This is a genomic window from Luteimonas endophytica (assembly GCF_029887875.1).
GTDB classification, from domain to species: domain Bacteria; phylum Pseudomonadota; class Gammaproteobacteria; order Xanthomonadales; family Xanthomonadaceae; genus Luteimonas; species Luteimonas endophytica.
In genome coordinates this window covers 1-57,671 of the sequence record NZ_JARXRM010000025.1, presented here as the reverse complement: position 1 = coordinate 57,671, position 57,671 = coordinate 1, and the positions used below count along the sequence as shown (strand labels likewise).

The 57,671-nt window shown below is 68.6% G+C and carries 43 protein-coding genes and 3 pseudogenes (1 of these 46 running past the window's edge); 31 read left to right on the top strand and 15 right to left on the bottom strand.

Annotated elements, in window-relative coordinates:
• Window positions 1-306: the final stretch of a xylose isomerase gene (gene xylA / locus QFW77_RS05975; protein WP_280573466.1), read on the top strand. 1,032 nt of this gene lie to the left of the window's left edge; 306 of the gene's 1,338 nt are visible here — the last part of the coding sequence; its start codon lies off the left edge, out of view; it ends in the stop codon at window positions 304-306.
• 141 nt (window positions 307-447) lie between these two features.
• Here the strand turns inward: xylA and QFW77_RS05970 are convergent, their stop codons facing one another.
• Window positions 448-1,584, bottom strand: coding sequence for a LacI family DNA-binding transcriptional regulator (locus tag QFW77_RS05970; protein ID WP_331487871.1), 1,137 nt, complete (start codon window positions 1,582-1,584; stop codon window positions 448-450).
• 116 nt (window positions 1,585-1,700) lie between these two features.
• Here QFW77_RS05970 and QFW77_RS05965 point away from each other — a divergent pair, with 116 nt between their 5' ends.
• The 15 genes and pseudogenes from QFW77_RS05965 to QFW77_RS05895 all read left to right on the top strand — a co-directional run bounded on the left by QFW77_RS05965 (window position 1,701) and on the right by QFW77_RS05895 (window position 27,007).
• Window positions 1,701-3,911: an alpha-glucuronidase family glycosyl hydrolase gene (locus tag QFW77_RS05965; RefSeq protein WP_280573464.1), complete on the top strand. Its 2,211-nt coding sequence runs from the start codon at window positions 1,701-1,703 to the stop codon at window positions 3,909-3,911.
• A complete protein-coding gene (locus QFW77_RS05960) occupies window positions 3,908-5,917 on the top strand; it encodes a sialate O-acetylesterase (RefSeq protein ID WP_280573463.1) in 2,010 nt (669 codons plus the stop codon). Before QFW77_RS05965 ends, QFW77_RS05960 begins: the two co-directional genes overlap by 4 nt.
• Window positions 5,918-5,970: 53 nt before the next feature.
• Window positions 5,971-7,245 carry a D-mannonate dehydratase ManD gene (manD, locus tag QFW77_RS05955; protein WP_280573461.1) on the top strand — a complete coding sequence of 425 codons (1,275 nt, stop codon included), beginning with the start codon at window positions 5,971-5,973 and terminating at the stop codon, window positions 7,243-7,245.
• A gap of 5 nt (window positions 7,246-7,250) precedes the next feature.
• The gene (locus QFW77_RS05950; RefSeq protein ID WP_425603286.1) at window positions 7,251-8,996 is read left to right on the top strand and encodes a glycoside hydrolase family 43 protein; all 1,746 of its coding nucleotides are present in this window, start codon (window positions 7,251-7,253) and stop codon (window positions 8,994-8,996) included.
• An 11-nt stretch (window positions 8,997-9,007) separates the two neighbouring features.
• The gene (locus tag QFW77_RS05945; protein WP_280573460.1) at window positions 9,008-11,869 is read left to right on the top strand and encodes a glycoside hydrolase family 3 protein; all 2,862 of its coding nucleotides are present in this window, start codon (window positions 9,008-9,010) and stop codon (window positions 11,867-11,869) included.
• Between the two features lie 156 nt (window positions 11,870-12,025).
• Entirely contained in the window at window positions 12,026-13,513 is a 1,488-nt protein-coding gene (locus QFW77_RS05940) for a mannitol dehydrogenase family protein (RefSeq protein ID WP_280573459.1), read from the top strand.
• A gap of 259 nt (window positions 13,514-13,772) precedes the next feature.
• Window positions 13,773-15,113 carry a GntP family permease gene (locus QFW77_RS05935; RefSeq protein ID WP_280573458.1) on the top strand — a complete coding sequence of 447 codons (1,341 nt, stop codon included), beginning with the start codon at window positions 13,773-13,775 and terminating at the stop codon, window positions 15,111-15,113.
• Window positions 15,114-15,135: 22 nt separating this feature from the next.
• Window positions 15,136-15,999 carry a fumarylacetoacetate hydrolase family protein gene (locus QFW77_RS05930; RefSeq protein ID WP_280573457.1) on the top strand — a complete coding sequence of 288 codons (864 nt, stop codon included), beginning with the start codon at window positions 15,136-15,138 and terminating at the stop codon, window positions 15,997-15,999.
• Window positions 15,996-17,597 carry an aldehyde dehydrogenase family protein gene (locus QFW77_RS05925; RefSeq protein ID WP_280573456.1) on the top strand — a complete coding sequence of 534 codons (1,602 nt, stop codon included), beginning with the start codon at window positions 15,996-15,998 and terminating at the stop codon, window positions 17,595-17,597. The genes QFW77_RS05930 and QFW77_RS05925 overlap by 4 nt, the downstream gene beginning before the upstream one ends.
• Before the next feature lie 36 nt (window positions 17,598-17,633).
• Complete coding sequence (locus QFW77_RS05920) at window positions 17,634-19,634, top strand: YjhG/YagF family D-xylonate dehydratase (RefSeq protein WP_280573455.1); 2,001 nt, start codon at window positions 17,634-17,636, stop codon at window positions 19,632-19,634.
• Between the two features lie 139 nt (window positions 19,635-19,773).
• On the top strand, window positions 19,774-20,844 hold the full coding sequence (locus QFW77_RS05915) for an alpha/beta hydrolase family protein (protein WP_280573454.1): 1,071 nt from the start codon (window positions 19,774-19,776) through the stop codon (window positions 20,842-20,844).
• A gap of 103 nt (window positions 20,845-20,947) precedes the next feature.
• Complete coding sequence (locus QFW77_RS05910) at window positions 20,948-22,525, top strand: alpha-N-arabinofuranosidase (protein WP_280573453.1); 1,578 nt, start codon at window positions 20,948-20,950, stop codon at window positions 22,523-22,525.
• 232 nt (window positions 22,526-22,757) lie between these two features.
• Complete coding sequence (locus tag QFW77_RS05905; protein ID WP_280573452.1) at window positions 22,758-24,437, top strand: ATP-dependent nuclease; 1,680 nt, start codon at window positions 22,758-22,760, stop codon at window positions 24,435-24,437.
• A complete protein-coding gene (locus QFW77_RS05900) occupies window positions 24,434-25,960 on the top strand; it encodes a UvrD-helicase domain-containing protein (RefSeq protein WP_280573451.1) in 1,527 nt (508 codons plus the stop codon). The genes QFW77_RS05905 and QFW77_RS05900 overlap by 4 nt, the downstream gene beginning before the upstream one ends.
• Window positions 25,961-26,032: 72 nt before the next feature.
• Window positions 26,033-27,007: pseudogene (locus QFW77_RS05895) on the top strand (DUF4238 domain-containing protein).
• Window positions 27,008-27,151: 144 nt separating this feature from the next.
• On the opposite strand, the gene QFW77_RS05890 reads toward QFW77_RS05895, so the two are convergent.
• Both QFW77_RS05890 and QFW77_RS05885 read right to left on the bottom strand, forming a co-directional pair.
• Window positions 27,152-28,123 carry a DUF2971 domain-containing protein gene (locus tag QFW77_RS05890; RefSeq protein WP_280573450.1) on the bottom strand — a complete coding sequence of 324 codons (972 nt, stop codon included), beginning with the start codon at window positions 28,121-28,123 and terminating at the stop codon, window positions 27,152-27,154.
• Between the two features lie 153 nt (window positions 28,124-28,276).
• Window positions 28,277-28,870 (bottom strand): hypothetical protein, encoded by a 594-nt coding sequence (locus tag QFW77_RS05885; protein ID WP_280573449.1) that lies wholly within the window; start codon window positions 28,868-28,870, stop codon window positions 28,277-28,279.
• A gap of 674 nt (window positions 28,871-29,544) precedes the next feature.
• On the opposite strand from QFW77_RS05885, the gene QFW77_RS05880 reads away from it, so the two are divergent.
• A complete protein-coding gene (locus tag QFW77_RS05880) occupies window positions 29,545-30,294 on the top strand; it encodes an XAC0095 family protein (protein ID WP_280573447.1) in 750 nt (249 codons plus the stop codon).
• Between the two features lie 407 nt (window positions 30,295-30,701).
• Window positions 30,702-31,616, top strand: a complete 915-nt coding sequence (locus tag QFW77_RS05875; RefSeq protein WP_280573446.1) for an RHS repeat-associated core domain-containing protein — start codon at window positions 30,702-30,704, stop codon at window positions 31,614-31,616.
• A gap of 277 nt (window positions 31,617-31,893) precedes the next feature.
• Here QFW77_RS05875 and QFW77_RS05870 read toward each other — a convergent pair whose 3' ends face one another.
• On the bottom strand, window positions 31,894-33,264 hold the full coding sequence (locus tag QFW77_RS05870; RefSeq protein WP_280573445.1) for a DUF763 domain-containing protein: 1,371 nt from the start codon (window positions 33,262-33,264) through the stop codon (window positions 31,894-31,896).
• A 147-nt stretch (window positions 33,265-33,411) separates the two neighbouring features.
• On the opposite strand from QFW77_RS05870, the gene QFW77_RS05865 reads away from it, so the two are divergent.
• The 4 genes from QFW77_RS05865 (at window position 33,412) to QFW77_RS05850 (ending at window position 36,066) form a co-directional block, all read left to right on the top strand.
• On the top strand, window positions 33,412-33,633 hold the full coding sequence (locus QFW77_RS05865; protein ID WP_180677292.1) for an AbrB/MazE/SpoVT family DNA-binding domain-containing protein: 222 nt from the start codon (window positions 33,412-33,414) through the stop codon (window positions 33,631-33,633).
• A 5-nt stretch (window positions 33,634-33,638) separates the two neighbouring features.
• Window positions 33,639-34,064: a type II toxin-antitoxin system death-on-curing family toxin gene (locus tag QFW77_RS05860; RefSeq protein WP_280573444.1), complete on the top strand. Its 426-nt coding sequence runs from the start codon at window positions 33,639-33,641 to the stop codon at window positions 34,062-34,064.
• Window positions 34,065-34,183: 119 nt separating this feature from the next.
• A complete protein-coding gene (locus QFW77_RS05855) occupies window positions 34,184-35,182 on the top strand; it encodes a hypothetical protein (protein ID WP_280573442.1) in 999 nt (332 codons plus the stop codon).
• Entirely contained in the window at window positions 35,179-36,066 is an 888-nt protein-coding gene (locus QFW77_RS05850; protein WP_280573441.1) for a hypothetical protein, read from the top strand. The genes QFW77_RS05855 and QFW77_RS05850 overlap by 4 nt, the downstream gene beginning before the upstream one ends.
• A 42-nt stretch (window positions 36,067-36,108) precedes the next feature.
• Here the strand turns inward: QFW77_RS05850 and QFW77_RS05845 are convergent, their stop codons facing one another.
• From QFW77_RS05845 to lpxE, 5 genes are all read right to left on the bottom strand, one after another.
• Window positions 36,109-37,548: an ArnT family glycosyltransferase gene (locus tag QFW77_RS05845; protein ID WP_280573440.1), complete on the bottom strand. Its 1,440-nt coding sequence runs from the start codon at window positions 37,546-37,548 to the stop codon at window positions 36,109-36,111.
• Window positions 37,549-37,577: 29 nt separating this feature from the next.
• Window positions 37,578-38,666, bottom strand: a complete 1,089-nt coding sequence (locus QFW77_RS05840) for a glycosyltransferase (RefSeq protein ID WP_280573439.1) — start codon at window positions 38,664-38,666, stop codon at window positions 37,578-37,580.
• Window positions 38,667-38,764: 98 nt separating this feature from the next.
• The gene (locus tag QFW77_RS05835; RefSeq protein WP_280573437.1) at window positions 38,765-39,628 is read right to left on the bottom strand and encodes a phosphatase PAP2 family protein; all 864 of its coding nucleotides are present in this window, start codon (window positions 39,626-39,628) and stop codon (window positions 38,765-38,767) included.
• A gap of 342 nt (window positions 39,629-39,970) precedes the next feature.
• Window positions 39,971-41,656 (bottom strand): phosphoethanolamine--lipid A transferase EptA, encoded by a 1,686-nt coding sequence (gene eptA, locus QFW77_RS05830; protein WP_280573436.1) that lies wholly within the window; start codon window positions 41,654-41,656, stop codon window positions 39,971-39,973.
• 83 nt (window positions 41,657-41,739) lie between these two features.
• A complete protein-coding gene (gene lpxE / locus QFW77_RS05825; protein ID WP_280573435.1) occupies window positions 41,740-42,621 on the bottom strand; it encodes a lipid A 1-phosphatase LpxE in 882 nt (293 codons plus the stop codon).
• A gap of 368 nt (window positions 42,622-42,989) precedes the next feature.
• Here lpxE and QFW77_RS05820 point away from each other — a divergent pair, with 368 nt between their 5' ends.
• The 4 genes and pseudogenes from QFW77_RS05820 to QFW77_RS05805 all read left to right on the top strand — a co-directional run bounded on the left by QFW77_RS05820 (window position 42,990) and on the right by QFW77_RS05805 (window position 46,636).
• Window positions 42,990-43,682 (top strand): response regulator transcription factor, encoded by a 693-nt coding sequence (locus tag QFW77_RS05820; RefSeq protein WP_280573433.1) that lies wholly within the window; start codon window positions 42,990-42,992, stop codon window positions 43,680-43,682.
• Window positions 43,666-45,030, top strand: coding sequence for an ATP-binding protein (locus tag QFW77_RS05815; RefSeq protein WP_280573432.1), 1,365 nt, complete (start codon window positions 43,666-43,668; stop codon window positions 45,028-45,030). Before QFW77_RS05820 ends, QFW77_RS05815 begins: the two co-directional genes overlap by 17 nt.
• A 107-nt stretch (window positions 45,031-45,137) precedes the next feature.
• Window positions 45,138-45,338, top strand: a pseudogene (locus tag QFW77_RS05810) (hypothetical protein); the annotation flags it as partial.
• An 89-nt stretch (window positions 45,339-45,427) separates the two neighbouring features.
• Window positions 45,428-46,636: an alpha/beta hydrolase-fold protein gene (locus QFW77_RS05805; protein ID WP_280573431.1), complete on the top strand. Its 1,209-nt coding sequence runs from the start codon at window positions 45,428-45,430 to the stop codon at window positions 46,634-46,636.
• A 182-nt stretch (window positions 46,637-46,818) separates the two neighbouring features.
• Here QFW77_RS05805 and QFW77_RS05800 read toward each other — a convergent pair whose 3' ends face one another.
• Complete coding sequence (locus QFW77_RS05800; RefSeq protein WP_280573429.1) at window positions 46,819-47,445, bottom strand: thioredoxin family protein; 627 nt, start codon at window positions 47,443-47,445, stop codon at window positions 46,819-46,821.
• Window positions 47,446-47,470: 25 nt separating this feature from the next.
• On the bottom strand, window positions 47,471-49,573 hold the full coding sequence (locus tag QFW77_RS05795) for a protein-disulfide reductase DsbD family protein (RefSeq protein WP_280573427.1): 2,103 nt from the start codon (window positions 49,571-49,573) through the stop codon (window positions 47,471-47,473).
• 215 nt (window positions 49,574-49,788) lie between these two features.
• On the opposite strand from QFW77_RS05795, the gene QFW77_RS05790 reads away from it, so the two are divergent.
• The 4 genes from QFW77_RS05790 to QFW77_RS05775 all read left to right on the top strand — a co-directional run bounded on the left by QFW77_RS05790 (window position 49,789) and on the right by QFW77_RS05775 (window position 53,119).
• Entirely contained in the window at window positions 49,789-50,853 is a 1,065-nt protein-coding gene (locus QFW77_RS05790) for a sensor histidine kinase (protein WP_280573426.1), read from the top strand.
• The gene (locus QFW77_RS05785) at window positions 50,850-51,587 is read left to right on the top strand and encodes a LytR/AlgR family response regulator transcription factor (RefSeq protein WP_280573425.1); all 738 of its coding nucleotides are present in this window, start codon (window positions 50,850-50,852) and stop codon (window positions 51,585-51,587) included. The genes QFW77_RS05790 and QFW77_RS05785 overlap by 4 nt, the downstream gene beginning before the upstream one ends.
• 429 nt (window positions 51,588-52,016) lie before the next feature.
• A complete protein-coding gene (locus tag QFW77_RS05780) occupies window positions 52,017-52,724 on the top strand; it encodes a DUF433 domain-containing protein (RefSeq protein ID WP_280573424.1) in 708 nt (235 codons plus the stop codon).
• Window positions 52,721-53,119, top strand: coding sequence for a DUF5615 family PIN-like protein (locus QFW77_RS05775; protein WP_280573423.1), 399 nt, complete (start codon window positions 52,721-52,723; stop codon window positions 53,117-53,119). Before QFW77_RS05780 ends, QFW77_RS05775 begins: the two co-directional genes overlap by 4 nt.
• A 196-nt stretch (window positions 53,120-53,315) precedes the next feature.
• Here the strand turns inward: QFW77_RS05775 and QFW77_RS05770 are convergent, their stop codons facing one another.
• From QFW77_RS05770 to QFW77_RS05755, 4 genes and pseudogenes are all read right to left on the bottom strand, one after another.
• Window positions 53,316-54,914, bottom strand: a complete 1,599-nt coding sequence (locus QFW77_RS05770) for an MFS transporter (protein ID WP_280573422.1) — start codon at window positions 54,912-54,914, stop codon at window positions 53,316-53,318.
• Between the two features lie 153 nt (window positions 54,915-55,067).
• Window positions 55,068-55,859, bottom strand: coding sequence for an alpha/beta fold hydrolase (locus QFW77_RS05765; RefSeq protein ID WP_280573421.1), 792 nt, complete (start codon window positions 55,857-55,859; stop codon window positions 55,068-55,070).
• Between the two features lie 171 nt (window positions 55,860-56,030).
• Window positions 56,031-56,138, bottom strand: a pseudogene (locus QFW77_RS05760) (short-chain dehydrogenase); the annotation flags it as partial.
• Window positions 56,139-56,176: 38 nt separating this feature from the next.
• Window positions 56,177-56,506 (bottom strand): nuclear transport factor 2 family protein, encoded by a 330-nt coding sequence (locus QFW77_RS05755; protein WP_280573418.1) that lies wholly within the window; start codon window positions 56,504-56,506, stop codon window positions 56,177-56,179.
• 100 nt (window positions 56,507-56,606) lie between these two features.
• On the opposite strand from QFW77_RS05755, the gene QFW77_RS05750 reads away from it, so the two are divergent.
• Window positions 56,607-57,542, top strand: a complete 936-nt coding sequence (locus QFW77_RS05750) for a LysR family transcriptional regulator (protein ID WP_280573417.1) — start codon at window positions 56,607-56,609, stop codon at window positions 57,540-57,542.
• Window positions 57,543-57,671 lie beyond the last annotated feature (129 nt).

The following is a 57,671-nucleotide window of genomic DNA, read 5'->3' as shown; positions in this document are numbered from 1 at the left end:
TTCGACGCCAAGGCGCGGCGCGAGTCGACCGCGCCGGAGGACCTGTTCGAGGCCCATATCGGCGGCATGGACGCGTTCGCGCGCGGGCTGGAGGTGGCGCATGCGCTGCTCGCCGATTCGCCGCTCGAGCGCTGGCGCGCGGAGCGCTATTCCAGTTTCGACAGCGGGTCGGGCAAGGCCTTCGCCGAGGGCGGCCTCGACCTGGCGGCGCTCGCGGCCAAGGCCGGCGAGCTCGGCGAGCCGCAGCAGCGCAGCGGCCGCCAGGAGCGCTACGAGAACCTGCTCAACCAGTACCTGGTGCGCTGAGGCGCAACGGAGCGATGTTGTCTCGCGTCCATGGGACGCTCCTGCAGACGCCGGACCCGTCCGGCACTCCCCCTGCAGGGGCCCCCATGGCCGCGATCGCCGGCCCGAACCGGCTGCCAGCGGCCACCGGCTGCGCGGCCGTCAGCCCGCGGTGCCGTCCGGCGGCGAGACCGAGTCGCGCTCCACCAGCAGGTGCGCGACCACGTGGTCGACCACCACGCGGGTGTCGCGCTCCTTGTGGCGGATGCTGCGCATCAGGATGCCGATCGCCGAGTCGGCCATCGAGGCGATCGGCTGCCGCACCGTGGTGAGCTCGGGCCACACCGTGGTCGCCGCCGAGGTGTCGTCGAAGCCCACCACCGACAGGTCGCCCGGCACCTCCAGGTGGCGGCGGTGCGCCACCGAGACCGCCGCCGCGGCCATGTCGTCGTTGCTGGCGAAGATCGCGGTGGGCACGCGGCGCCGGCCGAGCAGCTTCTCGGCCGCCTCCAGCCCGGAGCGGTAGGTGAACAGCCCGTGCTGCACCAGCCCCGGATCCACCGCGATCCCGGCGTCCTGCAGCGCGGCCTGGTAGCCCTCGTAGCGGCGCGCGCTGGCGCTCTGGTTGGGGTTGCCCTCGATGTAGCCGATCCGGGTATGGCCGCGCGCGATCAGGTAGGCGGTGATCTCGCGGCTGGCGCGGAAGTCGTCGATGCGCACCCGCGAGATGTCGTCGCTGGCGCGGCCCGAGGCGATCGCCACCACCGGCACCTTGGCCGCGGTCAGCTCCGAGATCACCGCGTTGGATTCGCACAGCGGCGGCGGCAGGATCACCCCGGCCACGCTCTTGGCCAGGGCGCGCGCCGCCTTGCGCTCGGCGCGGGCGTCGAACCCGTCCCAGGAATCGACCACCAGCTGCGCGGCGCAGCGGGCGGTGCCGCGCAGCGCGCCGACCAGCAGCTCGCTCAGGTAGGCGGCGCTGGGGTTGGTGTAGATCAGCGCGATCCGGGTGCCCTGCGCGCCCGCGAGCGAGCGCGCCGCCAGGTTCGGGGTGTAGCCGAGCTCGCGGACCGCGCGCATCACCCGCTCGCGGGTGACGTCGCGGACGTTGCCCGAGCCGTTGACCACCCGCGAGACGGTCATCGGCGAGACCTTGGCGAGCGACGCCACCTCGTGGATCGTCGACGCCCGGCCCTTGCGGCGGACCGTCTTCGTAACGTTGCCCAAACGCGTTCCCTCCGGATCGGCGGCGGCGGCGATCACCCGCCGGTCCGCCTCCTGCAGCAGGGAAGATAGCACCGCGGGCGGTCGCGGACTGGACAGCGCCGGCCCTCCATGTTACCGATAACATTCAACTCGGGCCCCGCGACAACGCGCCGCAGAGCGCCGTCTCCGGGACCAGCACGGGAGGGAGAATGCGCAGAGCGTGTGGGTCGCGGATCGCGACATGGGCCGGTCGCCGGCCGGGGTGGCGCCGTGCCGGCGTGCTCGCGGCGGTGCTGGCGCTGGCGGCGGCCTGGGCCATCCCGGCGGTCGCCGAGGATGGGCATGCGCTGTGGCTGCGCTACCAGCCGCTGGCCGAGCCGGCCCGTGGTTCCGCGGCGCCGGTGACCGCCCTGGTCGCGGCCGCCGCCACCCCGATCCAGGCGGTCGCCCGCCAGGAACTGCTGCGCGGCCTGGGCGGACTGCTGGGCACCGCCCCGCCGCTGGCCGACGCGGTCGCCCGGCCCGGCGCGCTGGTGGTCGGCACCCCCGAGTCCGTGCCGGCGCTGGCGCGGCTGCGGCCGGCGCTGGAAGGCCTGGGCCGCGAGGGCTACCTGATCCGCAGCCTCGAGATCGACGGCCACCCCGCCACCGCGATCGTCGCCAACCAGGACATCGGCGCGCTCTACGGCGCGTTCCACTACCTGCGCCTGCTGCAGACCGGCGCGCCGGTCGACGCGCTGGACCTGCGCTCGGCGCCGAAGCTGCAGCTGCGCGTGCTCAACCACTGGGACAACCTCGACCGCCACGTCGAGCGCGGCTACGCCGGCCAGTCGATCTGGGACTGGCACCGCCTGCCCGGCTGGATCGAGCCCCGCTACACCGACTACGCCCGCGCCAACGCCTCGATCGGCATCAACGGCACCGTGCTCAACAACGTCAACGCCAACGCCCTGGTGCTGACCCCGATGTACCTGGAAAAGGTCGCCGCGCTGGCCGAGGTGTTCCGGCCCTGGGGCATCCGCGTGTACCTCAGCGCGCGCTTCAGCGCGCCGGTCGAGATCGGCGGGCTCGCCACCGCCGACCCGCTGGACCCGGCGGTGCGGCGCTGGTGGCGCGCCAAGGCCGACCAGATCTACGCCCGCATCCCCGATTTCGGCGGCTTCCTGGTCAAGGCCAATTCGGAAGGCCAGCCCGGCCCGCAGGACTACGGCCGCAGCCACGCCGACGGCGCCAACATGCTCGCCGAGGCGCTCGCGCCGCACGAGGGCGTGGTGATGTGGCGCGCCTTCGTCTATTCCGACGAGGAGCCGGACGACCGCGCCAAGCAGGCCTACACCGAGTTCGTGCCGCACGACGGCGAGTTCGCCGACAACGTGCTGGTGCAGGTGAAGAACGGCGCGATCGACTTCCAGCCGCGCGAGCCGTTCCACCCGCTGTTCGGGGCGATGCCCCAGACCCCGCTGATGATGGAGTTCCAGATCACCAAGGAGTACCTGGGCTTCGCCACCCACCTGGTGTACCTGGGGCCGATGTGGGAGGAGGTGCTGCGCGCCGACACCCACGCCGAGGGCGAGGGTTCGACCGTGGCGAAGGTGATCGACGGCTCGCTGCACGGCCAGCGGCCGACCGGCATCGCCGGGGTCGCCAACATCGGCAGCGACCGCAACTGGAGCGGCTCGCACTTCGACCAGGCCAACTGGTACGCCTACGGGCGCCTGGCCTGGGATCCGCACGCCTCCGCGCGCGAGATCGCCGCCGACTGGGTGCGGATGACCTTCTCGCGCGATCCCGCCGTGGTCGAACCGGTGGTCGACATGATGATGGCCTCGCACCAGGCGGTGGTGGACTACATGACCCCGCTGGGCCTGCACCACCTGATGGGCCGCGGCCACCACTACGGCCCCGGCCCCTGGGTCGAGGGTGGGCCGCGCGCCGACTGGACCTCGGTGTACTTCCACCGCGCCAGCCGCGACGGCATCGGCTTCGACCGCACCGCCACCGGCAGCGACGCGGTCTCGCAGTACGCGCCCCCGGTGGCGCGCCAGTTCGGCGACCTGGAGCGGGTGCCGGAGGATTTCCTGCTCTGGTTCCACCACGTGCCCTGGGACTACCGGACCCGCTCGGGCCGGCCGCTGTGGGACGAGCTGGTGCACCGCTACGACCGCGGCGTGGCCGCGGTGCGCGAGATGCGCGCGACCTGGGACGGCCTGGAAGGCAGGATCGACCCCGAGCGGCACGCGCAGGTGGCGGCGTTTCTCGCCATCCAGGAACAGGAGGCGCAGTGGTGGCGCGACGCCAGCATCGCCTACTTCCAGACCTTCGCGCAGCGCCCGCTGCCGGATGGCCACGCGCCGCCGCCGCAGCCGCTGGAGCACTACCAGGCGCTGGAGTTCCCGCACGCGCCGGGGGACGGGCGATGAGCGTCTTCGCGCCGCCCCGGCGGACCCGTCGCGCCGCCCCGCCGCTGCTGGCCGCGCTGGCGCTGGCGCTGTCCGCGGCCGCGGCCGCCAGCGCACAGCAGGCGTCCGCCGGATCCGACGCGCCGGCGCCGCTGCTGCACCCGATGTTCCAGGACCATGCGGTGCTGCAGCGCGGCCAGCCGCTGCGCGTGTACGGCACCGCGCAGCCCGGCGAGCCGGTGCAGCTGGAGTTCGCCGGGCGCCGCGCCAGTGCCCGCGCCGACGCCGACGGCCGCTGGGAAGCGCGGCTTCCGGCGCTGCCGGCCGGCGGCCCGCACGCGCTCACCGCGCGCGCCGGCGAGCGCGAGCAGCGCATCGAGGACGTGCTGGTCGGCGACGTGTGGCTGTGCGCCGGCCAGTCCAACATGGAGCTGCAGGTGTGGCGCGCGCTCGACGCCCGCGCCGAGCTCGCCGGCGCCGGCAACGACCGCATCCGCCTGCTCACCGTGCCCAAGGCCGGCGCGCCGCTGCCGCAGGACGGCTTCGCCGAACCGGTGCGCTGGCGGCCGGTCGGCGCCGACTCGGTGCGCGACTTCTCCGCCGCCTGCTATTTCTTCGCCCGCGAGCTGCAGCGGACCGTCGACGTGCCGATGGGCCTGGTGAGCGCCGCCTGGGGCGGCTCGCGGATCCAGGCCTGGACCAGCGCGCCGGCGCTGCGCGCCGCCGGCGGCCAGGACGGCGTGCTGGCGGCGCTGGCGCAGTACGCCGTCGATCCGGTCGCCGCCGCCGGGCGCTGGGGCGAACTGTGGGCCGAGTGGTGGGCGGCGCGCGAAGGCACCGCAGCCGGCGACGAACCCTGGCGAACCGACCCTGCGCCCGGCGGCGACTGGCGCCCGGCCCCGCCCGCGCTCGGCCCGTGGGAGCAGTGGGGCGTGCCGGAACTGGCCGACTACGACGGCATGGTCTGGTATCGCGCCAGTGCGCGCCTGAGCGCCGCGCAGGCGGCGCAGGACGCGGTGCTGGTGCTCGGCCCGGTCGACGAGACCGACATGACCTGGGTGAACGGCCGCGGCGTCGGCAGCGCCTACGACCCGGGCCGGGCGCGCGAATACCCGCTGCCGGCGGGCCTGCTGCAGGCGGGCGACAACTCGGTCGTGGTCAACGCCCTCGATACCTACCGGGCCGGCGGCCTCGGCGGCCCGGGGTCGGCGCAGTACCTGCGCCTGGCGGACGGCTCGCGCGTGCCGCTGCGGGACTGGCGCTACCGCGCCGCGCCCGGCAACGACTGGCCGCCGCCCGCGCCGTGGCAATCGGCGGCGGGCATGTCGACGCTCTACAACGGCATGATCGCGCCGCTCGGCCGCTACGGCCTGCGCGGCGCGCTCTGGTACCAGGGCGAGTCCAACACCTTCGAGGCGGATCGCTACGGCGACCAGCTGCGCACCCTGCGCGCCGACTGGCGCGACCGCTTCGGCGAGGGCCTGCCGCTGCTGGTGGTGCAGCTGGCCGGCTACGGCATGCCGAAGGCGCAGCCGGCCGAGAGCGACTGGGCCGAGCTGCGCGAGGCGCAGCGCCGGGTCGCCGCCGAGGACGCGGGCACCGGCCTGGCGGTGACCATCGACATCGGCGACCGCTACGACCTGCATCCGCCGAACAAGCAGGAGCTCGGCCGGCGCCTGGCGCGCGCCGCGCGCCACGTGGTCTACGGCGAGCGGCTGGCGCCGAGTGGGCCGGTCCCCTCGGCGGTGCGGCGCCAGGGCGACACGGTGGTGGTGTCCTTCGCCGGCGTCGACGGCGAGCTGCTCGCCTACGGCGCTCCGGGCCCGGTCGGCTTCGAGCTGTGCGGACCGCAACCGGAGCGCTGCCGCTGGGCCCAGGCCGACATCCGCGGCGGCGACGTGGTGCTGCGCGACGCGCCCGCCGCCGCGACGCGGGTGCGCTACGGCTGGGCCGACAGCCCCCTGGTCAACCTGTTCGACGGCGCCGGCCTGCCGGCGGGGCCGTTCGAGGCGCGGATCGAAGAATAGAACCACAGCGGAGCCGACATGCAGATCCTCGACATCGCGCAAGGGCGCCGGCCATGACCGGCACGCGTTCGTCCGCGCCGTCATCTCCATCGGCAGGCGAGCCGCAGGGCTCCGCGCGCGAGCGCGAGATCGTCGAGGCCCGGGTGGTCGTGACCAGCCCCGGGCGCAACTTCGTGACCCTGAAGCTCGTCACCCGTTCGGGCGTGTACGGCCTCGGCGACGCCACCCTCAACGGCCGCGAGCTGGCGGTGGCCAGCTACCTGCAGGACCACGTGGTGCCGAACCTGATCGGCCGCGACGCCGGCCGCATCGAGGACACCTGGCAGTTCCTGCATCGCGGCGCGTACTGGCGGCGCGGCCCGGTGACGATGACCGCGATCGCCGCGGTCGACGTGGCGCTGTGGGACATCCTCGGCAAGATGGCCGGGCTGCCGCTCTACCGATTGCTCGGCGGCCGCTCGCGCGAGGGCGCGCTGGTCTACGGCCACGCCAACGGCCGCGACATCGGCGAGGCCAGCGACGCGGTCGGCGGTTTCCTCGAGCAGGGCTTCCTGGCGGTGCGCGCGCAGTGCGGCGTGCCCGGGGTCAAGAAGGCCTACGGCATCTCCAGCGGCAAGGCCTACGAGCCGGCCGAGAGCGAGCTGCCGGCCGAGACCGTGTGGAACACGCCGCGGTACCTGGAGACCGCGCCGAAGCTGTTCGAGCGCCTGCGCGCCGACCACGGCAGCCAGGTCGAGCTGCTGCACGACGTGCACCACCGGCTCAGCCCGATCGAGGCCGCGCGGCTGGCGCGCGACCTCGAGCCGTACCGGCTGTTCTGGCTGGAGGACGCCACCCCGGCCGAGAACCAGCAGGCGTTCGAGCTGATCCGCCAACACTCGGTCACCGCGCTGGCGGTGGGCGAGGTGTTCAACTCGATCTGGGACTGCAAGCACCTGATCGAGCGCCAGCTGATCGACTACATCCGCACCACCATCGTGCATGGCGGCGGCATCAGCCACGTCCGCCGGCTGGCCGACTTCGCAGCGCTGTACCAGGTCCGTACCGGCTTCCATGGCGCCACCGATCTCTCTCCGGTGACCATGGGTGCGGCGCTGCATTTCGACACCTGGGTGCCGAACTTCGGGATCCAGGAATACATGTTCCACAGCGAAGAGACCGACGCGGTGTTCCCGCACGACTACGCGCTGCGCGAGGGCCGCCTGCACGTCGGCGACACCCCCGGCCACGGCGTCGACCTCGACGAGGCGCTGGCGGCGAAGTACCCGTACGCGCCGAAGCAGCTGCCGGTGGCGCGGCTGGAAGACGGCTCGATGTGGGACTGGTGATCGCCGTGCGTGGCCCCTGCCCCCGCGGGTCGCTCCTCGCCGCGCTGCTCGCGCTGCCAGCGTGGCTGCACGCTGCCGAGGCGCAGCCCGTGCTGTTCGACTGGTTCGAGTACACCGGCCGCGACGCGGTATTCGAAAAGCCGCTTCCCGAGGGTCACTACCGCAACCCGGTGCTCGCCGGCTTCCACCCGGACCCCAGCGTCGCCCGCGCTGGCGACCGCTACTACCTGGTCAACTCCAGCTTCGCCTACTACCCCGGCATCCCGGTGTTCGAGAGCGCCGACCTGGTGCACTGGGAACGGATCGGCCACGTCGTCGACCGGCCGGACATGCTCGACTTCGACGGCCTCGGCGTCTCGCGCGGCGTGTTCGCACCGGCGATCGAATTCCACGACGGCACCTTCTACCTGGTGACCACCGCGGTCGACAGCGGCGGCAACTTCGTCGTCACCGCCACCGACCCGGCCGGCCCCTGGTCGGATCCGGTCTGGCTGCCCGGCGTCGACGGCATCGACCCGTCGCTGTTCTTCGACCACGACGGCCGCGCCTACCTGCTCAACAACGGCCCGCCCGAAGGCGAGCCGCGCTACGACGGACACCGCGCGGTCTGGCTGCAGGCATTCGACCTGGAGGCGATGCAGCCGACCGGCCCGCGCCGGGTGCTGGTCGACGGCGGCGTCGACCCGGCCAGCAACCCGATCTGGATCGAGGGCCCGCACCTCTACCGCCGCGACGGCTGGTACTACCTCAGCTGCGCCGAGGGCGGCACTGGGCCGCAGCATTCGCAGGTGATCCTGCGCAGCCGGGACGTGTGGGGGCCGTACGAACCCTACGACCGCAATCCCATCCTCACCCAGCGCGACCTGCCCGACGACCGGCCGGATCCGGTCACCAACGCCGGCCACGCCGACCTGGTGCAAGGGCCGGACGGCAGCTGGTGGGCCACCTTCCTCGCCAGCCGCAACTACGACCGCGCGCACTACAACACCGGCCGCGAGACCTTCCTGCTGCCGGTGGAATGGCGCGACGGCTGGCCGGTGATCCTCGAGCCCGGCCGCACCATCCCCTACGTGCTCCCCGCCCCGTCGTGGATGCAAGGCCCCGCCGACCAGGCGCCGATGACCGGCAACTTCACGTGGCGCGACGAGTTCGACGGCCCGGCGCTCGACGGCGCCTGGCGCTTCGTGCGCGTACCGAAGCAGGACTGGGCCGACCTGCGGGCGCAGCCCGGTTGGCTGGCGATCCAGCCGCTGGCCGAAGGCCTGGACACCTTGCGCAACCCGGCGTTCCTGGCGCGCCGCCAGCAGCACCTCGCGTTCGAGGCCAGCACCGCGCTGCGGCTGCCGGCGGAGCCGGGCACCGAGGCCGGGCTGGCCGCGTTCCAGAACGAGCGCCACTGGTACTTCGTCGGCGTGCGCCGCGGCGCGGACGCGGCCGAGGTGTTCCTGGAGCGCAGCGCCGGCGGCGCGCGCGAGGTCGTCGCCACCGCCGCGCTGGCGCCCGGCGCGAATGCCCCATCGACGGGAAGCGGCAGGAACCCGGCTTCCAACGACGCAGGAGCAGCGGCTATGGCGACGGTAACGCTGCGCATCACCGGCGACGCCGGCGCCTACGGCTTCGCCTTCGACGCCGGCGAAGGCTGGCAATGGCTGGCGCGCGGCCAGGACGGCACCGTGCTCAGCACCGAGACCGCCGGCGGCTTCGTCGGCGCCACCGTCGGGCCGCACGCCCGGCTCGCGCCGGACAGATGAGGCACTCCCCCATGCGCACTCCATCGACTCGTTCCAGTCTCTTCCGTCAGGCGCGTGCTGCGCCCGGATCGCCATGCGCCGCACCCCCGAAGCGCCTGGCCGATTCCGGACAGCCCGCATTTCGGCGGCGCGGTGCAAAGCGCAACGGCCTCGCGCTGCTTGCCCTGGTCTTCACCCTCGGCTGCGCCACCGCCCGGGCCGCCGGACCGGAACCGCAGGCCGCCGATGCGGAGGCGAACGCCCCCTGGCTGGATCCGGAGCGCAGCTTCGAGGAACGCGCCGCCGAACTGGTCGCGCGCATGACCCTGGAGGAGAAGGCCGCGCAGATGCAGCACGACACGCCGGCCATCGAGCGCCTGGGCGTGCCGGCCTACGACTGGTGGAACGAGGCCCTGCACGGCGTCGCCCGTGCCGGCGGCGCCACCGTCTTCCCGCAGGCGATCGGCCTGGCGGCGACCTTCGACACCGAACTGATGGCCGAGATCGCCCACGCCATCGGCGACGAGGCCCGCGCCAAGCACCACGAGTTCGCCGCGCGCGGCCAGCGCGGCCGCTACCAGGGGCTGACGTTCTGGTCGCCCAACATCAACATCTTCCGCGACCCGCGCTGGGGCCGCGGCCAGGAGACCTACGGCGAGGACCCGTTCCTCACCGCGCGCATGGGCGTGACCTTCGTGCGCGGGCTGCAGGGCGACGGCCCCGGCGATGCCGGCATCGACACCCCGTACCGCAAGCTCGACGCCACCGCCAAGCATTTCGCCGTGCACAGCGGCCCCGAGGCCTACCGCCACCACTTCGACGTGCATCCGTCGAAGCGCGACCTCTACGAGACCTACCTGCCGGCGTTCCAGGCGCTGGTGCAGGAGGGCGACGTGGCCGCGGTGATGGGCGCCTACAACCGCGTGTACGGCGAGTCGGCCAGCGCCAGCCGGTTCCTGCTGCGCGACATCCTGCGCCGCGACTGGGGCTTCGACGGCTACGTGATGTCCGACTGCTGGGCGGTCGAGGACATCTGGAAGAACCACAAGATCGTCGCCACCGTGGAAGAGGCCTCGGCGCTGGCGGTGAAGCACGGCACCGAACTCAACTGCGGCCACAGCTACGCCAAGGCGCTGCCGGTGGCGGTGCGCGAGGGGTTGATCGACGAGGCCGAGCTCGATGCCGCGCTGACCACGCTGATGGCCGCGCGCTTCCGCCTGGGCATGTTCGATCCGCCGGAGCTGGTGCCGTGGGCGTCCATTCCGTACGCCACCAACCAGTCGCCCGAACACGACGCGCTCGCGCGCCGCGCCGCGCAGGCGTCCATCGTGCTGCTGAAGAACGAGGGCCTGCTGCCGCTGTCCAAGGAGCTGCGCCGGGTGGCGGTGATCGGCCCCACCGCCGACGACACCATGTCGCTGCTCGGCAACTACTACGGCACCCCGGCCGCGCCGGTCACGGTGCTGGAGGGCATCCGCGCGGCGCTGCCGGACGCCGAGGTGGTCCACGCCCGCGGCGCCGACCTGGTCGAGGGCCGCGACGACCCCGCCGCCGCGCCGCTGATCGAGCCGCGTTACCTGCGCCCGGCGGCGGACTCGAGCGAACGCGGCCTGCGCGGCGAGTACTTCCGCGGCCGCGGTCTGGACGGCGAGCCCGTGCTGGAGCGCATCGACGCCCGGGTCGGCTTCCGCTGGGACCGTGGCGCGCCCACCGACGACCTGGCCGCGCGCGGCGAGATCGCCCCGGCGCAGGCGCTGGCCGGCGAGGACTTCAGCGTGCGCTGGAGCGGCCAGCTGCTGCCGCCGGAGAGCGGGCGCTACGAGCTGCACGTCGCCGCCAACGACGGCTTCCGCCTGTTCCTGGACGGCGCGCCGGTGCTCGAGCGCTGGGACGATGCCGAACGCCTGACTGGCGACAGCGTCGAAGTGGAACTGGAAGCGGGCCGCGCCTACGACCTGCGCCTGGAGTACTACGAGGCCGAGCGCGACGCCGGCGTGCGCCTGGCCTGGCGCATGCCGGGCGCCAAGCCGCCGTTCGAGGAAGCGATGGCGGCCGCGCGCGACGCCGAGGTGGTGGTGTTCGTCGGCGGCCTGACCGGCGACGTCGAGGGCGAGGAGATGGAGGTCAGCTACCCCGGCTTCGCCGGCGGCGACCGCACCGACCTGCGCCTGCCCGCACCCCAGCGCAAGCTGCTCGAGGCGCTGCACGCCACCGGCAAGCCGGTGGTGCTGGTGCTCACCACCGGCTCGGCGCTGGCCATCGACTGGGCCCAGGCCAACCTGCCGGCGGTGCTGGTGGCCTGGTACCCCGGCCAGCGCGGCGGCAGCGCGGTGGCCGACGTGCTGTTCGGTGACGCCAATCCCGCCGGCCGCCTGCCGGTGACCTTCTACCGCGCCGACGAGCGGCTGCCGGCGTTCGACGACTACAGCATGGCCGGCCGCACCTACCGCTATTTCGATGGCGCGCCGCTGTACCCGTTCGGGCACGGGCTCTCGTACACGCGGTTCGAGTACGGCGAGCTGCGTTTCGCCGCTGGCGGCAGCGGCGAGGCGTCTGCGGGCCCGGCCGTGCTCGGCCCGGACGACGCGCTGACCGTGCAGGTCGACGTCACCAATGCCGGCGCGCGCGCCGGCGAGGAAGTGGTGCAGCTGTACCTGCGCGCCGTGGATCCGCAGCGCGAACGCGCCCGCCGCGAACTCCGCGGCTTCCAGCGCATCGCCCTGCAGCCGGGCGAGACCCGCGCCGTGTCGTTCACCGTCGCACCGGCCACCGACCTGCGCCACTACGACGAGGCGGCCGGCGCCTACGCCGTCGACCCCGGCCAGTACGAGGCCGAGATCGGCGCCTCCAGCGCCGACATCCGCACCCGTGCCCGTTTCGATGTCACCCCGTAGGAGCGGCCCATGGCCGCGAAGGCCGCGGGGGGCTCCGGCGGGGTCGGCGGCGATTCCGAGCGACCTGGCGGCGTTCTCGGGTACGGCCGACCGCGCCGGTCTTCGCGTGCATGGCACGCTCCTACGGCAATGTCCTCGCTGTGGCCGGGGCGGATCATGACCGCGCGGCCCGCCCGTCTTCGCAATGCGACGCTCGATGCGCTGCCGGCGGCGGTCGCGCGGCCGGCCTACGACCGCGACCGGACCAGCATCGGCATCGTCCACCTCGGCGCGGGCGCGTTCCATCGCGCGCACCAGGCGGCCTACCTCGACGAACTGCTTGCCGTGGACCCGGACTGGGCGATCTGCGCCGTCTCGCTGCACAGCACCGCCGTGCGCGACGCGCTGCGGCCGCAGGACGGCCTGTACACGCTGGTCCGGATCGGCGAACGCGAAACCCTGCGCGTGATCGGCGCGATCCGCGAGCTGCTGTGCGCGCGCGACGAAGGCGCCGCGGTGCTGGCGCGGCTGGCCAACCCGGACACGCGGCTGGTCACCCTGACCGTGACCGAGAAGGGCTACTGCCTCGGCGCCGACGGCCTCGACTTCGACCACCCCGACATCGCCCACGACCTGGCCACGCCCGACGCGCCGCGCAGCGCCATCGGCTACGTGGTCGCCGGCCTGGCGCGGCGCCGCGCCGCCGGCATCGCGCCCTACACCGTGCTCAGCTGCGACAACCTCGCCGACAACGGCGGCCGGCTGCGGCGCGCAGCGCTGCAGTACGCCGAGCGCGTCGAGCCCGGCCTGGCGCAATGGATCGAAGCCGAGGTCGCGTTCCCGCGCTCGATGGTCGACAGCATCACCCCCGCCACCGACGACGCCCTGCGCGCGCGCGTCACCGCGCAGCTGGGCTGCACCGACGCCTGGCCGGTGCAGCGCGAGCCGTACATGCAATGGGTGGTCGAGGACCGCTTCTGCAACGGCCGGCCGCCGCTGGAGCGCGCCGGCGTCACCCTGAGCGGCGACATCGCCGGCCACGACCGCGCCAAGCTGCGCCTGCTCAACGCGCCGCACTCGGCGCTGGCCTATCTCGGCTCGCTCATGGGAATCGAGACCGTCGCCGACGCCATGCGCGCGCCGGCGCTGGCGGCCTTCGTCGAAACCCTGATGCGCGCCGACATCGCCCCGAACCTCGCCGCGCCCGCCGGCTTCGATGCGCGCACCTATATCGACGCCATCCTCGCCCGCTTCCGCAACCCCGCCATCCGCCACCTGCTGTCGCAGATCGCCTGGGACGGCTCGCAGAAGCTCCCGGTGCGTCTGCTCGGCACCATCGCCGACGCGCTCGCCGCGGGCCGGCCGATCGACCGGCTGTGCCTGCCCGTCGCCGGCTGGCTGCGCTTCGTGGTGCGCCAGGCGAGGGCGGGCACGGCGCTGGTCGATCCGCTGGACGAACCGCTGACCGCGATCGGCCGCGCCGCGACCGGCGAGGCGCGCCGCGACGTCGACGCCTTCCTCGCGCTCGACGCGGTGTTCGCGCCGCTCTCGGCCGATCCGCGTTTCGTCGACGCGCTGCGCGCCGCGTACGCCGCGCTGGGCGACGCCGGCCCCGCTGCGATCGCAGCCGCGCTCGAACGCGCCACACAGGGGGCCCGCCGATGAATCCAGGAATGGCCGCCTTCGGCGGTCACCGCGTCTGGAGGGTGAGCGCGGCGCACAGTGCTGCCATCGGCACCTGGGATGCGTGCCCTGGACCTTGTGCCGGTAAAGGCATCGACGGATGCCGCCGACTTCACCGCGAGTCCCCCGGAGCCTTCGACGGGGCGTATTCGATGCGCGGCGATTCCGGTCCGGCATGGCCGGACGTTCCACGAGTGCGCGGCGCGTCCTTTACCGGGATGTCGCCCACGGAGCGCCGCCCATGATGCTCTCCCTGCTCCTGCTGGCGCTCGCGGTGGTGTTCATCGTGGTCGCCACCACGCGCTTCCAGCTGCATCCGTTCCTGGCGCTGCTGGCGGCCGGGCTGCTGTTCGGCGTGGGCAGCGGCATGCCGCTGCCGGAGGTGTCGGCGTCGCTGCGCGACGGCTTCGGCGCCACCATCGGCAACGTCGGCATCGTCATCATCGCCGGCACCGTGATCGGCGTGTTCCTGGAGCGCTCCGGCGGCGCCTACGCCATCGCCGAGGCGATCCTCGCCCGCATCGGCCGCCGCCGCGTGCCGGCCTCGATGTCGGTGATCGGCTACGTCACCTCGATCCCGGTGTTCGCCGATTCCGGCTTCGTGATCCTGCAGTCGCTCAACCGCGCGCTGACCCAGCGCGCCGGCCTGTCGCTGGCGACCACCTCGATCGCGCTCGCGCTCGGGCTGATGGTCACCCACACCCTGCTGCCGCCGACGCCCGGGCCGATCGCCGCCGCCGCGGCGCTGGCCGCCGACCTCGGCCTGGTGATCGCGATCGCCGCGCCGGTCAGCCTGGTGGTGCTGGCGTTATCGTGGCTGTGGGCCACGCGCGTGGCCAGCCGGCTGCGGATCGATCCCGCGCCGGAGACCAGCGAAACCGAGATCGCCCAGCGCCTCGCCACCGCGCCATCGGCGACCCGCGCGCTGCTGCCGATCTTCCTGCCGCTGGCGCTGATCATGCTCGGCTCGGTGGCGCGGCTGCCGGCGCAGCCATTCGGCGACGGCACACTGGCCTCGGCGCTGCTGTTCGCCGGCGACCCGGTGATCGCGCTGCTGGCCGGCATGCTGCTGGCGTTCGCGCTGCCGGCCAAGCTGGAGCGGCGCATGTTCGCGCAGACCGGCTGGGTGGGCGAGGCGATCCTCTCCGCCGCGGTGATCATCCTGGTGACCGGCGCCGGCGGTGCGTTCGGCCGGGTGCTGCTGAATTCCGGCTTCGCGCAGGCGTTCGGCGAGGCGATGTCGTCCTGGGGCCTGGGGCTGTGGCTGCCGTTCGCGATCTGCGCGGTGGTGCGCGCGGCGCAGGGCTCGGCCACCGTCGCCATCATCACCACCGCCGGCATCATCGCGCCGCTGCTGCCCGCGCTCGGCCTGGATTCCGAACTCGGCCGCGCGCTGGCGGTGGTGGCGATCGGCTCGGGCGGGTTCTTCGCCTCGCACGCCAACGACAGCTTCTTCTGGGTCGTCACCCAGATGAGCGGCATGACCCCGGGCCAGGGCTACCGCCTGCTCACCGCCGGCTCCTGCCTGATGGCGCTGCTGTCCGGCGCGCTGGTGTGGCTGGCCGGGATGCTGCTGCTGTGAGCTCATCGACATGGAGACCGACATGCACCCGACCCTGACGCGTCACGCCACCGGCGACGGCCCGCGCTGGGCACTCGACGGCGCCTGGCTGCCGCGCGATTTCAGCCTGGCCGAATGGCTCGCATCGCCGCAGCCCGACCTGCAGGCGCGCCTGGCGACGCTGCGCGGCAACGCTTCGGCCGAACGTGGCAGCGACGGCACTCACGACGTCGGTGAACCGCCCGCCACCGCGCCGCTGCTCCCCCCGGTCGAGGACACCCAGGAAGTCTGGGCCAGCGGCGTCACCTACCTCAGCAGCCGCATGGCGCGCGAGGCCGAATCGCAGAGCAGCGACGTCTACCAGAAGGTCTACTCGGCCGAGCGCCCGGAACTGTTCTTCAAGGCCAACGGCTGGCGCGCGAAGGGCCACGGCCAGCCGATCCGGGTGCGCCCGGACAGCGCCTGGAACGTGCCCGAGCCGGAGCTGGTGCTGGTGCTGGACGCGCGCGGCGCCATCGTCGGCTGCACCACCGGCAACGACGTCTCCTCGCGCAGCATCGAGGGCGAGAACCCGCTGTACCTGCCACAGGCCAAGGTCTACGACGGCGCCTGCGCGCTCGGCCCCGGCATCCGCCTGTGCGCGGCGGACGCGCTGCGCGACCTGCCGGTCGCGCTGGAGATCCTGCGCGGCGGCGCCCGGGCGTTCGCGGGGGAGACGCGCACCTCGCAGATCAAGCGCCGGCTCGAGGCGCTGGCCGAATACCTGTTCCGCGACCTGCAGTTCCCGCAGGGCGCCTTCCTGTTCACCGGCACCGGGATCGTGCCGGGCGAAGACTTCACCCTCAGCTCCGGCGATGTCGTGCGCATCGACATCGGCGGCCTTCTGCTGGAGAACCCCGTGCAATGAGCGAACAAGCCCCCCTGCATCCCATCCTCGTCGACGGCCGTTGGGCCCAGGCCAGCGCGCCGACCGGCAGCTTCCACGCCTTCGATCCCTCGACCAAGGAGCCGCTTGCCGAGCGGAAGTTTCCGGTCTCCGGCTGGTCCGACCTGGAAGCGATGCTGGCCGCCGGCAAGCGCGCCGCCGCCGCCATGGCGCGGCTGCCCGGTGCGAAACTCGCCGAGTTCCTCGATGGATACGCCGCCGCCATCGAAGCGCGCGCCGACGCGCTGGTCGCGGCCGCGCACCAGGAGACCGGCCTGCCGGTCGAGCCCCGCCTGCGCAATGTCGAACTGCCGCGCGCCACCGGCCAGCTGCGCCAGGCCGCGCAGGCCGCGCGCGACGGCGGCTGGCGCCGCCCCACCATCGACACCAAGGCCAACATCCGCTCCCAGCTCGGCCCGCTCGGCGGGCCGGTGCTGGTGATCGGCCCGAACAACTTCCCGTTCGCGTTCAACGGCATCGCCGGCGGCGACTTCGCCGCCGCCATCGCCGCCGGCAACCCGGTGATCGCCAAGGCGCACCCGGCGCATCCCCGCACCTCGGCGCTGCTGGCCGAGGCCGCGCACGAAGCGGCCGAAGCCGCCGGCCTGCCCGCGGGCGCGGTGCAGCTGTTCTTCCACGTCGAACCGGAGACCGGCCTGCGGCTGGTCGCCGACCCGGCGCTGGCCGCGGTCGCGTTCACCGGCAGCCGGCCGGGCGGCATGGCGCTCAAGGCCGCGGCCGACCGCGCCGGCAAGCCGATCTACCTGGAGATGTCCAGCGTCAACCCGGTGTTCGTGCTGCCCGGCGCGCTGCGCGAGCGCGGCGCCGCCATCGCCGCCGAGCTGCAGGCCTCCTGCGCGATGGGCGCCGGCCAGTTCTGCACCAAGCCGGGCATCGTGGCGATCGCGCGCGACGAACACGCCGATGCCTTCCTCGCCGAACTGCAGCGGCTGACCGCCGCCGCCGCGCCCGGCGTGCTGCTAACCCCGCAGGCCCCGCAGGCGGTCGCCGAGGCGGTGTCGGGCCTGCGCGACGCCGGCGCCGAGTTGCTGGCCGGCGGCGCGATCCCCGCGGACGCCACCGGCCACGCCTTCCAGCCGACCCTGCTGCAGGTGGCGGGCGAGCGCTTTCTTGCCGATCCGCACGCGTTGCAGTCGGAGGCCTTCGGCCCGGTCTGCCTGGTGGTGGTGGCGGATGCGCCGGAGCAGCTGCAGCGCATCGCCCAGGCGATGGAAGGCAACCTCACCGGCTCGATCTACAGCGACACCGGCGGCGCCGACGACGCCGCGCACGATGCGCTCGAACCGATCCTGCGCACCCGCGTCGGCCGCCTGATCAACGACAAGATGCCGACCGGCGTCGCCGTCAGCGCGGCGATGAACCACGGCGGCCCGTACCCGGCCACCGGCCATCCCGGCTTCACCGCCGTCGGCCTGCCCGCTTCGCTGCTGCGCTTCGCCGCCCTGCACAGCTACGACAACGTCCGCCAACAGCGCCTGCCGCCGGCGCTGCAGGACAAGAACCTCACCGGCACCCTGCTGCGCCTGGTCGACGGCGAATGGACCACGCGCGATGTCTGACCCCGCGCCCGCGTCGCGCCCGATGGCGTGAGCCCCATGACCGCCCCCGCCCCCAGCCTCACCGCGATCCTCGGCGACGCCACCCCCATCGCCGACACCCGCACCTCCGGCGAAGGCCCCGCCGGCCAGCTGCCGATCGACGCGCGCATGCTACGCGAGGAACCCAGCGGCCACCTGTTCGGCCTGACCCAGAACGCCGGCATGGGCTGGCGCGCCAGCGACGTCATGCGCGACCCGTACCTGATCGTCAGCACCCAGGGCGGCCTGCGCGGCGAGGACGGCACGCCACTCGCGCTCGGCCTGCACACCGGCCACTGGGAGATCGACCGCATGGTCCGCGCCGCCGCGGAGACCTTCGCCGCCAACGGCGCGCTGCCGTTCTCGGTGATGTGCAGCGACCCCTGCGACGGCCGCACCCAGGGCACCACCGGCATGTTCGACAGCCTGCCCTACCGCAACGATGCCGCCATCGCCATGCGCCGGCTGATCCGCTCGCTGCCCACCCGCCGCGGCGTGCTCGGCATCGCCACCTGCGACAAGGGCCTGCCCGCGGCGATGCTGGCGCTGGCCGGCTGCGCCGACCTGCCCGGCGTGATCGTGCCCGGCGGCGTCACCCTGCCGGCGCGCGGCGCCGAGGACGCCGGCACCGTGCAGACCCTCGGCGCGCGCTTCGCCCACGGCCTGGTCGACCTGGAACACGCCGCGGCGATGGGCTGCCGCGCCTGCGGCTCGCCCGGCGGCGGCTGCCAGTTTCTCGGCACCGCGGCGACCTCGCAGGTGGTGGCCGAAGCGCTGGGCATGGCGCTGCCGCACAGCGCGCTGGCGCCCTCGGGCGAGCCGGTGTGGACCGACATGGCGCGGCGCTCCGCGCTCGCGCTGATGGCGCTGGCCGAACGCGGCACGCCGCTGTCGGCCATCCTCACCCCCGAAGCGGTGCAGAACGCGCTGCTCGTGCACGCCGCATTCGGCGGCTCCACCAACCTGCTGCTGCACGTGCCGGCGATCGCCCACGCCGCCGGGCTGGCGCCGCCCACGGTGGAGGACTGGATCCGCGCCGGCCGCGCCACCGTGCGCCTGGTCGACGCGCTGCCCAACGGCCCGCGCCAGCACCCCACCGTGCAGGTGTTCATGGCCGGCGGCGTGCCCGAGACCATGCTGCACCTGCGCGACGCCGGCCTGCTGCACCTCGACGCCCTCACCGTCACCGGGCAGACGCTTGGCGACAACCTCGACTGGTGGGAGCGCAGCGAGCGCCGCGTTGCCGCGCGCGAACGCCTGCGTGAACTCGACGGCGTCGATCCCGACCACGTGATCCTCGCGCCGGCCGCCGCGCGCGCCGCCGGCTTCACCAGCGCGCTGGTGTTCCCGCGCGGCAATCTCGCCCCGCAGGGCTCGGTGATCAAGGCCACCGCCATCGACCCGGCGGTGGTCGGCGCCGACAACGTCTACCGCCACACCGGCCCCGCGCGCGTGTTCGCCACCGAGCGCGACGCGATCCGCGCGATCAAGGCCAAAGGCGAGCACGCGGTGCGCCCGGGCGACGTGGTGGTGCTGGCCGGCTGCGGCCCCGCCGGCACCGGCATGGAGGAGACCTACCAGCTCACCTCGGCGCTGCGCCACCTGCCCTGGGGCAAGCAGGTGGCGGTGCTGACCGACGCGCGCTTCTCCGGCGTGTCCACCGGCGCCTGCATCGGCCACGTCGGCCCGGAAGCGCTGGCCGGCGGCCCGCTGGGCAAGCTGCGCGACGGCGACCTGGTGCGCATCGTGATCGACCGCGGGCGGCTGGAGGGGCGGGTGGACTTCATCGGCGGCGACGCCGCCGCGCCGCTCGACCCCGAAGCCGCCGCGGCGCTGCTCGCCGAGCGCGACCTGCACCCCGCCATCGCCGCGCACCCGCGCCTGCCTGCCGACACCCGGCTGTGGGCCGCGCTGCAGGACGCCAGCGGCGGCACCTGGGCCGGCTGCGTGTACGACGCCGACGCCATCATCGAGGCCCTGCGGCTCGGGCGCGAAGCGCTTGCGCGGCGGGGGACATGACAGTCGCCGTCGCCACCACCCGGCCAGCCAGCCGCGCGTGCGGGTCGTGGGCGCGCGCCCCGGCCTGCGCCGCGGACGTCGCCATGCGCAACCACGGCCACCTCCCCGCATCCTCATCCAAGGCATGAGCACCGGAACAATGCCCCGCATCCGATCCGTCACTCTCGCGCCCGCGCTGGCCGTCGCGGCCCTGCTGCTGTCCGCCGCCTGCGCGACCACGCCGGTGCCGGAGACTCAGGGCGCGGCGCCGCTCGCGACCGCCGCACCCGCCACCGCCGCCATCGGCGTGGCGAAGCGCGAATTCGCCGACCCCGAGCGCAGCAACTGGCCGCAGACCGGGCCGCGGCCGCTGCGGACGATCCTGTGGTATCCCGCCGGTACGGGCGGCACGCCGGAGACCCAGGAGGTTTACGGTCGCGACAAGGCGCTCCTCCGAGATGCGCCACTCGTCGACGGCGCCCGCCGCCCGCTGATCCTGCTGTCGCACGGCGCCGGCAGCCGCGCGGACCACATGGCCTGGCTCGGCCACGTGCTGGCCGGCCACGGCTTCATCGTCGCCGCGGTAGAGCACAACGGCAGCCCCGAAGAGGAGCTGCACAGCCGGCCCACGCCGTCCGACCATTTCGCCTGGGAGCGCGCCCGCGACCTCAGTGCCGTGCTCGACGCGCTGCTGCGGGACCCGGCCGTCGGCCCGGCCATCGACCGCGAGCGCATCGGTGCCGCCGGCTTCTCGCTCGGCGGCACCACTGTGCTGTGGCTGGCAGGCGCGCGCTTCGACCTCGCGCACCTGCGCCGCAACGCCCCGCCGATGCCGGCCGACCGCAAGGACGCGATCGAAAACCTGATCCGGCTGCCGCAGAGCAACGGCGCCGCGCGCGACGCGCAACGGCGCGCCGAGACCTCGCACCGCGACCCGCGGGTGCGCAGCGTGTTCGCGCTGGCGCCGGCGATGGGGTTCGGCTTCACCGCCGAAGGCCTGCGCGAAGTCGAGGTGCCGGTGCGGATCGTGGTGGGCGATGCCGACCCGGTCACGCCCGCGGCGCCCAACGCCCGCCACTTCGCCGAAGGCATCGCCGGCGCCCGCTACCTCGAGGTGCCGGGCGAGCGCGGCCACTACACCGGCGCCACCCCGGCCGAGGTGCGCGCCGCCGAGCTGGAAGAGATCGCGGCCATGGCGGCCGTCTTCTTCGACGAAACCCTACAGCCGTGACCGGCGGGCGCCGGGCCGCACGGCTGCGGCGACAGGCAACGGGCCCGGCCGCCGCCTTCGAATCGCCGAACGACATCACCCCCGATCCCTGCCGGAGCGCGCCATGACCCACGCACCCACATCGCTCCGCCCCTGGCTCGCCACCATGCTGCTGTCGCTGGCCGTGCTGGCCCTGCCGGCGCAGGCCGCCGAGATCGAACTGGTGATCGAGGCCGACACCCCCGGCGCCACCATCCACAAGAACGTCTACGGCCAGTTCGTCGAGCACCTGGGGCGCGGCATCTACGAAGGTATCTGGGTGGGCGAAGGTTCCGACATCCCCAACACCCACGGCTACCGCAACGACGTGCTGGCCGCGCTGAAGGAGCTGCAGGTGCCGCTGCTGCGCTGGCCCGGCGGCTGCTTCGCCGACCAGTACCACTGGCGCGACGGCATCGGCCCGCGCGCCGAGCGCCCCAGGCGCGTCAACACCAACTGGGGCGGGGTGATCGAGGACAACGCCTTCGGCACGCATGAATTTCTCAACCTCGCCGAACTGCTGGGCGCCGATGCCTACGTCAACGGCAACCTCGGCACCGGCAGCCCGCGCGAGATGGCCGAGTGGGTGGAATACATCACCGCCGACGGCGGCTCCACCCTGGCCGAACTGCGCCGCCGCAACGGCCGCGCCGAACCGTGGCGGCTGCACTACTTCGCCATCGGCAACGAGGCCTGGGGCTGCGGCGGCAACATGCGCCCGGCGTACTACGTCGACCTGTACAACCGCTACGCCAGCTTCGTGAAGGCGCCGGAGGACAACCAGCCGCGGATGATCGCCAGCGGCGGCCACGGCGAGATGACCGAATGGACCGAGGCCATCACCAGCGGCGTGAAGCCCAACTGGAGCCTGCGCCTGGACGGCATTAGCCACCACTACTACACCCGCCCCACCGGCGAATGGGAGACCAAGGGCCCGGCGCTCGGCTTCGACGAGGCCGCATGGTTCGCCACCCTGCGCCAGACCCTGCAGATCGAGGACTACATCGCCGCCAACAAGGCCGTGCTGGCGCGCAACGACCCGGACGGCAAGTACGGCTTCTACCTCGACGAATGGGGCACCTGGTACGACCCGGAGGAGGGCGAGAACCCCGGCTTCCTGTTTCAGCAGAACAGCCTGCGCGACGCCATCGTCGCCGCGCTCAACTTCAACATCTTCCACGAGCACGCCGACCGCGTGCACATGGCGGTGATCGCGCAGATGGTCAACGTGCTGCAGGCGATGATCCTCACCGACAAGGAAAAGATGCTGCTCACCCCCACCTACCACGCTTTCCACCTGTACCGCCCATTCCAGGGCGCCACCGCGCTACCGGTGCGCCTGAGCAACGCACCCGACTACCGCCACGGCGGCGACGCCATCCCCGGCCTCAGCGCCAGCGCCGCGCGCGACACCAGCGGCAACCTCCAGCTCGCCCTGGTCAACCCCGACCCGAACACCGCCCGCCAGGTGCGGGTGAGCGTGCAGGGCGGCGAAGCCACCCGCGCCCGCGGCCGCGTGCTGACCGCCAGGGCGATGGATGCGCACAACACGTTCGGGCAGCCGGAGGCGGTGAGGCCCGGCGACTATGCCGTGGACGCGCAGGATGGCGAGATGAAGCTCGAACTGCCGCCGAAGTCGGTGATGGTGGTAATGATGGAATGAGCGGCTTGGTGTAACGCAAGAAGATCCGCTTTCGACCCAAAGTAGACATTGGCCTGCTGAGAGGAGGGCGGGACAATGCGAAGCAGAATAGGATTGTGTTCGGCTGGCCTAGCTGCCGTATCCTCGGAGAAGGGAAAGAGGATTCGTTATGGGGAGTGTGGCGGTAATCCGGAAGCTGACCGTGACGCGCTTCCGAGGGATCGGGCACCTTGAGTGGACGCCGGCCTCGGGGATGAACATTGTCCTCGGGGGCGGAGACGTCGGGAAGACGACGGTACTCGAGGCGTTGGCGCTCTTGCTCAGTCCGACCAACGCGACTACGGTTTCGGAATCGGACTACTGGCAACGGGATAACACCCAAGAGTTCCAGATCGAGGCGGTTATCGCGCTGTCAGAAGCATCCGGGATCAACACGCAGCACAACTTCTCCTGGCCGTGGCACTGGGACGGGACTGACGCCGTGCAGCCTCCCGCCAAGGAAGAAGGCGAGGACCTGCCAGGCGCCGATGACCCTGTGTACCGGGTGCGAGTCAGGGGAACTTCTGAGCTCGAACTTGTATGGGAGATCGTCCAACCTAGCGGCGAGGCGGACCACTTCTCGGTCAGCGTACGCAGGAAGATCGGGCTGGTGCGATTGAGCGCGGACGAGCGCAACGACCGTGATCTGAGGCTCGTCTACGGCTCTGGCCTGGATCGCTTGCTGGCCGACGTGGCGCTTCGGGCTAGGATCGGCAAGCAGATCTCTGGGCTCGATCTGGAAAAGTCGCTCAGTGAGTCGGGGGAAAAGGCGATCTCCGACCTCGACAAGCGCTTGGCCGACTCCGCTCTGCCGCACGTTCTAAAGCTCGGGCTGACGACCAGCCAGGGCCTATCCATCGGCGCATTGATCGGTCTGCTGGCGAAAAAGAACGATGTCAGCCTGCCGCTCGCCACCTGGGGCGCTGGCACAAGGCGAATGGTGGCGCTAGAAATCGCCTCGGCGGCTGAAAAGGAGGCGAGCATAGTGCTCGTCGACGAAATCGAGCGGGGTCTGGAGCCCTACAGGCTGCGTAAGCTCATTGGCACGCTTGCGGACGTGGGGAGCCAGGCGTTCATCACTACTCATAGTCCGGTAGCGATTGCCTGCAGTGAGAAGGCCTATCTTTGGTACATGGATAATCGGGGGAGAATGGGGCCGTTGCCGCGCGAAAAGATCGCCGCGCAGCAGCGCAGGGACCCGGAGACATTCCTGGCCAAGGTGGCGGTGATCGCAGAGGGTCCGACGGAGGTCGGCTTCTTGCAGTACCTACTGGAAATGGTTCTTGGATGCGCTCCGCTGGACCATGGCGTGCGCGTATGCGACGGCCAAGGGAATTCCGCGACGCTCGATTTGCTAGAGACGCTATCCGCTTCGGGCCTGCAGTTTGCTGGGCTGGCTGACAACGAAGGCACTGATCCGGGGCGCTGGCAGGCTCTGAAGCAGAAGCTGGGCGACAAACTACATCAATGGCAGGAAGGATGCACGGAGCAGCAGGTGATCGCCGCAATAGCGGACAACAAGCTGCCTGAATTACTTAGGGGAGAGGATGGCGCGGCCGATGGCGACCGCTTGCGGACGATCGCCGACCGGCTAGGCATTCAGGACAAGCATATTGAAGCGATCGAGCAAGCCGTGGCTACACAGGGAAAGACGTTGCGTCAGCTCATCATTGCTGCGGCGACCGGCGATAAGAACGGCGCACCAGCGGGCGAGGAGAAGGCCTGGAAGAAGCACTCTCGACATTGGTTCAAGTCGGAAGAGGGCGGGCGAGAGCTCGCACAGCGTATGGTCTCTCTTGGCGCCTGGGTAACGATTGGCCCCAAGATGGCGCCATTATTCAACGCGATCCTGATGGCTGCGGGGCAGCCAACAAAGGAAGCCTTCGATCTATGAGCGATGCGGCGGTTGCGGCGCTGTTGCGTTCCGATAGACGGCTCGTACTGATAGAGGCCGCGGCCGGATGCGGAAAGACCTATCAAGGGGCCAGCTACGCCAAGGACGCGATCTCCACCATTGGGAGTGGTCGGTTGCTCATCCTCACGCACACGCATGCCGCCTGCGCGGTGTTCGCGGAACGAACGAAGGGTGCGGGCAGCAGAGTTGAGATAAAGACGATCGATGCGCTGATCATGCAGGTCGCCACCGCCTATCATCAGGCCTTGGGGCTACCAGCAGACCTTGCATCGTGGGCATGGCGGGACAACGGGAAAGGATTCTCGATCATCGCGTCGAAGGTTGCCATGTTCTTGACCGCACACCCCATGGTTGCCAAGGCGCTTGCTACTCGCTATCCGGTCGTAGTCTGCGACGAGCACCAGGACTCGAGTGCCGACCAGCACATAGTGGTCACGGCATTGCACCGGAATGGGGCGCTTTTGCGAATATTCGGGGATCCGTTGCAGCGTATCTATGGCGGCAGGACCGCCAAGGAGGCAAAGGCGGATCAGGAACGCTGGGAAGCCCTGAAGGATGTCGCCGCCTGTGAGGTCCTGGATTCGCCTCATCGCTGGCAAACCGGGTGTCCCGAACTGGGGGCCTGGATCCAGCTTGCGCGGCAGAATCTGCAGTCAGGCCAGCCCATCGATCTAACCGGCCCGAAACCCCGCTCACTTACGATCCTTTTCGCGAACAACACCGCCAGGCAACGGGGTGTGTACTCGCTATCCCGAGACGTTCGGCGCCCGATAGACCGGCTGGTAGACAGTTCCGATCAGTTGATGATTCTTGCGTCCCAGAACGAATTGATCTCGGCGCTCCGTGCGTTCTGGTTTCGGAGAATCCCGATCTGGGAAGGCCACACAAGGAATGCGTTGGCTGGATTGATCGGTGTCCTGAAGGATAGGGACGGGGACGCCGAAGGAATTGTCCGAGGGCTGATCGAGTTCATGTCGAATGTGGCTGTAGGGTTCACTCCAAGCAGCCATGGGGAAAGGCTGTTGCAGGAAGTGAGGGAAGGTTGCATACGTAGGGCCAACGGGAAGCCCGCACATCTCCAAGCGATTGCGCGGTTGGTTCTGGAGAATCCTTCCTCCAAGGGCGTATCTTCGGCAGTTGAACTGATCCGCAATCTGATTCGTGACAAGGCGCCTGGATTCGCGGAGGTCAAGATCGACCATTGGGCCGAGTTTGGGGATGCGATTCGTCTAGGCTTGTTCTCCGACGCGGAGGAGGGCTTCGCCGAAATCGCGCGCAGGAGGTCGTATTCACGTCCATCACCTCCTCTGCGCGCGTTGAGCAGCGTCCACAAGGCCAAGGGGCTGGAGTGCGACCACGCCATGGTCATGGCGTGCGACAAAGCGCAATTTTCTGCAACCACCTATGCCAAGTGCCGGATGTACGTTGCACTCAGTCGGGCGAAGAAGTCGCTGACGTTGGTGGTTTCGGATAGCAATCCGACGCCGCTGTTCAAGCTCTGATGCGAATGGCGCCACCTCCTGATCGGTCAGCTTCCAGAGAATGAGCAAAAATAGCCAGTCCGGCAAGACAGCGTGAGCGAACAAAGCAACCACCACTATGTGCCGCAGTTCTATTTCCGCTACTTCTCGACGGATGGAAGGAGTATCTGCTTGGTGAACCGTTTGACGGGCGTAGCAATCCGCCAAGCACCTATTCGTGGCCAAGCTAGCAAGACAAACTTCTATGGTGAAAAGGAGGTCGAGAAGGCACTGGCAGTCGTTGAAGGAGATTGCAGCGCGTCTTTACGAAAGCTGATTAAAGCGTGCGACCCAGCCGCTCTGGCGCCAGAGGACGTCGATGGAGTTCTGGCGTGGGTCGCGCTTCAACGCTCGCGTACGGTAGCGGCCCGCAATACGGGACAGCCTATGCACGACAAGATGCTGCGGATGTACCTAGAAGCAGCGATAGGTAGTGCCGGAGACCTGCATGAGGAACAGCGTCAGCAGCTCCTGATGTCCTTGGACAGCGTCAGGGCGAATCCAGCGCAGGCGCAGTTGGTCGAGATGAATGCCGCGCTTGAGAGCGCGGGACGCTTGGCGGATCTGATGCCGGTTATGTTGATTAACTAGACAGTCCGGCCTTTCATCTTTGGCGATGCGCCGGTGGTGCTCTACAACGGGTACTACTGGAACGTCAGGCACCGCGGTGTCTTAGGCTTCGATACGCCTGGGTTAATGGTGTTCTTCCCGCTGTCGCCAACCCTGGTTCTGATGCTGGCAGATAGCTATTGCTACGACGTGAAGCGGGTCCGGGGCAATCAACTCCAGGTGCGAGAACTTCGAGATGTGGCGGCACTGAACAAGCTACAGATTCACGGTGCATCTTTCTGCGTCTATTTCACGATTTCCAGTTTGCAGGCTACGTGTCCGAGCTATGTCGACAGGAGCGAGCCACACTGGCGCCGCACGTGGGAACCGTCATGGAAGCGCCTGGTATTGAGATCGGTACCGGAAACCCAATGGGCGACATCGTGCATGGATTCCAGCCTCAGTTGCCGTACCTCCTAGCGCTGAGTTTCCTGAAACATCCGGTTATCGGATATGACCAGTACCGGTTCACGCGCCGTAGTGAAAGATTGGCGATCTAGCGGCGGACGAGCCCACTTCTATGGCAACATTGTGGCGGGCTTGAGAGCGCCCGGCTACCGGAACTCAGCGCTGGAAATGAGGTGGACCTTCGTTGGGCTCGGTTTCAGCAGATGATAGGGGAATGGCGCCGGATGGCAGCACTGGATCAAGCAGTTTGGCAAAAGACAGCGCTACCGGCGGGCAGATGCCACATTGAATCTCTTCGTCCACATCGACTTCGTGTCGATGCAAATCGAATGCATTGCTATCGAAGCTCACTCGATAGAACTTCGCGGCTGGATGCGCATCGTGCAAAGCCTTTACGACGACAGTCTGGATGGCGCGAGAGCAACGCTCCCCGAAATAGATGCCCTTGAGGCGAAGCGGAGCGCTTAGCGAACCCGGATTTTCGGCCAAAATTCGCCATTCCCGTTCATATTCCCATGCCTTGGCCTTGGAAAGGAAAGCTAGAGCCAGGACTCGCTCCCGCGCACCCGGTGTGCGATCGACTTTCCAGGCATACAGGTCGCTGAGCGGGATGGCACGATCGGTACCATAACGCACTCGCATGAGGTTTCTGGCGACGCTGTCCTGTGTCGAGAACGCAAGGCACAGGCCTTGATGCTGTTGCGCATAGTGACTCCACATCAGCGGGCAATCCCATCTTTCGGCAAGCGAAAGGACGCCCCGCCTTCCAATTTCTTGCAGAAGCATGCGCCAGATGTCCGTAGTCACAAACAAGTCGTATTGCGACTGTGCTTCTGGCGGGTTCTCACTTGCCAGATATCGGAAGTTTCCTAGAACCGCGTCGGGATCTTTCTTGGGCCTATATTCCTTGCAGAGAACCTTCAGGAGTTGTTCCTTGTGAGAAAGCTCGATGTCGTCTCTGATGCTTGGCTTCGAATCTAGCGGGTCATTGAAGGTGCTTGGACTGGCGAAGTGCGACTCCGAGCCGCATAGCTCTTGGAGCAAGTAGTTATTGAAGGACTTGTACTTATAGAGCAAACCAGGCGTGTCCATTGGATGGCGTCCGTCAGAATCGGCAGTCGAGATCATTGAAAATCCGTGACTTGATTTCAAGCATCCCCAACAGCGGCCTCATGTCGTATGACCAATGGCGCTCAAATGCTCGGGCCCATCGACCCGCTTCCGCTTGCTGTCCACCGGGAGCAGGCGCGAACCGATCAGCTTCCGACGCTAGATCCGCATCTAGTCACTCCTCGCAGCGAGGCGCATCACAATCCGACGAAACATCGCACAAAGTAACGAGTGACTTACAGAGTGAATTTCTGTGGAGATCGCTTCTAGGTCTTCGATTGAGAAACCGTCCGAGATCTTCTCGGCGAAAGTCTTAGCAACACTAATGGCGAGATTTGTGTCTTCAGAAGAAGCCACCAACTCTGTAGTCAGAGCAAGATACTCATCAGAATGAATGGCGAAAATTCGTCGGACGTCATTTGCCTTCCGCGACCAGACATCGTGCTGGACGCGATTACGCCGCAAGCGCACTTCGTCAAGGCGATCCAAGGTTTCGATGAGGGAAAGCAACTCCTCCCCCTTGAGGATCTCCGTCGCCCTTTTTCTCGCCCAGTGGGTCGTCTTGGCCGCGGAACGATGTTTCTTAAGTTCATTAGCTGCTTCTTCTGGCGTTGTATCAAGGAGAACTGCAAACAAACAGTTCAAGTTTACCTCCGTCTGCGCCCATGAAGCTGCAATCGCACCAATGCTCTGCGCGAACCCCGGCGATTCGCTTATAACATGCGGCCCCACATCCAGCAGGAGCGCGCCCGTCTCATCAAACACCTGCAGTCCGTATCTTCCCTCAATCATGCGTCGCCCACTTTTTTATATAATCGCGTCACCGCGCCACTATGTACAAGCTAACTGCCTTCCTGCACTCTTGCACCATCCGACTGCGCCGAGCGCTCCGGAGATGTCCTAGAGATACCATATGCGCAAACCGAGGGTTGACCGCGCACCGCATTTAGTCGAAAGCGGGCATTTTTGGCTCAGTATGCCCAGGCGTCATCCACTTGGTGAGATGCACCCCGCATCCGGGCCCAGGGGCTGACCGTTCGCTGGGGTGGTCGGCAAGTTCACCTTCTTCGCGTCCGCGCCAGCCCACGTCGTAGCTACTTCGCTAGCCTACTTAGTCATGGCTATCAGCTTGAACGTGATGATCGCCTGGCCGGTGAGCGCGGCCTTCTGAGTGCTTGACACCCCGCCAGCCCAAGTAGCAGACTCGATCCCAAGGAGCGTAGAAACTCCTCAGGTAGCGGTTCCCACCTCCGTCAAACCGGTGGGTTTTTTGTGCCCGTGCTGCTGCGGGCATGACCGACGCGATGCCTGCGTCGGGAGGGCGGCTAATACAACACCCTTCGGGGAAATACGCCCGCCGGCTACCTGCGGTTTCTAACCTCCCGGCTTCCCGTCCGCCGTCCCGGTGGGCGGGCACTTCATGGAATGAGGAGGCGACGATGTCAAAGCATGACTTGGACGAGATGGGGACGAGGGGCTATTTCCTGCCGGAAGACAGCCATTTCCGGCTCAAGAAGCTGCATGAGCACATGGTGTTCCTGTCGCAGCTGGCGCAGCCGCGCACGCACGACGAGGACGAGACGGGCTGGGGGCCCCAGATCAGCGGGGGTGAACTGGCCGTCTGCCTGGAGCAGCTGGCCGACCAGGCCGAACGCGTGCTCGACGAGGCCACCTGGCCGGCCGAGCGAGTGGCCAACCGCAAGTCATCGCAGGCAGGCGACGAAGCCGAGGCGCCAGAAGACTCGCCACAGACCGTCGAGGCAGCGGAGGCCGGGTTAGAGGACGAGGAGGCGGACGAGGAAGCCGCCGATGCCGCCGAGGCGAACGCCGAAGACCGCCTCGTCTTCGGCATGACCATGGACCAGCTGGACACGCTCAACCGCCTGCACGACCGGCTGCACGCCTACGGCGACCTGCTCTTCGGCGTCGAGCGCATCGACCTGGCCGACGGCACGCTGACGATGCTGGGCGATGCGATCTTCGAAGAGGCCGAAGCCGCAAGCGATCTCATGGACAAGGTGGCCGGTCAGGCGCTTCCCGATGCGTCCAGGCGGCGAAACCGCGTACGCGAGGCGCCGGCGATCTACGGCGTACCGGCCAGTCCGGACCTGACGCGTGACGCAGCCATGCCGATGCTGCCGCCGCCCGCGGATGCGGGCTGGCGCCCGCAGGCGGCCACCCGCCACTGATCGAGCAAGGGCGCGGTGCCGGGCTCGGTCACGATCCCTGGCGCCGCGTCCGTGCAATCCGTGGGCGTGGTGCAGGTACGGAAACCGGGGGCGGGTTCGCATACCGGCGGCCCCGCCGATCGGGCCGATGGGCCGGCGGCGCGAGTGCCAGCTGGTGGGCTTGCGGGTCTCCGCGCGGGGTAGCTGGCCGGCCTGGGGGCGCGATAGTCGGTACTGGGCAAGGGGTGCGGGCTGGCCTATATTCCGGCCGTGCCCAGGAAGGACTCAGGGGGAGTCATATGGACATCGACCAGCGCCGCACCACCCGCGGCATGCGTTTCGGTTCTGACGTGAGCGCCAAGCCGCCCGGATCCGCGAGTCGGCGGGGTGGCCAAGCGGAGGGCCTCGCAGCCCGCGCTGTAGTCCTGATGCTCGTCCTGCTGGCTGGGTGCTTGCTCCCCGCCGGCGCCGCGTTCGCGCAAACCACGGTGAAATACATCCACACCGATGCGCTGGGCTCGGTGGTCGCGGTGACCGACCAGAACCGGAACGTGCTCGAGCGCCGCGAGTACGAACCCTACGGCCAGCAGCTCACGCCGGCTTTGGCGGACGGGCCGGGCTACACCGGGCACGTGCAGGATGCTGCGACCGGGCTGACGTACATGCAGCAGCGCTATTACGATCCGTTGTGCGGGTGCTTCCTGTCGGTGGATCCGGTGACGGCCTACGACAACCCGGTGACGCAGTTCCATCGGTACAGATACGGAAACAACAATCCCTATAGTTTCTCAGATCCGGATGGACGTCTTGGTCAAGTTGCGGTTGGCGGTATTATAGGCGGCGTAATTGGTGGGGGCCTTGAGGTTTACAAACAGGTGAAGGCTGGTGAGGGGATAAGTATCCGCTCCATCGCCGTTGAGACGGGCCGGGGAGGACTTATCGGAATGGCTACGAGCGTTGCTGGTCCCGCAGCTCTCGCAGCTGCGAGAGCCCAGCAGCTCACAAGGGCCTCGATGGTCACAGCGGAGGTGACCGCCGCGAGCGCAACTGCAGGATATGCAACTTTAGCTACTGGTCCCGCAGCCGACGTGCTAAAGGGAAATCCAGCGCAGTCGCTTCAGTCGCACGGTCCGGAAGCAGCTGCTGCTATGGCCGGGACCCTCGCAGGCGCTGCGGCTGGGAAGGCAGTAAGCGGCGTCTTGTCGCAGTCGAGCGGTCACTCGTCCGTTGCGGTTGGCGCAGTGGCGCGGGCGGCAGAAGAATCGATTAGTGTCGGCGTTTCGAGCTCCGTTGGATCGCGCGCTGAGCGAGATCCGCCGCCTGAAATCCGTAGAGACCGATAGCGATAGAGTCAGTCGATGAATGATTTGCTCAAGTCGATTCTTCGTGCAGCGATTGTTTTTGGGATAGCTTTCTCGTTGGGGATGGTTTTTTTCGCGCTTCGATCCTGGTTGAACAATGATCAGTCCTTCAACAGCTACATTCAGACATGGGATTTCTTTCTCGCAGGGCTCGTCATTTATTGGTGCTATTTCATAGCAGGATACTTAATCAAGCGGCTAAGAAGTAGGCGGAAGCGACGGTAGTCCGGGCTGCGTGGCCGGTCTTCCGGAAAGGAGCTCAGCTCTTAGCCCCCGCCATCGTTGCCGAAACCTCTCCCGCAGCCCGGTCATCGCCTTCCACTGCTGCGCCCCGCCGCGCGGGCTCCCAGCCGAACACGCTGCGGCCGCCGTAGGCATGCGATTGCCGGCGTTCCTCGGCGATCAACTGCTCGACCGAAGGCCCGTCGGCATGGCGTTCGAGCCGCCGCGCCTGCGCATCCAGGCGCCCGATCGCCTGCAGCCGTTCCTCGCGGCCGAGCTTCGCGCTCTGCACTGCGCGCTTCAGCACGTCGATGGTGCGGTCGTACACGCGCGTGGGCACCGGGAACGGGTGCCGGTCCTTGCCGCCGTGCGCCAGCGAGAAGCGCGCCGGGTCGGTGAAGCGGCACGGCGTGCCGTGCAGCACCTCGGCCACCAGCGCCAGCGCACGCACGGTGCGCGCGCCCACGCCCGGCACCTGCAGCAGCTCGGTGAAATCGCGCGGCCCGCACTCGGCCGCCGCCGCCAGGTTGCCGCGCAGGCGCCGCGCGACCACGTCGCTGCCGCGCACGTCGTGCCGGTCGGGCAGGCTGAGATGCGGCAGCAGCCCCAGCTGCATGGATGCCTGCTCCGGTTTGCCGGAGAAGGTGCCCGAAGCGCCTGCCCCGGGCCCGGTCCGGGGGCGGATGCCGGCGGGCTTCGCCTCCTCCAACCGGCCCCACTCCCGTGCCACCCCATCCGGCCCCAGCGTCCCGAGCATGTCCACCTGCGCCCGCCGTGCCGCCTCGGCGCGCCGATCCGCCAGGTTGACGATGCGCCCGCGCCGCGGCCCCTCGATCGCCGCATGCGGCGCATCGACGAAGCTGGTCAGCCCCTCCGACAGCCAGTGATAGCGGCGCGCCTGCTTCGCCTCGCCGTTCATGCCTTGCTGCACCACCACCCAGCGGCCCTCGTCGCTGACGAAGAAGCCGTGCAGGTACAGGTCGAACCCGTCCTGCAGCGCCGCGCTGTCGACCTTCGCCACCAGCCGGCTGGCCGCCGCCAACGCGGCGCCGTCGAAGCCGATGCGCTCGCCGATCGCGACCAGCTCGCCCGGCGTGGCCCGCGAATGCCGGCCGCGGCCGCCGCACACGTGGATGCCCAGCTCGCCCGACAGCGGCGTCAGTCCGCGCTTGAGCGCGCCGATCACGCTGGTGGTGATGCCGGACGAATGCCAGTCCATGCCCATCACCGCGCCGAACGACTGGAACCAGAACGGGTGCGCCAGCCGCCGCAGCAGCTCGTCGCGGCCGTACTCGTGCACGATCGCCTGGCACATCACCGCGCCCAGCCGCGTCATCCGCTCGCCCAGCCAGTGCGGTACGCGGCCGCCGTGCAGCGGCAGGTCGGCGCTTCCGGATCGTCGGCTCATGGCGGCGGCGGCCTCATCGGCGGCAGGATCACGGCCGGTGGTCTCAGGTGGTGAGACGCCGTGCCGGGCGTGCGGCCAGGGCCGACTTGCACGTCCACGCGAGCTGGCGTATATACGACAGTTATAACAAACCACGGAGCCGCACCCATGAAGCTCAAGATCACCACCATCGGCAATTCCGCCGGCGTCATCCTGCCCAAGGAGCTGCTCGCCCGCCTGCGCCTGGCCAAGGGCGACGAGCTGTTCGCGCTCGAAACCCCCGACGGCATCAAGCTCACCACGTACGATCCCGCGCTTGCCGCGCAGATGGACGTGGCCGAGGACGTCATGCGCAAGCGCCGCACCCTGCTGCACAAGCTGGCGCAGTAGCGGCCATGATCATCTGGATCGAAAAGCCGCTCGCGCTGGCCATCCACGACCGCCAGCTGGCCGAGCACGGCGGCAACCCCGGCGTGCGCGAGGAAAGCCTGCTGGACTCCGCCCTTGCCCGCCCGCAGCAGCTGCATGCCTACGGCGACCCACCGCCGGACCTGGCCGAGCTTGCCGCCAGCCTCGCCTTCGGCTTGGCCCGCAATCATCCGTTCATCGACGGCAACAAGCGCACCGCCGCCGTGGCCTGCGAAGTCTTCATCGTGCTCAACGGCGCCACGCTCCAGGCCGACGACCTTGAGCTGTATCCCGTTTATATCGCGCTCGCCGAAGGCAGCCTGCCCGAAGCCGACTTCGCCGCCTGGCTGCGCCAACACATCGCGCCGGCCGGCACCAAGGTGCACGAACCGCGGGCGCGCTACGCGCGCTGAAGCGACGTCAGTGCCCGGTGCTTGCTTACGTGAATCACATGCAAATTAATAATTCACTTGCAATATAATAAACAACATGCAATGTTCTAGCTCGGTTCGGCTCAGATCGAGGGAGTGCCGTGTCCGCCCAGCTCCAGAAGACGTTGCGCCAACTGCGGAATACCCGTGAACTGCGGGCGGAGACGCTGGATCTGGCTGCGCGGATCGCTGGTACCAGCGCCGCGGGGCGGATGACCGTGGTCGACCCGGTCATCAGTGCAGCCGCCATCCAGGAAGAGTGGGACCGGCTGCTGCCAGCCCTTGCCCCGAAGGTGCGTGCCCGGATGACCCTCAGCATCGAACAGGGGGGCGAGGGTGCCGCGGAGAAGCAGATCGGGGCCGGCGAGTCGGGCCTCCTGCCGCTGGAGCGACCCAACTACCGGTTCGAAGTGCTCCGACTGCTGCTGGGCGCCAGCCTGGAGGGTGATGGTCCGCAGTCGGCGAACGGGATTGCCGCGCATCTCGGAGACACCCAGGTCGGACTGGTCGAGACCCTGGGCGCTTCGGCCACGCCGGTCAGGAGCGCGCTGGTTGCGCTGCGCAATGCGAGCCTGATCCGCAGCCTGCGCTGGTTGGAGATCGCGCCCGAAACGCTGTCGATGGAGCAGCTCAGCCGCCTGGGCGCCTTGCCCCAGACCTTGCGCTTCCGGTTCGAGCGCGGCGCGCGGATCAAGTCTCCGGCAGAACTTGCGGAGCGAGTCATGCCCCTGCTCGGGGCGAACGGGCCGAAAAGCTGGAAACCCTTTTCCCTTTCCGGCACGCCTGTCGCATCGAAAGATGCGCCTGGACTGGACCTGCTCGGCACGCCGCGCCTCGACCTGGTGGCGCATGCCCCACGCGGTAACAAGGTGTTCGATGCCAGCGTGATGCGGATGTTGGACGATGGCCTGGAACCCGAGCCGAATGTGCTGGCGCCCGCACCGGTCGTGGTCACGCTGGTGCGCGCCGGCACGCGCTTCGACCGGGGTGCAGAGATCGACCATGCCCGGTGCGCGCATCCGTGCGACGTGTTCCTGTCCTTGCTCGACCTGGGCCTTCGCGAGCAGGCCCTGCAGTACGCCAAGGCGGTGCGTCCATGAACCGCACCCTGGAGCTGGACGCCGCCACGCTGTTGAGCCGTGTGGCCGAGCGTGTTCCGCCAACGCTCCGTGCCAACGTGGTCGTGATCGGCAGCATTGCCACGGCATGGGCCTTCCGGGATGTCTCCGGCACGCATTCGGTCGCGACCAAGGACATCGACCTCCTCCTTCGACCAGCGATCGATGCCGTCGCCACCGCCGAAACACTGGGGCAAGAGCTGCTGGATGATGGCTGGCAGCCCCGCTTCCCGAATGGCATCGAGCGCGGCGCCGCCGATACCCCCGATGACCGCCTTCCCGCCCTGCGCCTGAGCCCGCCGGGCGACGGCGACGACTGGTTCGTCGAGCTGCTGGCCGAATCATCGGGTGACCAAGCCACGCGCAAACACTGGCGTCGCGTCGAGACCGGGATCGGGTTGTTCGGTCTGCCAAGCTTCCGCTACATGCGCGTCGCCGTGCATGGCGCCGAAGAAACCGAATTCGGCCTGCGTGTCGCCCGGCCCGCCCGCATGGCGTTGGCACACCTGCTGGAGCATGCCGATCCGGATACGACGCCAATTTCCAACCTGCCGGGAACGCCGCCACGCTTCACCAAGGATGTCGGTCGAGCGATCTCCCTGTGGTGGCTGGCCCGTGAGCAGTCGCCACTTGCCGGCAAGCACTGGCTGGCCGAATGGCGGGAAACGCTGGCATCGCTCTATCCGGACAGCGCGACCGGCATGAAGGCCGCCGCCCGCAATGGCCTGGACAGCGTTGCCAACTACCTGCGCGAGGCCCATGCCATCGCGCTCAACGGCGTGCTGGCACCGCATGGGACAACGCTCGATGCCTACCGACGAGCCCATGCCAGCCTGTTCGAGTTGATCGACTTCCTGGGGGAATAGCACCTGACGGCAGCGAGGGTCCGGATATCGCGGGGATGCCCGTCAGTTCGGGCACAAGTCGGGCGATTTGAGCCCGGCTACCGGGGTCAGGTGATATCGCATCAGCGTGACTCCGGCTTGCGTTCGAGTGACTTCATGAGTGTCTTCGACTGTCTCAAAGAGGCTTGGGGCTGTCTCGGAGGTCGTTTCCGACCGCCTCGCCCGCTCGATCAGGAGGCCGGGGGCGGCGCACAACTCGGCAGGGAAGGCGCCACGGAAGCCGTAGCGCTGCAGTTGCGCCACCGACCAGACGGGCACTTGCGGAAAACGAAGCGCGAGCGATCCGGTGCGCGCGTAATCGGTCGTGGCGATCCAGGTGGCGCCCGTTTCCTCGAGCAGCTCGGCGATGGCCTCCTCGGTGGCCGGCCATCCGCGCGTCTGGTTGGGTGGGTTGTCGGCCGTGCCGATCGGGGCGACCGGGTTGAAGGCGGCCGCGACCAATCCGACGCTCATCAACAGTGCGATGGCGAGGGTGGCCCTGGTCCAACGCTGCGGTGACTGCGCTCGAGCCAGGCCGAAGGCCGCAAGCACGGCGAAGACCGCCTGCAGCGGCACGATCCAGTTGGCTTGAACCGGCGCATGGGTCGCGTGATAGGCGAAGTAGAGCAGCAGCGGAACAGCGCTCCAGACCAGCAGCGCACCGTCCTTTGGCGGGGCCCTGAGCGCGCGCAAGGCGAACCACGAAACCAAGGGTGTCGGCGCCAGCAGCAGGAGCGCGGCGTATTCGCCGAGCGTCCGGATCGAGAAGCCGGAGGCGACCAGGCGCGCGCCCTGGCGTTCCAGGCCCAGCCAATCGTGTTGCAGGTTCCAGGCAAGGTAGGGCAGAAGCGGCAGCGCCGCCGCTGCCACGGCCATCCAGGGCAGGCGCGTGGGCAGGTACGCGCGGCCCTTTGGCGTGGCGATCAGGTAGCCCAGCAATCCGAAGGCCAGGAAGGCATTGGTGAACTTCGACAGGCCGCCGAACCCGAGCAGCAGGCCCGTGCAGACCCACCAAAGCATCGCGGCACGCGTGCCCGGGGGCGTGTTGACCGCGCGCATCGCGGCCCAGAGTGCGGCCACCCAGAACAGGGTCGAGGGCGCGTCCGGGGTGGCGAAACTGCCCAGGGCGAAGACGAGCAGGCCCAGGTTGTAGAGCGCTGTCGCCAGGACTGCCAGACCCACGTGGCCACCGGACATGCGCCGCGCCATGTCGCCCACCAGGTACCCCGAGGCGGCGAAACCGATCACCGGGAACAGGCGAATGCCGAGCGCGGTTTCACCGAACAGGCTGGTGCCCAGGCGGATCATGTAGGCGATCATCGGCGGATGATCGTAATAGCCGAGCGCCAGATCGCGGGCCCACAGCGCGTAGTAGGCCTCGTCGTCGAAGAGGGGGACCCACGCGGCGATGGCGAGGTGAACGGCCAGAAACGCAAGCGATATGGCGAGAACGGAAAGTCGCATCGGCGGGCGGCCTTCGTTCCTTGCGTTCGTCAACGCGTGCGCCAGGTAAACAGCGAGGAAGCCACGAAGTTCCAGATTGCGCCCGCGATCGCGCCGACGATGCTTGCCGGGGCCCAGAACGGCATCGCCGCGAAGAACACGTTGGCCACGCCCACGTTCATGACCGCACCGAGCGCACAGACCGCGTAGAAGCTCAGCAACCCGCGCCAGATCGCGCGCCCGCGCAACGCGCGGTCCCGATAGGTGATCAGGTTGTTCAACAGGAAATTCGAGTTGATGGCTGCGAACACCCCCAGGGCCTGCGCCAACGCGAATTGATCCGTCAGAGCGGCCAGCGCGATCTTGACGGCAAGCAGCTGCACGAAGATGCCCGTGAAGCCGACGGCACAAAACAGTACGAACCGCGTCGACACCAGCCCGCCCGTCTTCCGGACCACCAGCAGCGACACGAACTCGAGGGCGACGGCGGAATCCATCTTGGATTCTCCGGCCCGGCGCGACCGGAACGTGTAGGGGATCTCACGCGCCTTCCATCGCCCTGCGGACGCGGCCAGCATGTCGGCGAGGATCTTGAACCCTTCGCCCTGCAGGGATGTGACCACCTGGTTGAAGGACAGGCGGCGCACCATGAAGAAGCCGCTGACCGGATCGGAGGCCGTGATGTTCAACATGCGCCGTGTCACGGCTGTCGCACGATCGCTGCCCCAGCGCCGGATACGGGACAGCCCCTGCCCGCTCGACCCACCGTCGATGTTGCGACTGCCGATCACGATGTCCAGTTCATCATCGCCTTGCAACGCGTCGAGCATCGCTGCGAGCCGGGTTTCGTCGTGCTGCAGGTCCGCGTCGATGACGGCGCAGAACGGAGCCGTGGAGGACAGAATGCCTTCGATACAGGCCCCGGCGAGGCCCCGCCGCCCGATCCGTGGGATGACACGGACGTTGTCGAATTCCCGCGCCAGGGACCGCACTGCCTCGGCCGTGCCATCGGGGCTGTCGTCATCCACATAGACCGCTTCCCACGAACGCCCCTCGAGCGCGGCGCGCAACAGATCGAACAGCGGCCGGACATTGTCCCTTTCGTTGAATGTGGGGATGACGACGCTCAGGTCGTACATGCGCCGGCCCTGCATTCGGCCGTTGGCTCCGGGTCGGCTTCGCGCCTCGAAGGGCCCATGCACGACGGCGCCTTGGATTCGGGAGGGTGCCGTGTCCATCAAGGAAGCGGACTGCCTGGCCGAGCAGCCATACGGCTCCCGATGGTTCCAAGCCGCCGTGAGAGCTTGTAGATGAGGAAGCCGATCAGCGCCCCGATCGCCATCCCGGTCAGGGTGTCCGCCGGATAGTGCACCCCCACGTAGATGCGGCTGTAGCCCACGATCGACGCCCAGACCAGCAACAGAAGCAGCAGGTGCTTGTGGATTCTTCGGAGCAGCAGGCCCAGGAAAACCGCGAATGCCATCGAATTCGCCGCATGCGCCGAGAAATAGCCATAGCGTCCGCAACGCGGCGCGAGATAGCGGATGAGCTCTTGCAAATGCGCTTCCCGGCAAGGCCTGGGGCGCTCGAAACCGTCCTTGAAGAGATTGGCCAACTGGTCGGTTGCGGTGATCATCACCACGACCAGCCCCAGAACCACCAGCATGTTCTTCAGTCCAAAATGGCGATGCACCAGGTACATCAGCGCCCCGAAAACGGGGATCGAAGAAAGCTTGCTGGTGACGAACAGCCAGAAGCCGTCCCAACGTTCCGAACCCAGCGAGTTCAGAAGCACGAACAGCTGCTCGTCCAGCCGCAGCACCCCGCCGAGGAAGCCGCCGACCGCAACCGGCGACGAATCCCCCTGCACCGCTTCGCCCACGAGCAGCGCATTGGTCGCGATCCACAGTCCGAACAGTGCGCCGCCGGCAGCCAACGCAACGCCGATCACGGCGGCCCAGCGCAAAGGCTTGATCGAGGAGGAGGCGACGCGTTCGATCGCCAGTCGCAACGGGCCGGAGGTGCTCCACTTCCAGTGGCCGCCCGCACGCAGGTCGCGGCCGTACCCGATCACCCGGGTCTCCGTGCGCACCCGGGCCACAGCCGCTTCCTGGGGCTGATGCGTTCACCCGGGAACGATGATCGGCACTTCCATGCGTTCGCGACGCGCGCGCGGGCCCGGGACGTCCCGAGCGGAATGATGCTGGCGTGCGGACGCATGCGTTGCCTCGTGCCTTGAGGAGGCGCAACTGTCGGGCGATGCGTCTTACCGGATACTTACCGGGCAGGAAGTTTCCGCCGGCCAGATATGCAGGGGACCCGTGGCAGCCGGATTCGCCGCCGGTGTCGTCGATCGCGTCGACGCGGCATTGGCCACGATCCGGCGGGCGGCCATGGTCGGGACCGCGGCGCACCTGGTCGATGCGGTGATTCCGCTAGTGCACTACCGCTGCCGCGTAGGCGATGGACCGCCTGCCGAAGCCGGGGTGGGGCTCGAGTTCCCGCCCGCCACGGGCGATGGCGCCATGGCGGGCCGAAGTGCGGCCGCGGAGAAGAGATCCAACTCAGGTTCGAAGATGTCGCTACGCATGCCGAATGCGCCCATGACACTGTGGAACACATTGGCGTGGGAGAATGCGCCTTCGACAGTCAATGTCGTGTTCGCGTTCGAATGGGGCGCGCTGGAATCCCATACGATCAACGGGATTTCCTTCTGTACGTCGGGTGCAATCGTCCAGGGCGTGCCGTGCAGATAGAGGTTGTATTCCCCCAATGACTCGCCATGATCGGAAACGTAGATCAGCGAGGTCGAATAGCCTTGCAGACCTTTCAGCACGTCGATGGCCTGCCCCACGACGAAATCCGTGTAGACGATGGTGTTGTCGTAGGCATTGATCAGTTCGTCGCTCGAGCACTGGTGCAGTTGGACCGATGCGCACACAGGGGTAAACACGTTGAAACGCGGCGGATAGCGCACGTTGTACGCTGGCCCGTGGCTCCCCTCGAGATGGAACACCACCAGGATGCGTTGCTGGTCTGATGCGGCAATACGCGCTTCGATTCCACGCAACAAACCTTCGTCGTAGTCGCACGCCTCTCCCGTGCAACCGGCCTTCAAATCGCCAAGGCGCTCGAAGTGCCGTACGTCCATTGCAGGCTCGCCCGCATTATTCGTACGCCATATGACGTCGACGCCATGACGCTGGAGATAGCTGGTCAATGGCTCCCACATCGCGCGTGCCCCGGGCTCCTGATGGGCCAGGATGCATTCGAGCGAGGCAGTGGTATACGTGGCGCATGACCGGGCCTTCCTGAAGACGGTGGCACCGGCCTTGGCGACGGCCGGATTGGTCTGCCTGCCATACCCATACAGGGAAAAATTCTGGGCGCGAGCGGACTCCCCGATCACCAGGAAGACGACCTTCTTCTCGTTCGACACGAAATGGGCGGCGGGTAGCAGCTTGCGTTCGTGCGGGGCCGCCTTGCCAGCCAGGTAGCGCCCGGCGTTGACCACGTACGACCAGGGCAGGACCATGCCGCCAAGATGCTTGGCATGCTTGTCGATCCACAACCAGCTCTGGGATGCGCCATACGCCCAGCACAGCGTGAAGACACCGACCGCGATGGGCATCACCAGGCGCTTGAAAAAGGGCGTGCGCGTCACCTCGACCTGCAAGAGCACCCAGCAAGGCACGATGCCCAGGCAAAAGGCGTACACGAGCATCCACGGATGGAACAGGCCGGCCGCTTCGGCCGTGTTGGTGTTGAAGGCGTTGCCCATCATGGTCTCGTCCAGCACCACGCCATACGTGACCACGAAATAGAGTGCGATGGCATTGGCTATCGCCATGACCATGCACAGAGGCTTCACCAGCCGCGGCACGATCAAGGAAACGACGCCGGTAAACAATGCGGTCATTGCCGCGACCAGGACGAACAGCGTGAGCAATGTCACGCCCGCACCCCACGATGCGACATCCAGATGTTCGATGCCGAACAGATAGAGTGGCACGTGGTACGCCACGGCATTGAACAGCGCCCAGGCCAGAACGAACATTGGCGTCCGCAGACGCCAGCGGACCCTGGGAATGAAAGCACCGGACGACAGCCTGAGCGCTAGGGCCTGCATGCGAGTCGTCCCATGCGACCCTCCTTGATTGTTCTTGTGAAGGATGACCGGCATCTACCAGGCCGGCGCCAATGCCAGCCGACTCACGACCGGTACTTTCCAGTGAACAGCGCGGCAGAAAAGATGCCGATCAATGCGCCTGCAATCACGGCAGATCCGGTATGCGCATCGAGCTCGACACGCGCGAACATCGTCAGCAGCAGCACCGGTACCAGGTAGAACAGATGCCACCACCCGTAACGACGCCCCACGAAATACACTGCCGAGGACGCCAGCGAGGCATGTCCCGAGGGCATGTTGTGCCGCCCGCCATAGGGGCGCTCACCCAGACGCACACCCTGGACAGTGACTGGATCCAATGCCCGCTTCAGGCCGTGCGTCATGAGGGTGCCGGCAAAGCCGATATAGAGGTTTTGCATCATCCCGATCGGGTCGCGTTTGACGATGGGCAATGCCAGCTGCGCGATCGTATTGATGAACCGCCCGTACTGCTCGGTGCCAGTGACCAGTGCGTGCTCGCTACGCGGCGTATCGCGGTAACTCAACAGATCGGATGGATAGAAAACAGACAGGGCAGTACCGATCAGGCACATCACCATGAGCAGTCGTGGCCGTTGTGCCTGCACGTAGGCCATCCTTGCCAGCGCCATCAACCGCTTCGGTGCCGCCCTGGCGAGAAGCGCTTCCAGGTCGGGGCCGGCGATCCGGGTCAGCGCCCGCTGGAACGGATGGGCGCCGACGCGTTCGCCCAGCGATTCGCCGACGCGGGTGCCGCGTCGCATCACCTCCAGGTCGGCGCCCTCGCGCCGCGCCAAGACCACCGGCGGCATCAGTTCGTGCGGGTCTCGGAGGTCCACATCCAGGATGGCGACAGCATCGCTGGCGTCGGGCCCAGCCCGGCCGTCGTCATGGCGGCTTCCCTGTCTAAACCGCGGCTCGGGTGCAGCCGCCGGATCGGCGGTCACGGCTTGCCGCGCCATGCCTTCGGCGCCACCGTGGTGGCTTCCGCCTTCGACGAACAGGAACGCGCAAACCTCAGTTCATTCAAGACGGGGGCGTGTGCCTGGGGCTGCCCGATCGGAACGATCCCGCGGTGCGGACGCATGCGATGCCTCGTGCTATAACGAGGCGCCACTGTCAGGCGATGCGTCTTTCCGGCTGCTTACGATCAGGAAGTTCCCGCGGACCAGGCATGGGTCCGGCCAGGTAAGTGTCCAGTAAGGAAGGCGGCCGGCAAGGTCGCTTCCTCGCGTCTCGTCGCACGCATGCAGAAGCAGGAAGTTTCAGTGGCAGCGCATCATCTCGACAACCCACCAGAGAACGAAACCACCCGATGAGCCGCATTCTCCTGATCGAGGATCACGAGCGGCTTGCGCGACTGGTCTGCAAGGGGCTCGCGGCCGCCGGAATCGCCGTCGATGTCGTCGATCGCGTCGACGCGGCATGGGCCACGATCCGCCAAACGCCCTACCAGGCGCTGGTGATCGATCGCGGATTGCCGGATGGCGACGGGCTCGCCCTGCTGCGGCGCATGCGCAGCGCCGGAATGGGCATGCCCTGCCTGGTGCTGACGGCGCGGGATGCGTTGCGCGACCGTGTGGAAGGTCTGGATGCCGGCGCCGACGACTACCTTCCAAAACCATTCGCCATGGATGAGATGGTGGCGCGCGTGCGGGCACTGCTGCGGCGCCCGGTGGAGGTTCGCCCGCTCGATCCCAGCCACGGCGATCTGACGCTGCGGCCTGCCGCCGGCATCATGTGTTGCGGCGACCAGAGCGCGAGGCTGCCCCCGGCGGAGATGCAGATCATGCTGTTGCTGCTGCGCAAGCACGAGGAAGTCGTGCGCCGCGGCGCGCTGGAGTCGGTCGGCTGGGGATTCGGCGAGGCCGTCACCCCGGGCGCGCTGGACGTCGCCCTGCATCGCATCCGCCGCAAGCTGCGCGTCATCGGTTCGCGCCAGCGGATCGTCAATATCAGAGGTCTAGGCTATGCCCTTCGTGAGGCCGGCAGTGCCGAACAGCCTTAGCCTGCGGGTCCTGCTCGCGTACGTGGTCGGGGTGATCCTGAGCATCGCGCTCATGATCCTGGTGACCCTCGTGCTGACCACTTACCGCAGCGACCTGTGGCTGAAGGCGGACATGGCCGAGTACACGCGGGACCTGGTCGGGGCGGTCCGGTTCGACGCCAGGGGTGTCCCGGACGGCCTCGCTGCCAGCGAGGAGGGCGACATGTGGATCTACGAGAGTCTCAAGGAGGAGACCGCCTACCGCGTGCTGGACGACTCCGGGCGCCCGGTGCTCGTTTCCGCCGCCGGCGAAGGGTTCTGGTCCCCCGTCGAATCGCGGGGGCTCGTGCCGGGAAGCTTCAACTTCGAACGCGGTGGCGTGCGGATGCACAGCGCCATCGAGCGCTTCGAGCACGGCGGGAGGACCTGGTACCTGCAGTTCGCCGTCAGCACGCGGATGCTGGGCTTCATCTACCAGGAATTCACCTTGCCGTTCATGGGTGCGGGCGTGGTCATGTTCAGCGCGCTGCTGCTCATCGTCTTCGGCATCTGCGCCTATGTCACGCTCGAATACACGCTCCGGCCGTTGCGCAAGCTGTCGGAGTCCGCCGCCTCGATCTCGCCGCGCGCGCTCCACGCGCGATTGCGCACCGAGGCGGTGCCGTCCGAGATCGCGCCCCTGGTGCACAGCTTCAACCGCGCGCTCGACAGGCTGGAACACGGCTACCGCGTGCAGCAGGAGTTCCTTGCGACGGCTGCGCACGAGTTGAAGACGCCGCTGTCGTTGATCCGCGCGCAGGTCGAGTTGAGAGAGGAGGGCGAGGACCGCGACGCGCTGCTCGGCGACGTCGAACACATGACGCGCCAGGTGCAGCAACTCCTGCTGCTGGCGGAAGCCAGCGAGGTGCAGAACTATGCCTTCGCCACCACCGATGTGCAGGAGGTTGCGCGGGACGCCGTTGCCTACCTGCAGCGGATGGCCGAAGCCGCGGACGTGCATGTGACCCTTTCCGGCGCGTCCGTTGCGCGATGGCAAGCCGATCGCGGTGCGCTTTTCACGCTGCTGAAGAACCTGCTGGAGAACGCCATCGAGCATGCGCCGCGCGGCACCGAGGTGCGGGTGGAGGTGGATGCCGAAACGGTGACGGTGCGCGATTCCGGCCCCGGCGTGGATCCGCAGGATCTGTCGCAGATGTTCTCCCGCTTCTGGCGTGGCGCCCATCGGCGCGACCAGGGCGCCGGCCTCGGCCTGGCCATCTGCCGGGAAATCGCGCAGGCGCATGGATGGGCGCTGTCCGCGCACAAGGCGGACCCGGGCTTGCTGCTCCGGTTGTCCGTGAGAACGGGGTCTTCAGATCTCGCGGAGTAGCAACCGAAGAGCCATCGCACGAGGGACATCCACTCGCCCGGAGCATTCACGACTCAGGCAAAACAAGGTCATGGTAGAGATAGCTGTGCGACCAACGTTTCCAGCCCCAAGCGGTGGAACTGGCGACGCTGGAGTGGGTCGACTGGTTGGATCACAGGCGCCTGCTGGAGCCGATCGGCGACATCCCCCGGCCAAAGCAGAGGCCGCCTGTCATCAACAGCACGCGAGCTCGCCATGGCGGCGTGACTCACACCGAACGAGCCCGGGATGCCGGGGTGGTTCAGGTTCCCCTGCCGAATAGGCCTTGACCACGGCCCTCGCGCATTCTATTCAACAGTCCGATTGTGAGTATCGATCAAACCGAGACACGCCAGTTGCCCGGGGGGTGGAAATGCGCATGCTGAAGAACCTCGTCACCGCGTCCTTCTTGGGACTGATGCTGTTGGCGCCTTCGGAAGTCTATGGGCGGGACGGCCACATCGATATCGCGATTGGCGAGGAGTACTCGTTCGATTCGTCGATCTTGGGCGAGAAGCGCGCGATCCAGGTTGCGCTGCCCAGCAGCTACGCCGCGAATCACGGACATACCCGTTACCCGGTCCTGTATCTGCTGGACGGCCAGAAGTTCTTCCAGATGGCCTCGGGCGTTGTACAGCATCTCAGCGCCGACGCCAGTCCCCGCATTCCCGAGATGATCGTCGTGGGCATTCCCAGCGAGCAGCGGGTGCGTGACTCCACACCAAGCCGCTCCTTGAAGGGGCCGCTTGGGCAAGACGAATCGGTCTATGTGACCAGCGGTGGGGCGGATCGGTTTCTACGTTTCTTGACGGACGAACTGGCTCCCTATATCGATCGGACCTACAGCACCTCGGGCTACCGCGTCCTGGCCGGATACTCGTTGACGGGATTGCCGGTGCTGCACGCCCTGTTCACCCAGCCGCAGGCGTTCAACAGCTATCTCGCCATCGATCCCAGTTGGTGGTGGGACGACTACCTTCTGGAGCGGGAAGCGCGGAAATTCATTGCGGACGCGAAAGTCGAACGGAGAGCGCTGTTCGTCACCACGACGACCAACAACCCGCCTTCCGAGTTCTTTCCAACGGTCCGTTACGTCGACACGCTGGCTGGCATGCTCGAGGCCAAGCCGATGGCCGGACTGCACTTCGGCATTCGGGTCTACGACGACGAGAGCCACCACTCGTTGGCGCTGCGCTCGCTCTATGATGGACTGAGCCACACCTTCGAAGGCTATGCGCCGAGCCTCGATACGCTGTACGCCTACCCGGAACGTCTTGAGGAACAGTATCAACTGTTGTCCCGTCGCCTGGGCAGCGAGGTTTTTCTGCGCGAGGATCTAGTCGACTACTTCGGCCACGTGTTCCTGCATACCTATCACGACCGGGACAAGGCGCTGCTGTATTTCCGGCTCAACACTCGCCACTATCCGGACTCCGCCAACGCATGGCACAGCCTCGCTGAGGGCTATGCTGCCAGTATGGATCGACAGAAGGCGATCGAAGGCTATAGACGATCGCTCGAACTGAACCCAGAGAACGCCAATGCGCGCGTGCAGCTACAGAAGCTCTTGACCCCAGTTGTAAAGTGAGGAGCGCAAGGACAGGAGATCTCGAGCCCAGGTACGAGTTCCGGCGTCGACTTGAGGCGGACGGAAAGAAAGACGGAAGCCACAAAAGCCAATCCAAGTCCTTTCAAGATTGGCGTTCTGCGGTGCCTTCGCTGGCCTCCGCCCCGGGACGCCTCAGCGCCCCGGAGCATCGAACCCCCAGCTCAGTTCGCGTACTTCACCGAACACCCGTACGGGCGCGTCACCGGGGTGCTGACCGGCTGCCCCGCCGCCAGCTCCGCCAGCGCCTGCGGCACGTACTGCGTGGCCTTGGCGATGTCGGCCGGGTCCGGGCTCGGAATGCTGTCGATGCCGCCGGCGTAGCGCAGCACGCCGGCGGGGTCGATGACGTACATGTGCGGGGTGGTCTTGGCGCCATAGGCGCGGCCGGTGGTGCCGTCCGGGTCGAGCAGGTAGGCGGTCTGCGCGGCGCGGGCCTGGCCGCGGATCCGTTCGGCGGCGGCGCCGTCCACGTGTCCCTGCTGGCCCGGGGCCGACGAGTTGACGGACAGCCACACGACATCGTCCGCGGTCGCGTCGCGCTGCTGCGCCTGCATGTTCTCTGATCCATAGTGCTTCCTGACGAACGGACACTCGTGATTGGTCCATTCGAGCACCACGGTCTTGCCGGCGAAGTCGGCCAGGCTGCGCGTCTGCCCGGCCGAATCGACCAGGGTGAAGGCCGGGGCGGGCTGGCCCACCGCGGCGGCGGCGGTGGCGTCGGAGGCAGCGCAGGCCGTCAGTGCGGCGGCGGCGAACATCAGCGCAGTGGTGAGCAGTGAGGCTTTCATCGGTCGGTCTCCTGGGTCGGGAAGGTCACAGCGAGCGGATCGCATCGGCGACGCCATCCGCGGTCAGCAGCTGCGGCAGCACGCGGGGTGCGCCCCCGCCGGCGGGGTAGAGCACGTACAGGGGCACGCCGTTGCGGCCGTAGCGCTGGAGGTAGCGCGTGATCGCCTCGTCGTTCCGCGTCCAGTCGCCCTTGAGGTAGGCGACGTCGTGCGCCGCAAGGGCCTCGCGCACGGTGTCAGTGGACAAGGCGACGCGCTCGTTGGCGAGGCAGGTGACGCACCACGCGGCGGTCATGTTGACCAGCACCGGGCGGTTGGCCGCGCGCAGCTCGGCCAGGCGCTGTTCGCTCCAGGGCTCGCTGCCGGCATCGCTCGTCGATGGCGCACCGGCGGCCGCCGGCGCCGGTGCCGACAGCGGCAGGCCGAGCGCGAGCACCAGCGCCGCCGCGGACACGATGGCGGCAGCCGCGCGGAACCGCGGCGAGCGCATCGCGGGCCGGCGCCCGAGCAGCCACAGCGCGAACGCCAGCGCGGTGAGGGCGGCGAGCAGCCAGGCCATGCCGAGCGGCGAGGTCTGTTCGCCGTACACCCACAGCAGCCAGACCACGGTGAGATACAGCGGGAACGCGAGCAGCTGGCGAAAGCCTTCCAGCCACGGGCCGGGCCGCGGCAGGGCGCGGGCCAGTGCCGGGACGAACCCGAGCAGCAGCATCGGCGCGGCCAGGCCGAGGCCGAGCGCCCCAAACACCGCCAGCGCAGCGTAGGCCGGCTGCGCCAGGGCCCAGCCGAGCGCGGTGCCCATGAACGGCGCGGTGCACGGGCTGGCGACGACGACCGCCAGCGCGCCGGTGAAGAACGCTGCGCGGGCACCGTTGCCTTCCGTCAGCCGCTGGCCGGTGCCGGCGATCCGGCCGCCGAACTCCCACACGCCCGAGAACGACAGCGCCATCGCGAACAGCAGCAATGCGACGCCGGCGACGAAGCGCGGCTCCTGCAGCTGGAACCCCCAGCCGAGCTGCTCGCCGCCGGCCCGCAGCGCCAGCAGCATGCCGGCGAGCAGCAGGAACGTGGCGACCACGCCGAGCGTGTACCAGCCGCCGTGCCGGCGCAGTTCGGCGCGGTCGTCGGCCGAGCGGAGCGCGCTCATTGCCTTGATCGACAGCACCGGGAACACGCACGGCATCAGGTTGAGGACCAGGCCGCCGAGGAAGGCGAGCGCGAGGGCCGCCAGCAGACCGAGGGGGGTGGCCACACCGCCCGGCAGCGGCGCCGCAGGGGCGGCCGGCGCAACGCTGCCCGCAGCCCCCGCGTCGGCAGCGGCAAAACGCCACGCTGCGCCGTCGCCATCGACCGCGACCAGCGCGACCTCCGCCGGCAGCGCGGTGAAGTATTCGCTCTTGGGCCAACGCGCCTGCCAGCCCTCGGCTGTGCGCTGCCACTGCGGCTGCGCGCCGTTGGCGAAGACCTCCGGCGTTTCCGGAAACCACTGCCACTGCGCTGGCGCCACGGCGGCGTCGAGGCCGCTCACGGCCAGGGCGATGGCATCGGCGTCCTCGGCAATCGCGAGCGTCGCCGCCGCAACGGTCGGAAGGCCGGCGCGCGCGGCGGCGAAATCCTCGGCCCAGCGCGGATCCGCGTCGGCCGTTGCGGCGACCGGCAGTTCGAACGCGTACTCGGCCTTGCCGGGGATGCATTCGACCTCGCAGATCAGCCAGTTCGCCGAGGCGCGCACCGGCAGCGCATCGGCGGCGTAGTCGGCCGGAATCACGATCGTGACCGGCAGCAGCCGGCGCCCGCCGTAGCCGAAGTTGACGATGTCCGCGAGCTCGAAGCGCTGCGGATGCGGCCACTCGACCGGCTCGGCGGTCACGCCGCTCGGCAGCGTGAGTTCGAGCTCGGTCGGCAGCCCCGAATCGCCCGGGTTGCGCCAGTACGTGTGCCAGTGCGGGTCGTGCTCGAGCAGCAGGCCGAGGGTCAGCCGCGCGCCGGGCACCGCCGCGGTCGCTTCGGCGACCAGTCGCGACTGCAGGTGGTCGGTCCGCACCGCCGGCGACGCCGCGCTGGCGGGCGCTGGCGCCAGCAGCGCGAAGATCAGGGTCGCCGTTACCAGCAGCAGGGACTTGTACATGGCTCCTCGGGGTCCGGGGGTTTCGCTCCGGGGGTGGGCGCAACGTGGCGCTTCGCGGTGCGAGGGCCGGGTGGGCATCGCTGCCGTCGGGTCCGCGTGCAACCTAGCGCCAGGCACCGCGAATCGATCGGCGCTGGGACGAATCGGGGGGACCCGGGGACGAAGACGGCGCGGGCGGTTGCGGGGACCGGGGCCGCGGACTAGCCTGCCCCGCTATGCGCAAGGTCCCCTGGCTCATCGTGCTCGGCGTGGTCGGATGGTGGGGGCTGAACGCCGTCATCGTGACCAGCCACCTGCTCGCCTTCCGCGCCGCGCGCGGCCAGCCGGTGAGCCTGCAGGAGATCCTGCCCGCCCAGCTGGCGAGCGCCGCCATCTGGGTGGTCGCCACGCTGTGGCTGCTGTGGTGGACCGCCCGCAGCCCATTGGAACGCGAGCGTTGGCTGGCGCCGTTGGGGATCCTGCTGCTGGCGGTACTGGCCGCGGCGGCGTTCCGTACCGGCGCCGTGCTGGTGCTGGAACCCTGGGTGGGCGGCTCCGACACGCCACCGCGCGGGGGCACGCTGCTGGTCAGCGCCATGCTCAGGAACTGCCTCGTCGCTTGCGTCATCGTCGGCATCGGGCACGCGCTGGTCTACGCCGAGCGCTCGCGCACCCGCGAACGCCAGGCCCAGGTGTTGCAGGAACGATTGACGCAGGCGCGGCTGGACACGCTCTCGGCACAGCTCAACCCGCACTTCCTCTTCAACTCGCTCAATTCCATCGCCGAGATGGTCCATCACGACGCGGACGCGGCCGACACCATGCTGGTGCAGCTGGGCGGGCTGCTGCGCTACAGCCTTCAATCCAGCCGCCAGCAGCAGACATCCCTCGACGACGAGCTCGATGCGCTCGACTGCTACATCGGCATCGAGCAGGTGCGCCTGGGCGACCGGCTCCGCTTCACGCGCGAGATCGGCGAGGACGTGCTGTTCGCACAGGTACCGCGGCTGATGCTGCAGCCGCTGGTGGAGAACGCGGTGGCGCATGCGGTGGCGCCACGGGTCTCGCCGACGCGCGTGGAGGTGCGGGCCTGGCGCGAGGCCGACCGGCTGCTGCTGGAAGTGCTCGACGACGGCGCCGGCACGCCGGCCAAGCCCGGCTTCGGGCTGGGCCTGGCCAACACCCGCGACCGCCTGGAATGCCTGTACGGCGCGGCCCAGTCGCTGGAGATGACGACCCTGCCGCAAGGGGGCACGCGGGTGCGCGTCTCGCTGCCGCTGAAACTGGGGACGGCGGCATGAACGACGTGCCGTTGCGGGTGCTGATCGTGGACGACGAGCCGATGGCGCGCACCCGGCTGCGGCGAATGCTGGGTGCCGAGCACGGCGTGCATATCGTGGGTGAGTGCAGCGACGGCGAGGAAGCGTCGGCCGCATTGGCCGATATGAAGCCGGACGTGGTGTTCCTCGATATCCAGATGCCCGGCATGGACGGCTTCGGGACGCTGCATCATGCCGCCGCGGCCTGGCGCCCGCACGTGGTGTTCGTCACCGCGTTCGGCGAACACGCCGTGGACGCGTTCGAACACGGCGCGGTCGACTACCTGCTCAAGCCCTACTCGCGCGAGCGGCTGCGGGTCGCGCTTGACCGGGCCCGCGTGGCGCGGCAGCGCGTCGCCTCCGGCGCAGCCGACCACTTCCCCGAGCGCCTGCCCGTCCCCGTGGCCCACCGCCTGCGCATGGTGCCGGTGCAATCGATCGACTGCATCGTCGCGCAGCTGAACTACGTCGAGCTGCACGTCGGCGCGGAGCGCCTGAGCCTGAGGGAAACCATGGCCGCGATGGAGGCGCAACTCGACCCGCGCCACTTCGCGCGCATCCACCGTTCGCGGATCGTGCGCATCGCGGCGGTGACGGAGATCGAGACGCTGGGGTCGGGGCAGTACGTGTTCCGGCTGGCGTCGGGCGCGCGCCTGAGCAGCGGCCCGGCCTACCGCGAGCGGGTGCGGCAGGCGTTCCGGCTGCGCGCCCCGTGAACTGAGGGGCTTTCGTATGGGCTCCTCGCGCTGCCCGAGCCAGCTCTTAACTCCCGGCTGGTCCGAAGAATCGTCCGGCAGGTCGCTCGGATCTCACGGGTGGTTGACGCCAGGCCGGGCCGGCGCCTGTTGCCTCAAGGCCGTCCGGGCCGCCTCTGGGTAGGCGCCGGAGCTATATTTCTATGCCTTACGGATGGCGTCGTACGCCATATTAATGTTCCCTCCAACCCCATCCATGTGGAACTCGCTTGTGATGGCTTCATCGCCGGTATGCAATAAGCCGAGGCACAGATCCGGTTGGGCGCCGAGGCCGCGTCCGCTGATCTCATGGCCCGTGAGAGCGATCCTGTCGCAGCCCGTGCGACGGCCCCGTGCGATTCCTGCTCTTCGAACTCCGCAACCGGCACCGCCATTCGATAGACTCTTCCCATGGGCATCCCGATCCAATCGCAGCGCACCTTCGGAGTCGGCATCTACTCGTTCGCCGACGCCGCGCGCTTCATTGGTACCGAGTCGCGGGAGCTGCGGCGTTGGATGAAGGGCTACTCGGGAAAGCGCAGAGGAGAAGCGCGCCAGTACGAGCCATTGTGGACTTCCCAGCTTGCGGAATCGGACATCGATGGAGTGGGCTTTCGGGATCTGATCGAGCTTCGTTTCGTTCGAACCTTCGTGGCGGTTGGTGTCCCGCTGTTCCTGATCCGGCGCACCATCGACGAGCTGCGGGACCGACTCGGAAACGAGTACCCCTTCACCAGCACTGCCTTCAAGACCGACGGCCGTCGCATCTTCATGGAAATGCTGGACGAGAACGGCGACAAGGCACTGGTAGACGTGGTCAAGCGCCAGAACGTGATGGCCAAGGTGATCGGACCTTCGCTGCGAGAGGGCATCGAGCTGAACGTCGATGACGAAGCGACGCGGTGGTATCCGATGCCAAGGTCGAAAGTGGTGGTACTCGATCCGGACCGCAGCTTCGGCCATCCCATCCTGGCGGGCTCGGGCGTGCCGACCGTGGCCATTGCTGACGCCGTGAAGGCGGAACAAGGGGATCTGCATCGGGTCGCTCGCCTCTACGAGGTGTCGACCGCCGAGGTCCGCAAGGCCGTCGCATTCGAGCAGCAGGTGGTCGCGCCTTGAAGGCGCAGATCGACGAGAACCTTCCCCCCGCCCTTGCACGGGCATTGAATGTCCTTGTCGCCGTCGACGGTCATGAGGTTGTCCACGTCACGGACTACGCAAGAGGCGCGCCCGATCTCGAGCTGTTCCGGCGCGCCATCGAAGACGGAGTGCGAGTTCATATCACGCAAGATCACCATTACCGCCGGCCAGTGGAGCGCGAGGCGATCACCCGGTTAGGGTTGACGGTATTCGTTCTGGCGAAAGGCTGGAATCACTTGGGGCACTACGACAGGGCCGCGCGACTGATCGAGTATTGGCCAAAAATCGCCACAACTAGCGAGAACTTCGAGGCAGGTTCCATCTTTCGGATTCCTCCCCGCAGGAACGGCAAGCTCGAACTAATCAAACGCTGAGGCATTCGCGGCCCTACGGAAATGGTGCCTGGCCGGCACCCTCGTAAAGCATTCTCTGCTTTCGGACTGTTGAATCTGGTCGACGCCGGCAATGACTCGCCGGATGACCCGCTTTCGAAGTACCTGCCGACCTGGCCGGGTGATGCGCGCATCACGATCGAGGCCACTGCTCACTCTCGACCTCGGCAAGAGGTGGCTACGAAAAGCGCACCTGAATCTCCTCGAGCCCTTGCCCCCGTGTCTCCACGCCGCTGCGTGCCAGCATCACCGCGGACGCCGCCATGGGGATGGCGAGCAGCGCCGCGGAGAGCGCGAAGTGGTCGAAGAACCCGATGACGCCCAGGCCCGCGCCGAGGATGCCTCCGAACTTCGAGCTCGCGGCGATCACCCCCGACCCCGTGCCGCGCAGGCGCAATGGGTAGATCTCCGCCGCATAAGGAATGAGCATCGCGATCACGCCGCTCACGCTGATCAGCAAGCTGGCGATGGCGGTCGTGGTCAGGGGCGCCGAGCGGATGCCCAGGACATCGAGCGCGGCGAACACCAGCAGCGCGGCAGCGGTCAGCCCCAGGAACAGCACCAGCGATTTGAAACTGCTCCAGCGGTAGTACATCCAGATGACGAGCGCGATGCCGGGCAACGCGTAGAACGCCGACCGCGCGAGCAGGGCGCTGGCCGCGGCCGCATCCACGCCCAGCTCGGTGAGGTTGGTCGGCAGCCACAGGACGAAGCCGAAGTTCACCAGTCCCCACGCGGTGCCCGCGACCAGCAGGCTCCGCGAGACCGGTGCGTGCCGGCCGCGCAGGAGATCCCGGGTTCCCGCGACCGGGTGGCCTTCATCGATCACCGGCGGCGCGGGGTGCAGGGCGTCGTCGCGCTCGATGCGCCCGCCCGGCCCGGAGAAACGCGCCAGCAGTGCCCGGGCCTGCGTATGCAGGCCCATGCTCGACAGGAAGCGCGGCGACTCGGGAATGAAACGGTTGAGCACGATGATCAACGCCCCGGTCGGCAGGCCCAGCAGCCACAGCACGCGCCAGCTGAACATCGGTTCCAGCACCGCCGCCGCGCCCGCGGCGAGCAGGTAGCCGCCAGAGGTCCCCAGGCCGCCCAGTGCGACCAGCAGCCAACCGCGATGCAGCGCCGGCACGGTCTCGGCCATCAGGGTGAAGGCGATCGGCAGCAGCCCGCCTGCCGATGCGCCCATCAGGAAGCACATCGCGAGATTCCAGCCGTACGACGGCATCGCGCCGCAGATGGCGGTGCCGATGAACATCAGCGCCGACAGCAGGATGGCCGACCGGCGACCGAAACGGTCGGCCACCCGCCCCCACACCACCGAGCCGACCGTCGTGCCCGTCAGCGCGAACAGCGTCAACACGCTGGCGCCCGATGTCTCCAGGCGGTACTCGGCGCGCATGCCGGGCATCACGAAGCCGAGCGTGGCCGGCTTCATGACGTCGATGGCGAGCGTCACCACCAGCACCGTCGCCAGCGTGAGGTGCGCGCGGTTGAGCGGCACGCCATCGGCCACGTGGAAGTTCAGCGGCGCGCCCATGCCGGGCTGCAGGCCTGCGGGCGCGCGCGGCAGCATGCCGTAGGCCGACAGCGCCAGGCCGAGCGGAATGATCGCCATGCCGATCCACATCTCGGCCGTCATCGGCATGCCGACCATCTGCCAGTGCGTGTGCTGGCCCATCATGAACATCGGGCCGTGCGAGAGCACGCCCGCGGTGATCAGGGCGCAGCCCACCCAGAACGCGACGGGGTGGTGAAATGCAAAGCCGGCTCGACTCACGATGCCTCCGGAAGGTGCGCGCATGGTAGCGCCGGCGTCCGGCCTTTGGGCGGTGCTGCGACAGAAACCTCGGCAGGTGTGATCGAACACGGGAGAACCGGGCCGCCAGCTTCCAGGCCCCCATGGTCACCGAAGAGGGAGTCCTGACGCCGCTTACCTGACCGGCTGGCCGGCTTCCCTTGCGGCGCGATCGATCGTGTCCGCCACCACCGTGGGCTGCGTCATGAAGACCGCGTGGCTGGCGGCCACCTTGGTGATGCGAGCGTTGATGCGCTCGGCCATGTGGATGAGCATGGTCTGGTCGAACGCCTTGTCCTCCGTGGCAATCACGGCCCAGCTGGGCTTCGTGCGCCAGGCCGCCTTCGTCAGCGTGGTGCCGAACACCGTCATGTTGATCGGCACCTGCGAATCGCGCAGGAACGCCGCGTCGGCATCGGTGGCGTCGTGAGCGAAACCGGCCTTGAAGTTGGCGGGATTGATGAACCCGTAGCCGTCGCTTCCCGTGTCGATCACGAACTCGGGCGTGGGCGCGAAGCCGGCGTACTGCTGGGCGGTGGTTTCGCCGGCGTCCGGCGCCAGGGCGGACACGTAGACCAGGCCCGCCACCTTGTCGTGGTCGCCGGCTTCGGTGATGACCGTGCCGCCCCAGGAATGCCCGACCAGGATGGCGGGGCCGTCCTGGCGGTCGAGTACGCGCTGTGTCGCCCTCACGTCATCGGCGAGCGAGGTCAGCGGGTTCTGCACGATCGAGACGCGATAGCCGCGCGCGGTCAGGTCGTCGTAGACCGGGCGCCAGCCGGCACCGTCGGCGAAGGCGCCATGCACCAGCACGACGTTCTTCACCTGTGCGCCGTGGTGGGCGGACGTGGCGTCGCCGGCCTGCGCGGCCGGGGACAGGGCGACCGCCAGAGCGGCCGCGAGCATGGCAGGGATGAGCTTGAACATGGACGTATCCTCGGGCGGTGGTGGGTGCGCGGCGTCTCGGCCGGCAGGGCTACTTTGCGACGCGCGCCCACACGATCGGTTGCATTGAGTCCGTAAAACTTGATCGATCGTGCTACTTCTCGTCGGGCCGGCGCTCCCGGTCCAGCGCCGGACCGGCGCGGCGGGCACCGGTCACGCGGTCGGCACGGTTCCGCCGTCGATGGTGTATTCCGCGCCGGAGATGGAGGCCGCCCGGGGCGAGAGCAGGAAGGCGATGAGGTCGGCCACCTCACCGGGCTTGGTCATGACGCGCTTCCCGGTCAGCTGCAGATCGAAGCTCATGGCGCGATCTCCAGCGTGGCGATCTTTCCGCGCTCCAGGGTAAAGGCGTAACGCAGGTCCACCGGGCTGCCGGGGAAGTCGCCCGCCACGTGGCTGGTCACGATGTAGCGGCGATCCCGCTTCTCCAGCGTATGGGGCGTGGCGGTGTAGGTGTATCGGGCGGAGGCGTCCGCCTTCCACGCCTCGATCGCGGCCAGGCCGACATGGGCCTCGCCCTCGTCCAGCACCCGCCCGTCCCTGGTGAAGCAACGTGCAACGGCTTGGGCCCCCCGGGCGTCGGCATCGAAGTAGGCGGCGATGGGTTCGGGCAGGTTCGGATGTTTCATTGCAAGGCTCCGTCTGGGGTTCACGGAGCCAGGATGATCCCGCCTGACAGATAAGAGAATCCTCTATTATCTAATCAGTCTATGTAGGAATCAGAACACAATGCGCGGCGCCGAAGTTGCCGAACTCAAGGCCTTCGTGGCGGTGGTCGACCGGGCCAGCTTTGCCCGTGCCGCCGATCATCTGGGGCTTTCCCGGTCCGCCCTCAGCCAGATCATCCGGCGCCTGGAATCGCGGCTTGGCGTTCGCCTGCTGAACCGGACCACGCGCAGCGTGTCGCCCACGGAACCGGGGCGGCGTCTGCATGAGCGCATCGCCCCGATGCTGCGCGACATGGAGGATGCCGTTGCGCAGGCGGTGGGCGCGCATGCACGTGCCGCGGGGACGCTGCGGATCAATACGCTCAGCATGGCGGCGAAGAAAGTGATCGCGCCACGGCTCGGTCGCTTCAGCCGCGCGCATCCGAATGTCGTGCTCGACATCGTGATCGACGATGGCTTGAGAGATATCGCGGGTGAGGGTTTCGATGCGGGCGTTCGCGTGGGCGGTCGCCTGCAGAAGGACATGGTGGCCGTCCGGCTCACCCCGGACATCGAGCTGTTGGCCGTGGCCTCGGCCGACTACCTGGCACGACACGGCGAACCCAGGACGCCCGCCGACCTGAACCATCACGCCTGCATCAACTGGCGGTTTCCCGGCAGCGGCAGAGTGGCCGGGTGGGAGTTCAGGAAGAAGGGGAAAGCGGTCGAGTTCTTCGGCGAAGGCGCGGTGATCTCCAACCACCAGGACATCGTGGTGCCGGCGGCGCTGCAGGGCTTGGGCATCCTGTATGCCTACAACGACGACGGAATCGCGGACGCATTGCGGGACGGGCGACTCAAGCGCGTCCTTTCCGACTGGTCGCCCACCGTGCCGGGCCTGTATCTGTACTACTCCAGCCGAAGGTACATGCTGCCGGCACTTCGCGCCTTCATCGATTGCCTGTTGGATCGCGATCTGGACGACAAGGGCTCGCCCACCTCCGGAGGCGGCCGTTGACCGCCTCGAACTCAGATGATGCGATGTCTGCTCTCATGCCGGGCTGCAGGCCTGCGGGCGCGCGCGGCAGCATGCCGTAGGCCGACAGCGCCAGGCCGAGCGGAATGATCGCCATGCCGATCCACATCT

Bases quoted from the DNA above. Each gene is read 5' to 3' on its own strand.
- QFW77_RS05915 (WP_280573454.1), top strand. From the start codon at position 19,774: ATGCCCCGCATCCGATCCGTCACTCTCGCGCCCGCGCTGGCCGTCGCG.
- QFW77_RS05845 (WP_280573440.1), bottom strand. From the start codon at position 37,548: ATGCGACTTTCCGTTCTCGCCATATCGCTTGCGTTTCTGGCCGTTCAC.
- QFW77_RS05805 (WP_280573431.1), top strand. From the start codon at position 45,428: ATGCTGAAGAACCTCGTCACCGCGTCCTTCTTGGGACTGATGCTGTTG.
- QFW77_RS05870 (WP_280573445.1), bottom strand. From the start codon at position 33,264: ATGAGCCGACGATCCGGAAGCGCCGACCTGCCGCTGCACGGCGGCCGC.
- QFW77_RS05795 (WP_280573427.1), bottom strand. From the start codon at position 49,573: ATGTACAAGTCCCTGCTGCTGGTAACGGCGACCCTGATCTTCGCGCTG.
- QFW77_RS05960 (WP_280573463.1), top strand. From the start codon at position 3,908: ATGAGCGTCTTCGCGCCGCCCCGGCGGACCCGTCGCGCCGCCCCGCCG.
- QFW77_RS05930 (WP_280573457.1), top strand. From the start codon at position 15,136: ATGCACCCGACCCTGACGCGTCACGCCACCGGCGACGGCCCGCGCTGG.
- QFW77_RS05910 (WP_280573453.1), top strand. From the start codon at position 20,948: ATGACCCACGCACCCACATCGCTCCGCCCCTGGCTCGCCACCATGCTG.
- QFW77_RS05860 (WP_280573444.1), top strand. From the start codon at position 33,639: ATGATCATCTGGATCGAAAAGCCGCTCGCGCTGGCCATCCACGACCGC.
- QFW77_RS05780 (WP_280573424.1), top strand. From the start codon at position 52,017: ATGGGCATCCCGATCCAATCGCAGCGCACCTTCGGAGTCGGCATCTAC.
- QFW77_RS05925 (WP_280573456.1), top strand. From the start codon at position 15,996: ATGAGCGAACAAGCCCCCCTGCATCCCATCCTCGTCGACGGCCGTTGG.
- QFW77_RS05880 (WP_280573447.1), top strand. From the start codon at position 29,545: ATGTCAAAGCATGACTTGGACGAGATGGGGACGAGGGGCTATTTCCTG.
- QFW77_RS05750 (WP_280573417.1), top strand. From the start codon at position 56,607: ATGCGCGGCGCCGAAGTTGCCGAACTCAAGGCCTTCGTGGCGGTGGTC.
- QFW77_RS05890 (WP_280573450.1), bottom strand. From the start codon at position 28,123: ATGATCTCGACTGCCGATTCTGACGGACGCCATCCAATGGACACGCCT.
- QFW77_RS05965 (WP_280573464.1), top strand. From the start codon at position 1,701: ATGCGCAGAGCGTGTGGGTCGCGGATCGCGACATGGGCCGGTCGCCGG.
- QFW77_RS05920 (WP_280573455.1), top strand. From the start codon at position 17,634: ATGACCGCCCCCGCCCCCAGCCTCACCGCGATCCTCGGCGACGCCACC.
- QFW77_RS05790 (WP_280573426.1), top strand. From the start codon at position 49,789: ATGCGCAAGGTCCCCTGGCTCATCGTGCTCGGCGTGGTCGGATGGTGG.
- QFW77_RS05785 (WP_280573425.1), top strand. From the start codon at position 50,850: ATGAACGACGTGCCGTTGCGGGTGCTGATCGTGGACGACGAGCCGATG.
- eptA (WP_280573436.1), bottom strand. From the start codon at position 41,656: ATGCAGGCCCTAGCGCTCAGGCTGTCGTCCGGTGCTTTCATTCCCAGG.
- QFW77_RS05850 (WP_280573441.1), top strand. From the start codon at position 35,179: ATGAACCGCACCCTGGAGCTGGACGCCGCCACGCTGTTGAGCCGTGTG.
- QFW77_RS05840 (WP_280573439.1), bottom strand. From the start codon at position 38,666: ATGTACGACCTGAGCGTCGTCATCCCCACATTCAACGAAAGGGACAAT.
- QFW77_RS05900 (WP_280573451.1), top strand. From the start codon at position 24,434: ATGAGCGATGCGGCGGTTGCGGCGCTGTTGCGTTCCGATAGACGGCTC.
- QFW77_RS05875 (WP_280573446.1), top strand. From the start codon at position 30,702: ATGCTCGTCCTGCTGGCTGGGTGCTTGCTCCCCGCCGGCGCCGCGTTC.
- QFW77_RS05935 (WP_280573458.1), top strand. From the start codon at position 13,773: ATGATGCTCTCCCTGCTCCTGCTGGCGCTCGCGGTGGTGTTCATCGTG.
- QFW77_RS05765 (WP_280573421.1), bottom strand. From the start codon at position 55,859: ATGTTCAAGCTCATCCCTGCCATGCTCGCGGCCGCTCTGGCGGTCGCC.
- QFW77_RS05940 (WP_280573459.1), top strand. From the start codon at position 12,026: ATGACCGCGCGGCCCGCCCGTCTTCGCAATGCGACGCTCGATGCGCTG.
- QFW77_RS05755 (WP_280573418.1), bottom strand. From the start codon at position 56,506: ATGAAACATCCGAACCTGCCCGAACCCATCGCCGCCTACTTCGATGCC.
- QFW77_RS05800 (WP_280573429.1), bottom strand. From the start codon at position 47,445: ATGAAAGCCTCACTGCTCACCACTGCGCTGATGTTCGCCGCCGCCGCA.
- QFW77_RS05820 (WP_280573433.1), top strand. From the start codon at position 42,990: ATGAGCCGCATTCTCCTGATCGAGGATCACGAGCGGCTTGCGCGACTG.
- QFW77_RS05865 (WP_180677292.1), top strand. From the start codon at position 33,412: ATGAAGCTCAAGATCACCACCATCGGCAATTCCGCCGGCGTCATCCTG.
- QFW77_RS05945 (WP_280573460.1), top strand. From the start codon at position 9,008: ATGCGCACTCCATCGACTCGTTCCAGTCTCTTCCGTCAGGCGCGTGCT.
- manD (WP_280573461.1), top strand. From the start codon at position 5,971: ATGACCGGCACGCGTTCGTCCGCGCCGTCATCTCCATCGGCAGGCGAG.
- QFW77_RS05905 (WP_280573452.1), top strand. From the start codon at position 22,758: ATGAACATTGTCCTCGGGGGCGGAGACGTCGGGAAGACGACGGTACTC.